This is a genomic window from Clostridium sp. ZS2-4 (assembly GCF_026719745.1).
Taxonomy (GTDB): domain Bacteria; phylum Bacillota; class Clostridia; order Clostridiales; family Clostridiaceae; genus Clostridium_H.
The window spans coordinates 57,672-115,342 of the sequence record NZ_JAPPRQ010000044.1; the positions used below are offsets into that span (position 1 = coordinate 57,672).

The window sequence follows — 57,671 nt, forward strand, 5'->3', positions numbered from 1 at the left end:
GCTTTAGTCTTTGTTACATTATCTTGAACCTCTAATTTCCACGGCATCATTCCTGTAAAAGAATCTTCCAAACGATAATTAAGTGAGTATCCTTCTCCATTTAATTTAGGCTCTGTTTGCTTAACTAGTTCATCATCTCTGAAGAATCCATCTCCATTTTTATCTAAATATAATTTTACAGTCATAAGATTTGGGTAATTATCTCTAGTATTTAGATTCTCTAAATTAAATCTAAAATTCATTACTTTTGTATCTTCATAGCCATTTGAAGTACCATTGTTTAAAGTACCAGTAAAATCTCTTGGACAATCTTCTACATCTAGAATAGGTCTTTTGCTGCAGCTATTATAAAGTTGTTTTATGTTTTCATTATTTATGTTTTCTGTAAGTCTAACATTTTCTTTTGAACTATATTGTTCAAATTCATTTAATTTTGATTTCTTTAAAGAATCATTAAATATATTTTTTCTAAATATAGTAAGCTGTCCAGAATTTATAAATTCTATTAAATCTTCTGCTTTTCTGTTTGTAATATCATTTTCGCTATAATATTCCAATGAATCTGAATTTGTACCATTATTATTATTTCCGCCTTGTGGAAGTATAGGTGGTTTTTGCCCTATATCAGTATAATGAACACCCGTATCATTTTTATTTCCCACATAAACTATATCGTACTTGCCATTTATTTTTTCTATATTACTTATCAATTCAGGCATTGACATTTGCACTAAATTGATATTTGCAGCCATTCCACTAAACATATTTGTAGTTAACTCAAACTCTCTGCCTGGTTGTACTTCTAAAATGTTTAAATTTTGTAACTTTGTAGTACTAATTTTAATTTGTTCAAATGTTTTTTGAGCATTTGAATCGTCTAAATCTTTATATGTTACAAAAGCTTTTCCTTCACTTCCTAACACCAAATCACTTAGATTTTCATCAGTTTTTAATCTTATAGTTATTTCAACTTTATCAGCTTCATAATTTTTACTTATACTATTTTTCTTATAGGTAATCTCTTTAGATGTTGATGTAAATGTTTGTCCACTTATTTGTCCATCTCCACTTACTATAGCTATGTTATCTGGAAAAGTCTCTTTAACCATAAGATCTTTAACTATTAATTTCTCTTTACTAGAACTACCACCTACATCAACTATGGGGATAGGTTGCGGCTGTATAGTATATTTAAACTCAAATTCTTGTCCTGGCACAATAAAGTTATTTCCATTTACTGCACCTCTTTGTAAATCAAGTATTGACTTAGGTGCTACGATAAACGGTCCATAAATCCCTTTATTTTCTCCACGTTTAACGCCAATATAGTATTGACCTGGTGCCTTTGGAAATTCTACTCCTTCTTCAATGGTGAAGGTACTGTCTGCATATTCTCCTGGAGTAGTTGTTTTTGATGGTCTGAACCACTCTTTATTAGCAGGCAACCAAGTTCTTGGCCAAGTATTATCATGTTTTTCTTGATAATATAACATGAATTTTCCATCTCCACCCCAGTTAAAGTACTCTAAATATATTGGATAATCTTTTCCTGCTTCTAGATTTGTTTCTGTGTATTCTTCTCCAGTCGTTACTTTTGCTGGTCTTGGATCAACCTTACTTGAAGCACTTCCATTAGTAAAATACTTTTCATGGTTTGCAAGCTCTTTCTTTACCCCATCAACAGTAATATATCCATAAAATCCATCATCAGCATCTAATCCAAAACGATATCTACCAGTTTTATCAACTCTTATATACCCCCAAAATTTTGATGCTTCTTTATAATCCTGATATGCATATAACTCTCGATCCATAAAGAGCTTTGAATATCCATAAAATACTGTTTTAGGAGTATATTTTTCTGCTCCTACATATATATCTTTATTCCAGTATTTACTTGGTATTTTAGATTTTACTTGAAATACTTCTCCATTTACTTTTATCTTACTATCTTTATCTACTTTCATATGCATTCTTTTGCTGTTTTCATTTATACTTTTCTTTATTATCACACATTCCTTATTATGATATTGTTTTTCTTCAACTAAGTTAGAATCAACTGCTGTTTCTTGTCCATTTTTAAACATTGTATATTTACTATTTCTATTGTTTACAGTTTTAATTATAAAAGTCAATCCTTCTAAATCCATATAATTTTCTACTAACTTATATTGTCCACCTAAATCAGCTGCATCTGCAGACTGATATTTTATTTCCTGATTAGGATTCATGTATACATGACTTCTATTGCTCCAACTATACCCACTACTATTACTACTTGCAGTATCCATATGACTTACATCATAACTTCTCCAAGTTAAGTATCCTGGCTTATCCACAACATCATTTAATTTTTTTATTTTATTTCCATCAGGGTCTAGTTTTTCCCAGCCTTGGGACTTAATAAAATCATCTTCATTTGGTTGAGACTCTTGTTTAAAGAATTTGTACTCTATATTCTTTAAATCTACTTCATTTCCTTCACCATTAAAATTTACCAAAGCACCACCATTTAACTTTTCATCACTTTCCCTTGTTAATATCTTATTACCTCCCGTATATTCTGGTTTTTCACCTTTCGTATCTATGACTTTCATTCTAATACCTGGAGTACCATTTATTGTACTTCCAGTGGCACCCATAGCAGTCACAGGGTATAGTCCAATTTGGCTTATCACCAAAATAAATATAATTCCTAAAGCAATCAACCTTTTCTTTTTCATATATATCCCCCATTTTTTTATTTCTAAATAGCCACTTGCAAAATTCCTAAACCCATTAGGGCTCAAAGATTTTCAAGCTTTATCCAAAAAATTTTCCTTACTTAATGTCGAATATAATAACCACAAAATATAACTTCTTTTAGTCATGAAAAATGTATATTGTATTTTTTTCCATATTTGTATTATAACTGTTTTAAGCGTAAAAAAAAAGCGTATAGATAAGTTATTTAAACTCTCTATACGCTTTAAAGCTGTTCTAAATGTGTTTTTTAATCTAACGACTTTAATTTTACACTGTTAATATTAAATATAGTACTTTCCTCATATGTTTTATTTTGATTATCCACAGTATCCTTTGCATTTATATGTGTTACCTTTATTGGATATACTTGATCTTCTTTTGAATCCCTAGTTAATTTCATAGTTAGCTTCACTGTATAAATACCTTTACTTAAAACTTTATTTGGAAAACGAATTATATTTCCTTCTACCACTGCTTGCCCTATATTATCTGTACCTTTAAGTACATCTCCTGCTTCTAAATTAGTTATTCCTATTATTATTTCATTTTCTATTTCTTTTTCTATTATACATTCTAATTCTAAACTTTCTACATCTCTGATTATCTCTACATTTAAATCAAGTTTTACTTTAGTTCCTTTTATAGCATTAATATCTGTTTTAGATTTATTCATAGGACTTTCAAAATATAAATTTTTAAATAATCTTTCATCTGTTAAATAAAAAGTTATATTTTTACCTTCTCCATCTTCAACAGTAGTTTTAGTAATTTTATATCCTTCTGGTGGTTTAATAAATGCTGCATAGTCACTAGGAACAACATCAGGAATAACATACTTTCCTTCTCCATCTGTTATAGCGTCTTGGCTACTTATTTTTTCATTGGTTACATGTTTAATAACCGATACAGGAATATTGGGAATTGGCTTTTCACTTGCTCCGCCACTTTTATTAACCTTTGCAAATCCACCTGAATTATTACTATCTAATAATAATACCTTTACACAAATACTATTATTATCAGTTCGACCTTTAAATATCTCCTCTGCATTTTCTGGTGTTGAATCTTTTGATGGATAGAACCAGTCAGAAGGAACTTCAGTCCATGCTCCATCATTTCTCTGATATTCCATTTTAAATGCTCCACCATTAGGCAAATTGTAAAGATATTCTAAGTGTATTGGATAATATTCATCACTATTCAAATCATATGCGTTACCTAAAGAAAAACTTTCAGTTTGATTATTTGAAGTAATATATCCACTGGCTTTATTATTGTTACTTCTAATCAAACGAGCATCTGCCCAGTCTGCCCAATCATAATAATTATTATCAACACAATTTACAACTAACTTCAATTCTTTTATTCCCGAAACATCAAGATCAATATCTTCTGCTTGTGTACCACATCTAAATACTCCACTTTTATAAATTTCGTTTCCATCTGCATATACACTAAAGATAATTGTTCCCTTTTCTCTTACTGTTCCATCATCTAGTCCTATTGTTGATTTAAATCTTTCGTATTCACCACCTAAATCATATATAATTGTTGAATTCGCATGTGTTCCTATTCCTTTTTCATAAGTTTTTTCGTTTAATGTAATTGGGTTTCCTACAATATTTTTATTTTTCTGTATAGTTCCCCATCCGCTACTACCAGACATCCAATTCATATCACTTAAATAGGTCACATTATTAGTAGTAGCAACTCTAAATTTATAGACAGCAGTTTCTGGAAGCTTCAAATATCCCCAAAATTTTGATGCTTCTTTATGTTCACTTCTGTTATACGGAAGATATAAACTATTATAAAAATCCCCTGTATCATAAAATACTGTTTTAGGAATAATTCTTCCTGCTGATGCAAATAATTTCTGGTTTTTTCTATATGTGTATATTCTCTCATGTGCTGATCCCCAAATAACTTCTCTATAACCATGTACCCCATTTTGATAATTATATAACCAACTAAACGTTGTTGGATTTTGAGTTGGAATATAATTATATAAATTTTCATTTATCATTACACCACTTGGTCGATAATTATTAGTGCTATAATAAGTGGTTCCATTATATACTGCTTCTGTTTGATCACCTATATTTGCAGTAGTGTGAATTGAAATCTTTGAAGCATTGTTTCTATCTATAAAAGAGCTTGTATAATCTGTGTTATTAGGAGTATTATTAGGAGTATAAAGATAGGCTTCCTTCCAAATAGAATTGCTTTCCCAAAAATTATCTGAAAACTCTATTGCAGTAGAATAATACCTGGTTCTCTTATTACGATCATAATAAAATAAATATTTTACATCTTCAAGATTTAAATGTTTATCAAAACTACTTGCTTTTTCAGTTGTTAAATAATCTTTATATAATATAGTTTTGAATACATCTTTTCTATCATCCCAATTGGTTATACTATTAGTATCATATCCTCTGTAATTCAGCATTCCTCTATTATTTAAGTCAATATCACTAGATTCAACTTTTGCTAATGTACTACCCCAAGTTTCTTTTGTCAAATAAATAATTATTTTTTTTGAATAATCACTATTAATACTGGTATAACTTCGTTTTAGTACATATCCCTGTGGAGCAGTAACTGAAATTGTATAATTATCTACATTAAGATTATTATATTTATACCCTCCATTTACATCTGTTTTTGCATCAATAGGTGTTATTACTGAATTTAGTGAATTTTTTATAGCTATTGGAACATTTTGTAGTGGAAGTTCTGAACCAGAATCTTCATCAACAATTTTTATATCTAAATCATTATTTTTTATAAATATCCCGTCAGCTTCCTCTGGGTTAGTAGCTTTAGATGGATAAAACCACTCAGCAGGTACTTGAGTCCATGCACCATTATCTTTTTGATATTCCATAGTAAAATTTCCACCCTGTAGATCATTATATATATATTCAAGATGTATTGGGTAATATTTATTGTTTGTTAATGAGTAAGAATTATTATTTGAAAATAGGTCTATTTTTCCATCTGCAGTTATATATCCAGCTGCGTTATCTTTTGTAACTAATCTAAATTTATAATTAGCATTATCTTGTACTTTTAAATATCCCCAGAATTTTGATGCTTCTTTATATTCAGTTCTATTGTATGGAATATATTGATTGTTATTAAAATCACCTGTATCATAAAATACCGTTTTGGGAATAATTTTTCCAGCCGATACGAATAATTTTGGATTTTCTCTAGAGTTGGTTATCCAGTTATGTTCTCCCAAATCAAAACCTTGATAAGTCTTTTTATAAGCTGTATAAGTATAAAACCAACTAAACGTTGTTGAATTTTCATCTGGAATATAATTATATGAATTTTCATTTATCATTACACTACCTGGTTTATAGTTAGTAACACTATAATAGGTGTTTCCATCATATACTGCTTTTATTTCACCTGATATACCTGTAGTGCTAGAAATTGAAATATTTGAAGCATGCGCCTTATCTAAAAATAAGCTAGAATAACCTGTATTATTAGCCATATCATATGGATAATACATATAGGCCTGATCATACTTATTATCACTTCTCCTGTCACATATCTCAAATGCAGTGGCAAAGTGTTCAATTACATCATGCTGAATATAATGATATAAGTATTTTACATCTTCCAGCTTTAAATGTTTATCAAAGCTGCTTACTTTTTCAGCACTTATATAATCTTTATATTTTACTTTTTTAAACACATCACTTCTGTCTGCCCAGTCTGTTATATTCTCAGTATCATATCCTCTATAAGTTAATTTGCCTTGATTTTGTACATCTACATCATCATTATCAAAACTAACGGATACGTTATAAGTATTATCGCTAGAAGTCACAGGTTGTCCATGAATTTGCATACTTGAAATACAAGACAAAATCATGGAAAATATTAAAGTTAAAGAAAGTAACCTTTTCATTTGTATTCCTCCACTCTTCATTTGTTTCTAAAACAAACCTCACTATTTACAACTGCACTTTCATTTCCTTTACTCAGATGAATTTCTACCTCAACTCCATCAGCATCTTTTAAGGTTTTATTGGCACTAGCACTTAGATTAATATGATTTATATCTTCTGCAGCAATTTCTCCTATAATTTCATCTGCAGATAAATTACCATCTTTATCTATTACTACTTCCCCTATAGTTTGATCAGTATTTTCTTCATTTGCAGGAACAGTTCCATGCCAAAGTCTATTGTCTGCCACTTCAAATATCTCATATATATCATTTCCATTAATATCTATTGTTTTGAATACTATTCTGTCTATGTTTTCAGCAATAGTATGTTCCTCTAAATTTAAATCTTGTCCTTCTATTCTTACTTCAATTATTCCTTTTGATTCTATAGCACTTCTTACAATTCTCTCTATTCCTTTTTCGCCCTCAGACTGCAAGTCAATTTGCTTATTGACTTTGTTAAGTGTATTATAATTAGTCAAAAAGAAATTTGATAATGCAGTCATTACTATTGCCACTATAGCTATTGCTATTAAAATTTCTATTAATGTAAATCCTTTCTTTTTCACTTTTATCTTAAATCACCTTCTCGTGAAATTATTTTATTATCTTCCATTTTGTTCTTGTGATGAGTTTATCTCTAATTATATCGCTCTTTACATTATTATCATCACTGCCAACAGATGTTTGGGTTTCAACTTCAAAGCTACTATTTAAATTATTTTGAAATATATTTTCAAAGTCTTCATAATTATATCCAATGAGTTTTTTCACATAATTTTCATTATAATTTATCTCTTTATGGTTACTATCTTTAAATATTAGATTTCCTCCACAAATTATAGTTCCTTTGAATTTTATATTTCCACAGAAATAAATATCTCCTGCAGTTATGATAATACCTCTGAATTCTGCTGTTCCCGTATCATCTTGTTTTTCTACCGATACATTATTTCCACTTATTGAACTAATGTATCCTTCTGGAGCAAATATATATGGTTCATTAGCATTACCATCTAATAGAATTACATCACTAGTATTGTCTATTTTTCCTTGAGCATTTTTACCTTCAAACTTATTTGTAATATTGCTAAAATTGACTTTATTTTTTACCATTTTTTGTACATAACTTCCCAGATCACCTTGTACACTCGCATCTCCCATATGATATATTTTTCTTTTCAGCTCATTTTCTTTATTTGTTCTCTCTGGAGTTACATCTAAAGTTATATTACTTAATACTATTTCATTTTGAGAAATTCCATCTTCACTGCACAGTACTGCACCAGTATTAAATAGAATTCTGTCTTTCTTTATTCTTATACCACTGCCACCTAAATTTAATTTATAATCTTCATCACTTTTGTATTCCTCATTATAAGCATTAAAATAATAACTTTTATCAGAAACATCTAAATCAGTATCATCGTTAGGATCATTAGCATCATTTAAAAACTTGGTTGCAAGTATAAGTGGGTTCTTATATTCAAATTTGATTTTATCTCCTATCAAGCTTTTTCCATGACCATTAACTCCACTTGTAAGAGGTATAGTATAAGCTTTGTAGTTTCCTTTAATAGACACAGACTCACCTGTTTGATATTTTTCATTAATAAGATTTATGTAAGAAACTCCTGCTATAAGCACTTTATCATCAGGTCCACTAGTTTCAATATTTATAAAAGAGCCACTTCCTATATCTTCAGTATTCACTATTATTGAACTTGAGTGGTCACTTTCTAACGTATCAGTACCACCAGCATCTTTACCATCACTTACACCATAAAATCCACCTTGTATATTTATATTAGAAGCTCTAGCATTCAATTCTAAATCATCCATTGTAAATAAACTTCCTGTTAAATTATTTGCTTTATTGATATTTAAATTTAAATTTGAATTTTGTGCATTAGTATCTATAATGGCATTTCTAACATAAGCATCTCCATTTACCACAAAATTACTGCTTGTTCCCTTCAAAAATATATTTTGTGCAGAAGATAATTCACCTGTAACAACTACCCTAGAATCCCTACCATCTAATATAATTCCACTTTTAAACTCATTTCTGTCTATAATATTACCATCATTTCCTACATTCTTCCCTTTTACAAAAACATCACCAGTTATATCAACATCACTATTTTCAACTGTCATATCCCCATCTACTGCTAACCCCTTAAGGAAAGCAAGATTTTCAGGAATTTTCATTATATTATTCTCAATATAATACACAGACTTATACTCTGGGACAGTTATTTCGTATACAGCTTGAAGTTGCTTTTCTATATCTTTATGTTTAAAAGTAGATACTAATCCTATTTCCATTTTATCATCTGAAAATTTCAAAGGAGTACTAGTGTTTGATGAAAACCTCATTTTCGGCTTTGTTCTATCACTATTAAACTCTTCACCAACACCATTTTCATCGAATTTATAATTGTCACTTTTACTTAATTCACGTTCTAAGTAAGTTTCTATATAATTTTTAAAAGCTATCTGAAATCTTTTATTTTGAACTTCTTTTATCATTTCTTCCTTTACAGAACCATCTAAATTTAAATAAGGACTAATATAACTGGAGTCAGCAAGTACTTTTAATTTTTCATTCTGAATTATACTTGCTAAACTTTCCTCTGAATTTTCCTTTGGATTCAATAAATTATCCACTGCCACATTACCCGAATTTATTGCCTGATCAACCACATTACCTATAATAGCATAAGCCTTGTCTATTCCCGCTTCAGATGCGTAAAAATTTGTTTTCATAATTCCATTCATATTACGAACCTTGTAGCTTGAAAGTGTAAGTGAAAGTATTGCTGTCCCCAAAATACTGAGTATACTTAGTATTATCAACGTCATTACAAGTGAAGATCCTTTTTTAACTTTAAAACTCTTTTTCATATTATCCTTCCTCATTTTAAAAAAGTCTTATATCCTTTATCCTCAATTAAAATCTCTCCTGTTTTTTTGTCAGTTACTTTTACAGTAACCTTATAAAGTCTATTTGGTTCATTTGAAACAGATGAATCATCTTCTATTTTCAAAATGTCATTGTACTGCCTTATTATTCCGCTATGTTTTATTAAGTTAATTTCTGGCTGGCTATTCAAAGTATCCACTTTAACAAAATACAATTCTAAAATTTCACTTGTTTCATTATCTGCATCTACCAAAAGTTCTTGTCCTAAATCTCTGAATATATCAAACCTTATTTTTACTTTTCCGTTTTTCACTTCGCAGATTCTGTCTATTTCTTTATCTCCAATTACTATTTCTTTATCTTTTAAAGTAAATTCTATCTTACTATCAGTAACTTTGATTATTATATGTGGCTTAATTATATCCTGTTGTATTATTGGTACAGTTTCACTACCATTATAGAACTTTACAACTCCACTACCCTTTGGAAATACAATTTTATAATCACAAGTTATGCTGTCACTTCCCTTTTCTCCACTTACCGAATTGTTCCCAAATTTATAACCTGTAACAGGTTGTATAGAATATTGAACATGTAAATTCCCTTCATCATGACTACCGCAGCTTGAAATCTCTCCTGATTTTATTTTTTCCATATCCTGCTGTACCAGATTAGTAGCTACCTGTTTATCATGTGAAGCTTTTGCAAATCTTACTGAGGTTAAAACCATATCGGAGAGAGGAATAAGTATTATTCCTAGTATAGCAATGGATATTATAAGTTCTAATAAAGTAAAACCTTTGCTCTTTCTCATTTTCCCCTCCAGATTCTAATTACGATTTACTGTAACCTTTCCACTTTCCTTAATTACATTTACTCTCGGCTTATTTTTGTCATCATATTTTATGTCAACTATAAGTTCTTTGTCAGTATTATTGTATATTTTCACATTGGCTCCTGCTAAATCTTGATTTGAGTTTCTTGAACAAGAAAATACTGAAATATTAATCGTATCCTCCATTGGTGTAAATTGAACTCCACTGCCGCTTAAGTCCTTAGGATACGCTTCCTTGCCATTTTTATATTTATAATAATATTTTCCATTTGATTCAGTAACATAAATCTCTACATTTTCAATACCTGGGTTGTCTGATATAACATAGGATTTTTTAGTACTGTCCTTGATTTTTCCAAGTATAACTGTTGGCAAATCTGAACTTATAGCCACTACATTCATTGAAAAATCGTAGCTTCTTTTTGTTTCAACAGTTACTTCTGACTTAGCTGTTGAATTAGCAACAGTTCCTTGCGACTTAACTGTTGAATTATCGAAAAATGGATTTATCTTTCCATATTGATTCTTGAAATCCCATTTTAAATACTCACTATCTCCCTGCAGTGAAAATTTAGGTACCCCAAAGAATTCAAGAGTTAAATTTCCTGCCAGATTACTTTCATCAGCAGTTACGCTTATATTTTTTATGATTATTCTCTTATCATAATTAGTGATTTCATCTATAAACTTCATCACATTATCAAAGGTTCCTTTAACATTAATGCCTATGGTCATATTTTCTGCTTCTATTTTATTTTTTTTATCATTGTCTTTATTGACATCCCCTTTGTTATCCTTCTCACTGCTAGTTTTATTCTCTTTATTGTCTTTATCAGCATTCGCTTTACTATTATTTTCTACTTTATTGTTGCTTTCTCCATCTATCTTCTTATATTCTTTAACAATACCCTCTAACATTGAAGGCTGCTTGCTTTCTGTTTTCTGTTCTTCATTTAATTTTTGAAATTCCGGCTTTGATATACTGAAAGAATCGCACTGCACACCAGACTTCTCTATCATATCATTTAAAATTACTATTATTTTTTCCTGTTTAATTGAAGGAAACAATTCTATTATATTTCCATATATTTGGCTATTAACAATTTTTATTTCTTTATTAAGCTGTTTTTCATAAATCACATTATTCTTTAACTTATCAATTTCTACACTGTATTTGTCTCTTTTATCTTTTAATTCTGTAATTTTGTCCATTCTTACACTAAATATAAATTTATAATATCCCGCAAGGAGCATAACAATTAAAAATATACTCAATAATATTTTCTCACGCTTACTTGTCTTCATTTGTGCTATCCTCCTTAAACGTACATATTATGTTGAAGGAATATTCTTTTCCTTCTTCATCTCCTGTAATACTTGGTACGTAAACATCATCAAATACTCCACATTTTTTCAAATTATATTCAAATTCTGCAATGGAAGTCCTGTTTGCCGCAGTTCCCTGCAGGGTTAAATTATCACTTATATTCATTACCTGAAAAGATACTTCCTTAGGGACTTGATTAGATATGTTTTTTATAAGAGCTGTCTTTATCATGTCACTATCTGAGGTTATTTTATTTACTTTTTCCACAGCATCATAATAACTGTTCAATAAATTTAGTTTTTTCTGTGCAATCTCCATTTTCTGTGAAGCCGTTTTAAGTTCTTTTGAATTTAATATTTTTTCTTTGCTGGCAATTTCATTCTCCAGAGAATTTATTGTAAACACAGTGTATAAATAACCAATCACCATTATGCCAACTATTATAGATGTAGCAACACCAACGTATACAAATCTTAAATTTGTACTTTTTTTGTCTTCAGAAAAGGCTTCAAAAAAATTATAATCTCTCATATCATCACCTATCTTAGTCTAATAATACCGCCAATGGCATTTAGATACCTTTCTAAATTAATATTGCAGGCAGCTTCACCAGTTACTGAAATATTGCCCATCTGCTGCAGTTTTTCAACAGGCATATCAAGTAATGCTTCCATGTATTCACAAATACCTTTAAGGTTACTTACTCCACCATGAAGATAAATTTTACTTATTTTTTTCAATCTATTTTTATTTATATAATAGTCAACCATTCTTTGAATATCACTAGACCATCTATCCACTACTCTCTTTACAGAAGCAGTAATAACCTCAACTTCTTTATTTTCCCCAATATCTTCACTCTTTAAATTACATAAAGTCATCTTTTTCTCATCAGCTTCCTCATCACTTATACCAAATTCACTGGCTATGTTGGCATCTAAATAACTTCCCCCACCCATAATAATTCTTGTAAACTGCAGTACACCTTCTGAAATTATATTCAGTTCCATCTGTTCATAACCTATATCTACAACTAACACTGTATTTTCTGATGTATATTGTTCAGAATTAATATCTAATTCATCATTATCAAATAGCTTGGCTATACAATTTGAACTTAAGTCTAAAGCCTCTGGGCTCAGCCTCAACTCATTTGCCAAATCCCAATACATCTTTGCCATGATTTTAGGATAAATCGCCACACGCAGCGCAGCCTTTTTTACATTATCTTCTTCATATTCATTTAACTTTTTATATTTTATTATGTACTCATCAAAATTTATAGGAAGATACTGCTTGATTTCAAATTCAATTAAAGAATCCATTTCTTTGGGCTTTACAAGAGGAACAGAAATCTCCCTTGTTATAACAGAGGTGCTTTTAGATACGCATATTAATTTCTTAGCCTTTGTATTCATCATATTTATAGCTTCTTCTACTGCTTCTTTCATTGTAATTAAATTAGTAATTTCTCCATCATTAAAACAATTCTTAGGAACTTGAAAGCTCAAAGCTTTTTCAACCACTATCTTCTTCCCCTGCATTCTTCCTTCCACCAGCTTGCCATTCTCACTTCCAAGCTCTAGTGATAGTACATTTTTTTGAAACAAGATGAACACCTCCTTTTATATAACAAAAACTTAATATAATATTACAAAATAAGATATTATGAAAATCATTCCACAATATCTTATTTCAGCTTTATTTTCTACTTGTGATAGTTACTTGTATTAGGATAAACTTCTAAATCTGGGGTTCCGGCTGTCCCACTTTTAGAAACAACCTCTACTTTTATATCTCCATTTGCATCAACAGTTACATAAAAATTTTTATCAGTAGCGTGTACTAAACTAGCTTTAGCTGTAGGAATAACATCAAATTCATTTGCTATTTTATTACCTATAGTTGTAGTTGTAGCTCCAGATGCCGCTTTTTCTACTTTAATATCAGCTACTCCTGCTGTCATGTTATCATTTGTATATATCATTGCAGCAGTATTAGCTATAGACTTAGCACTCGCTTTATCAGAAGCTATTTTAGCATTATCTTGTTGTCCACCAAATTTAGGTATAGCTATTGCCGCCAATATTCCTATAATAGCAATTACAACAATAAGTTCAATAAGTGTAAACCCTTTCTTCTTTTTCTTTAAATTTTTCTTTAAATCGGTATTCATAAAAATACCCTCCCCTTTTTATATTTTTTTATTTAAAGTTTAACTATAAACATAGTTAACATTAAACCTAGAGCCAGTAGCCAGTAGCCAGTAGCCAGTAGCCAGTAGCCAGTAGCGGCATTTTACTGTGTAATATACTTTTTGTAAATACCTTTAATGCCTTATTCTTTTTCTCTTTTCCTGGTTACTGGAATCCTGGTCACTGATTACTGTTTTATATGGAGTTGTACATATCAAACATAGGCATCATCATAGCTATAACTATAAATCCTATCAACACCCCTACTACTAAAATAAGTATAGGTTCTACCATGGCAGTTAATTTTGATAATGCTTCTTCAACCTCTTGTTCATAGAATCTTGCTGTTTTCTCTAAGATATCATCTAAAGAACCAGATTCTTCTCCTATCTTGATCATGGATATTACCATTGTTGGAAAAATATATGTATGTTCCATAGCTTGATTTAACGTAATTCCCTTAACTACCTTTTCTCTAATCTCCATAAGTGTATCTTCAACCATCTTGTTATCAATAACCCTTGATACAATTTCAAGAGCACTTACCATAGTAACTCCACTATATAAAATTGTTGATAATCCTCTGGTAAATCTTAAGGTAACTATTTTTCTGTTTATGCTTTTAATGAATGGAAAATTAAGCTTTAGCTTGTCTACATTTTTAGCTCCTAAAGAAGTTTTTGCATATATATTTATCCCTAATACAAATAATAAAATAACTAAAAGGATTATGTACCAGTAATTTGTAATTGCTGAACTAATAGCCATAACTGCTTTTGTAGGACCTGGAAGTTCCATGTTGCTGCCTTCAAACATAGTCATGAAAGTTGGCATTATAAATGTTAATAAAAAAGTAACTACTCCTGCAGATGCGATTAATAATATTATTGGATAAATAAGTGCACCTTTTATTTTACTGTTTATTTTATTGTCCTTTTCATACTGCTCTGCCATTCTTTCTAAAATTATTCCCAAAGTACCTGTTTCTTCTCCTGACTCTATCATGTTTATAAGCATTCTTGGATATACATTTTCAAACTTTTTCATGGCACTTGATAAAGTAGAACCTTTTTGAATATCTTCATATATATAATGAAGACTATCTCTAATTTTTTTATTTGATGATTGTTTTCTAAGCAAATTAACTGAATTCAGCATATCTGAACCAGCTTCATGTAGAGTTGCAAACTGTCTGCAGAAAACTGCCAAATCCTTTATCTTAACTTTTGAAAAAACATCTGCTAAATCAATTTCCTTGCTTTTAACCTTTTCTTCAACGTATAAGGGGTAATAGGTATTCTCCCTTATCATGGCAAGAACTTCATTTTTATTGTTAGCGCTAAACTCTCCTTGGATTTTTTTACCTTTTTCATCCATCGCCTTATATTTAAACAAGGGCATAACCTTCACCTCTTTTGTTATGCATATTTTTTACTAATCCTTCAAGAAGGCAACCTTTGTCAATTCTTCAATAGTTGTATCTCCTTTTAAGACTAATCTTTCACAAGCATTCTTTAATGTTTTCATTCCCATTTTTCTATTTAAATTTCTGATTTTATCTACACTTACCTCATCTTGTATTAACTCTCTATGCTCTCTTGAAATCTCCATTATTTCATATATGCCTTTTCTTCCATAATAACCAGTGTTATTGCAATAAGTACAACCTGTACCTTTATACAATTGGAGTTCCTGATTCTTATCAACACCAAGTATTTTCTTTTCATATAAACTTGCCTCATATTCCACCTTGCATTTAGGACAAATTTTTCTTACAAGTCTTTGAGATACAATTCCCGATATGGAAGATGCCAATAGATAGGACTCTATCCCCATATCTCTAAGTCTTGAAATTGTTGAAGCTGTATCATTAGTATGAATTGTGCTTAAAACCAAGTGACCTGTTATGGAAGCTCTTACTGCTATCTGGGCTGTTTCAGCATCTCTGATTTCTCCAATCATAATTATATCCGGGTCTTGTCTTAAAATAGATCTTAGTCCTGAAGCAAAAGTCATTCCTGCTTTAGTATTTACATTTACTTGGTTAACCCCATCCATAGTATATTCTACAGGATCTTCTACAGTAACAATATTTGTATCTTCACTATTCAGTTCACTAAGCAGAGTATATAAGGTTGTAGATTTACCACTTCCCGTAGGACCTGTAACCAAAATTATTCCATAAGGACTTTTTATAATTCCTTCAAGCTTGTCCATTTCCTCAGAAGTCATCCCCATGTCTTCCTTACTTATTACAAATTGACTTTTCTTTAGCAGTCTTATTACTATCTTTTCTCCAAAAACAGTAGGAAGTGAAGATACTCTTAAGTCTACCTGCTGTCCATCGATTTTCATAATAATTCTGCCATCCTGCGGAATTCTCTTTTCTGCTATATTAAGACTTGCTAATATTTTAATTCTAGTTACCAACGAACCCATTGTTTCCTTTGATGTTTTTAAGACCTCTTGAAGTGCTCCATCTACCCTATATCTTATTCTTATATAAGTTTCAAATGGCTCAATGTGTATATCACTAGCATTTGCCTTAACTGCATTTTTTATTACTGAATCGATAAGCTTTACTACTGGTGCATTTTTTACATCTTCAAGTTCTTCTATATTTTCCTTGACTTGAATTCTATCTTTAAATTCATTTGATTTTTCCGCAGCCAATTCTTCTGCAGCTTTTTCTATATATTCACTTGAATAATATCTGTCAATGGCATTTTCTATATTAGCTTTAGTATCAATTACTGTGATAACATGTCTTCCTGTTGCTATGTGAACATCATCAACAGCGTATAAATTCAGAGGATCTACCATAGCCACCTTTATTCTGTTTCTTTCAAAAGCATAGGCAATTAAACCATACTTTTTAGCCAAATTTTCTGGAATGGCTTTAACAGCCTCTCTATCAGGTTTCATCATATCTAAATGAACTCTATCTATGCCCAACTGAATCTGAAGCACTTCTATTATATCTTCTTCATTTAGTATCTTGTCCTGAATTAAAAGCTCACCTAACTTTGCCCCTGAAGACCCCTGCTTTGCAAGAACAGTTTTTAACTGTTCCTTAGTAATTTTACCTGCTTGAACAAGTAAATCTCCTAACCTTTTTTTATTTATAACATTCATATTACCATTCCTTTTACATTTTGGTATAGTTGGGCAAAAGATGATATTATTTCTTGCTTTTTCCTAATTATATATCATACTCTGCGCTTTTTCAATAAAACATTTTACTTTTTTTAATATTTATGATATAATTATTATCTTTTAACAAAATTAAATTGCATTTTTAATTTTATTAAAATTAATATGTGATATAATGTTTTATTTCCCTTAAAAAGTAAATATTTTTTCATTGTAAAATTAAATTATATTCATATTATCGTAGCAAGCTTTTTTCTCTATAGCTTTTACTACTAAAAAACGAGTCGAAAAACAGATTATTCTCTGTTTTTCGACTCGTTTTTTAACATTTATACATATTTAGTTTTCTTCTTTTTTCAAAAACTTTTTCCATTCTACATATATTTGAAAAAGACTGACTACATCTTGTTCATTATATAAAAGTATTCTCTGTTTTTTCTCCTCAGGCATTCTGTTCATGTAGTCAAAATCCTTCATAACCTTACAAAAGGTTTTAGATAAATTTGACCCACTTATAAGTTCTCCTTCTCTTTCTATACCAAATATTTTTTCCAAATTTTTCAGTCCAATATTCACTCCCATTAGCTTTTCATATTCTCTCTGAAGATCAATTTTTTCATAGCAGTCATCTATGTTAAAATCAGTTTTATTTTTATCAAACAAATAATCTATTACTGTAAAATCATTATTACCCGAAAAAGTAACTATATACTTTTTGCCATGTTTCTCATGCATTTCTATAAAATACTCTTTTGCCAATTCTAAAATAGGCACCGCATCCTTTTTACCTTCAATCATATACTGTGTTACTTTTATTTCATTATCAACGCTATCATAATAACAACATCCAAAAACCCCTATGCATATAGGCTTCTTATAAAGATAATGTTCCAAATCAAAGAATATCGCTTCCTTAAATAAATCCCTTCTACCATCAATGTCCATGATAAATTCTTCTGAAATTTTTTCTACTTTAATACTGTTTTCTCTTTTAATCACTTTATCACTCTTTTCTAGATAAATAACTGGTCAAATCAATATCTTCTTACAATTAGTGTCTTTATTATCTCATATTTTTATAAATTTGTGAACCATATTGACTCTTTTCCAAACCTCTAACCATTTTCTGCATTCTAAAATCAACTTAGTATAACATACCACAATGAAAAATAAAACATTTTAGCTTTCTCTGCAAAGTAATCTTAACTGTGACCTTCCATATATAACCATATAATGATGTTCTTTATTTATTATTGACAAAATCAATAAATGATGATAATATTTAATTGAGAATGATTTTCATAATTATGAAATCGCGGGGGGGACTTTATATGAGTATAGTTGATTTAAAACCAGGTCAATTTGGATATATAGAAGATATTTTTGGAGATGAAAAGCTTGCAAAACGTTTGTTGGCTTTAGGATGTATAGAAGGTACAAGAGTAACTTTAAAAACTTTAGCTCCTTTTGGAGATCCTCTTATCATTAATGTAAGAGGCTTTGATTTAGCAATTAGAAAGAAAGATGCCCAAAACATTAAAATTAAAACAAGCATTGAGATGAAAACAGCTTAATAAGGAGGCTTTATATGATTACAGCAGCATTAGTTGGAAATCCTAACGTAGGTAAAACCACTCTTTTCAACTCTTTAACAGGCTCGAATCAGCATGTTGGGAACTGGTCTGGAGTTACTGTAGATAAAAAAGAAGGTTACATAAAGGATTCTGCCAAAATAGTTGACCTTCCTGGAATTTACGCAATGGATACCTACTCAAATGAAGAAAAAGTAGCAAAGCAATTTTTGATGCAAGAAGAAGTTGATGTGATAATAAATATAGTAGATGCTTCTAATTTAGATAGAAATCTATATCTTACTACTCAACTTAAACAATTTAATAAACCTATACTCCTTGTTCTGAACATGATTGATGTGGCAGAATCAAAAGGAGTATCAATAGACTTTAACAAACTTTCTCAAAAGTTAGGTGTAACTATTCTTCCTATAATAGCATCTAAAAACAAAGGGATTCAATCTGTTAAGGAAAGCTTGTTAGAGAACAATTTTTCTGTTCCAAGCATAAATTATCACAGAGAACTAAATGAAAAAGAAACCTATAAATATATTGAAAGTATATTAAAAGATTGTGTAATTCGTCCATCGGAACATAAAGTAACCCATACAGAAAAAATAGACAAGGTAGTGTTGAATAAGTTTGCAGCTTACCCTCTTTTCTTTGGTATTCTGTGGTTTATATTCAAATTTACATTTACTTGGGTTGGACAACCATTGGCAAATCTTTTGGATATTGGTCTTAACAATGTTTTAGTTCCAATAGTAGAGAATTTATTATCCACTAGCAGCCCTTGGTTTAAATCTTTAATAATAGAAGGAATAATTGGTGGAGTTGGTTCTGTTGTTGTATTCCTGCCTGTTATCTTAGCTTTATTTTTAGGAATCTCTTTTCTTGAAGACAGTGGATATATGGCACGTGGAGCCTTTATCATGGATAAGGCTATGAGAAAAATGGGTCTTTCCGGCAAAGCTTTTATACCTTTAATGGTAAGCTTTGGCTGTTCTGTTCCTGGAATAATGTCAGCCAGAACTTTAGAAAGCGAAAAAGATAGAAAACTAACTGCATTACTTGTACCATTAATGTCTTGTAATGCCAGACTTCCTGTATATGCTCTTTTCGCATCAGTTTTCTTCAAAGGCAGGGAATCTACAATAGTATTTTCACTTTATTTATTAGGTATATTAATAGCTTTTGTTATAGGTTTATTATTTAAAAATACTATATTCAAGAAAGATGAAGAACCTTTTCTTATAGAATTGCCAGAATACAAGCTACCTGAAGCTAAAAGTCTATTCCTTCATACTTGGGAAAAAGGTAAAGGCTTCCTAAAAAAAGCTGGTACAGTTATATTTGCAGGTTCCGTTCTAGTATGGTTTTTATCTAACTTTAATACAAGCGGATTGACAGATATAAACCACAGCTTCCTTGCATCTATTGGGAATGTTATAAGCCCTGTTTTTAAACCTTTAGGATTTGGTTCATGGCAAACAGCTGTTGCATTACTTACAGGTTTATTAGCCAAAGAGGTAGTTGTAGGAACTATGGGAGTTATATACGGTGGAAATTTGGCTAATATTCTAGCTGTCCACTTTACAGCAATATCAGCTTACAGCTTCTTAGTTTTTGTTTTACTTTACACCCCTTGTGTTTCAGTAATTGGAGCCATGAAAAAAGAATACGGAACTAAAATGACCATATTCTCTGTATTATATCAATTAATTTTAGCATGGGTAATGGCTTTCTTGATATACAACATAGGTACTTTGATTTTTGCCTAATTGGTCATTATTCCTAGATGTTGAGGTGATTATGTATGTTTGAAATATTTATTACCATATTAATTGTTGCACTTTCAGCTTTTATATTAATTAGAAGTGCCAAGAAAAAAATTTCCGGTAAATGCGACTGTGGCAGCTGTTCATCACACTGCCCTATGTACAAAGAATCAAAAGAGGAAAATTCAGATAAAGAAATTTAATAAGAAAAGTGCGTCGCACTTTTCTTATTTTTCATTTTTATTAATAAAGTATTCAAGCATATTTTCCAGTGAAACAATTCCAATAACCTTATTTTCTTCAACAATTGGTATTGAAGCTATGTCATTATTTATAAGCTTATTTGCTACTTCTATTATGTCATCATCCTCTTCAGCAGTTACTACGTCTTTTGTCATAATACTGTTGATAGGATAAGTATCATAGTGACCTTCTTCAATTAAGAATCTGTAAATATCAGCTTTAACAACAACTCCTGCCAAATTACCATCTTTGTCCACAACTGGTGCTCCATTGATTTTGTTTTCATTCATTAAATCAAGAGCCTTTTTAATATTATCCTCTACTTCTATAGTTATTACTTCAGAGTGCATTATTTCTTTAATTTTCATATATACACCTCCTTGTAAAAATTGTACCGCTTTCTAGATAAATATTATCTGTCCTTTAATAACTATTGTTAATTATATTTTTAAATTCTTCTATATCTATATTTTCTTTCAATATACAGCTTATAATTTTTGAAGCTGCTTTTTTAGACATTCTTTCAATATCTTCATCTATGACAATTTTATTTTTTCTTAAAAGATACTTTAAATATTTAAGCTGATTTTCAGTTACACAATCTTCTCTTTTTAAATTACTGTTACATTCTATATCATCAATAATTTTAAATATTTTGGGCAAATTTAAAACGTCTTCAAAATTATGAAGCATAATTTTATCTCTAATCTCCAAATTCTTAGAACTTAAAAATTCAAAATAAAGCTCTACACTTTTCCCTCCATCTATAGTGTCATCTCTTTCAATTTCAAGAAATTTTTCTACACTTTTTAAACTGCAGCCTTCTATACCTAATTGTTTATGGTATGGTCTAATAATTCTATATAAATCTATATGCTTTTGGGGCAGATTAAATGCTATATTATTTATTTCCATTTTTCTCTTTATAAAAGGCTCATCAAAAGCTTTACCATTATAAGAACACCAAACTTTAAATTTTTTTAAATCTGCTTTAAATGCATAGAGTACCTCTTTCTCTTCTTCTATACTTTCAGCAAAGTACTGTTTTATAAAAAAAGTGTTTTTATGCATAAAAAAACCTACTGATATAAGAATTAGATTATTCTTAATCTTATCAAACCCAGTGGTTTCTATATCAAAGAATACTATTTTTTTCATATCATATTTATTGAATATTTTTTTAGAAATTACAACTTTTTCCCTATGTTCTTTTATAAACATATTTTTCCTCCAATATTAAGTGTTGATAAATATACTTATCTAATAATTATTTTAATACAAAAATTAGTATATAACAAATTTATCAATGAATTTCTAACTTCATTACCTTAAATAGGATAAAAAAGAAACTAAAAGAGGGTCGTGTTTTTGTTTTCTGCATTACCAATATTTACAGTAAATAAAAACACTTCAAAGATGTGGAAATCTTTGAAGTGTTTTTTATTTGAATTAATTGTATTCAATTGTTGTGTAAGCAGAACGAGTTCTGTCGCCTTACGGCTCCGCAAGGCGCGGCAGTTGGTCTGTGCATAACAAGTGCCGTCGCTTCGCTATTCTTAACTTCATGAATGGAAGTCGCCCTCCTTTATGGAGAGTGCCTTGTCTAAAAGAGTGATGACTTTAGGTTCATGATTGGAAGTCGTCGTCCCTTAATGGGACGACAGTAGGTCTAAGGTTTACATTTCTTCCACTACATCTAGTCCTATTAGAGATAGTCCGTTTTTGATAACTTGGCAAGTTGCTTCTACCATTTTTAGTCTTGCATTTTTAATTTCTTCTTCTTCTGTAGCCATTATGTTATGAGCATTGTAGAATTTATTGAAAGCTTTTGCTACTTCTATAACATATCTTGTAACTATTGATGGCTCAAGTTTGTCTATGGCGTCTAAAATTTCTTCATTAAAGCTTCCAAGAACTTTTATAAGTTCAAATTCTTCTTTAGAAGTCAACTTGCTGAAATCAGCTTTTCCTGACATTTCTCCAGCACGTCTCAATATGCTCTTTCCTCTAGCATAAGTATATTGAACATATGGACCTGTTTCACCATCAAAGTTCAGCATTTCATCCCACTTGAATACTATGTCTTTTTCTCTTCTATTCTTTAAGTAAGTAAATACTACCGCTCCAATACCTACTTTTTGAGCAACTTCTTCTTTGTTTTCAAGTCCTGGGTTCTTTTCTTCTATTGTTTCACGAGTTTTTGCTACAGCTTCGTTTAATAAATCTTCAAGGAATATAACTTGACCTTTTCTTGTTGAAAGCTTTCTATCTGCAAATCTTATAAGACCAAATCCTACATGTTTACAGTCCTCAGCCCAATCACAACCCATTTTTTCTATTACTTTAAATACTTGTTTAAAATGAAGTGATTGATCAGCTCCAACTACATATATACTCTTGTAAAAATCATATGTTTTTTTTCTATAGAACGCTGCTGCCAAATCACGAGTTGCATATATTGTTGCTCCATCAGCTTTTTTAATTATACATGGAGGCATATTCTCTTCTTCCATCATTACAACTTTAGCTCCATTACTTTCTACAAGTAAGTTTTTGCTTTCTATTTCTTCTATAACTGCATCCATTTTATCATTATAAAAGCTTTCTCCAGCATAAGAATCAAATTTAACTCCAAGAACATCATATACTTTGTCAAATTCCTTTAGACTTAAATTCTTGAATTTTTCCCAAAGCTCTACTTCTTCTTTACTTCCATCTTCAAGCTTTTTGAAATACATTCTTCCTTCATCTTCTAAAGAAGGATCTTTTTCTGCTTCATCATGAAATTTAACATATATTCTTAAAAGCTCTTTAATAGGTTCTTTTTCAAGAGCATCTTCATCTGCCCATCTCTTATATGCAGATATCAATTTACCAAATTGTGTTCCCCAATCTCCAAGGTGGTTTATACCTGTACAATTATATCCTTGTGAACTTAAAATTTTATATAATGAATTACCAATAGCTGTACTAAATAAATGTCCTACATGGAAAGGTTTAGCAATATTAGGTGATGAATAGTCTATACATACATTTTTACCCTTTCCTACTTCTGAAGCACCATAATTATCTTCTTCAGATAAAACCTTCTCTATTATTGATTTCACAAAAGTTCCTTTATCCATAAAGAAATTCACATAAGGTCCTAATGCCTCAACTTTTTCAAAACCTTCTTTATTAATTTTTTCACTTAGTTCTGCTGCAATCATATTTGGAGCTTTTCTGAAAGTTTTAGCAAGTTGAAAACACGGAAAAGCATAGTCACCCATTTCAGACTTTGGTGGAATTTCAATAAGTCTTTCTATTGTTTCTAATTCCATCTCAATGTGTTCTTTAAGTTTATCTGCAATATTTTTTTTATAATCCATATATAACGCCTCCTTATATCTATTCTTATACATTCCAGTATTGACTATTTTCTAAATAAAAAAACCGCCTCTGCAAAACAGAGACGGAAATATCCGCGGTACCACTCTAGTTGACTAAAATTTAGTCCTCTCAAAACTTTAACGCAGTTAACGGCTTACCTGATTATACGTAGATAGGAAAATTCCTATTACCTATAACTTTAGCAGCTTCTCCAAGGTTCTCTTCTCCTAATAAAATCTTACAGAGCTTCCACCACCCTCTGCTCGCTAAAAGTTTTTAAAAAGATACTCTCCTCTTCACTGAATACAATATATTAAATATTTACAACTAATTATATAGTTTGAATTTTAATTTTGTCAACAGTGAAAGGAAAATAATTAAAATATTCTTTTTCATTAATCTCTTTTAAGATGATTAAAATCTCCTCTTATAAATCTTAAGGCAGCCATTTCCTCATGAATTTCAGTAGGAGTTCTGTATCCCATTCTCCTTATCAATGGGAGAGAAGGACACCACCCTTGAACAGCATGTTGAAGTAAAAATCCTCCTACTACTCCAGATAAAGCATACCATTTTTTATTTACAGTAGATCCAAGTACAATTCCTGCCAATATTAAACTTGCAGCCTTAGTCTCTACAACTCTTTCTACATCCCACTCCTTCTCTAGTTCTTCTATTCTGGCGGAAATTTCTTCATTGCTTTTATCTAAATACCTACCTATTCCAAGTAAGGTTTCCTTATATATTCTTTTGTTTATTTCTGAATTTGTATGTTTTTCTACCCTTTCCATAGTCTTAGGCAAAATTTTTCTTATTTCTCTTTTCCTATATATGTTTTTCTTATTCTTAGTATTATTCTTATTTCCTAAATATTCATCCTCTAAGTACACATACATAATACCCATCTCCTTTATATGTTTATTTTTTATGTTGTTTATACTCTTTAGATTTATTTTTTACTAAAAACTCATTTACATACATGGGGTTTATACGGGGACGGTTCTATTATCTTTACTGTTTATACGGGGACGATTCTATTATTTATATTGATTTTGCCTAATAAATAATAGAACCGTCCCCTTGTTTTTCTTCTCTTTTTCCTATTAAAACAAGAGAACCGTCCCTGCATTTTTCCCTGCATTTTTTAACTTAAGTCAGAATAATATCCCATTATGTCTAATTCTTTTCCTTTAATAATATCTAAAGCTTTATCCATATCAGTTAATGGTTCTCTGCATGAAAAATTCTGGCAGATGTAAACCGTTGTTTTATTATCTACTTTTTTATTGTTTTCTAACTGTGGAATAACGTCCTTTAAAACTTCATCTTCATTATTAAGAACTATAATAGAGAATGGAAGAAATTCTTTATTTAACTCTCTTTGTATTTTCTTAACATCAGAATTACTTGCATCTCCAGCTATAATAATTTCCTTTCCTCCAGAACACCCATACATTACGGCTGTCATAAAATATGCATAGACACTTGGCATACTTTGAATTTTTCCACCTAAAGATGTAAACATTCTGCTTACCATCTTTTCCAAATCCATATTTTTAGTTATTCTAGCTAATCTGAGCATATTTAGTGCTGCTACTGAATTTCCTGAAGGAATTGCACCATCATATACTTCTTTAGGTCTCCATATCAGTTCCTCTCCATCACTTCCATATAAGAAGAATGCTCCATCCTCTTCATCCCAAAATTTTTTTTGCATATCTTTTGTAAGATCAACAGCTTTCTTCAAATATTCCCCTTTAAAGGTAGCTTCGTATAGCTCCACCAGCCCCCAAAGCAAGAAGGCATAATCATCTATATATCCAAGATGCATAGCTTCTCCTTTTCTATATCTTGCTAGCAGCCTTCCTTCATTATTAAACAGATATTTATATATAAATCTTACAGCCTTCTCAGCATTTTCTATATACATATCATTTTCCAGCACTCTTCCACAATAAGCAAAAGCGGCTATCATCAAGCCATTCCATGAAGTTAATACTTTATCATCCTTGTGAGGATGTATTCTTCTTTCTCTTATCTCAAAAAGTCTTTTATTCATGTCTTCTAATCTTTCTCTTATCTCATCATTTTCATATAATTCTTCTAAATTGCAGTAAATTAAATTTGGTATGTTCTTACCTTCAAAATTTCCTTGTTTACTTATTCCATAATATTTGCAGAATAATTCAGCGTCATCTTCTCCTAATACATTTCTTATCTCATCATATGACCATAAATAAAATTTTCCTTCTACCCCTTCTGAATCGGCATCTTCCGCACAATAAAAAGCTCCTTCCTCATGCTGCATATCTCTTAAAACATATGAGAATATCTTCTCTGTTACATCTTTATATAGCTTTTTACCCGTAACTAAATACGCTTCTGTATAAGCAATAGCTAAAAGTGCATTGTCATATAGCATTTTTTCAAAATGAGGTACAAGCCATCTTTCATCTGTAGAATATCTTGAAAACCCATAACCTATATGATCAAAAATTCCACCCTTGTACATTGAGTCCAATGTCTTAGTTGCCATGCTTAAGGCTTTCTTAGAACCAGTTTGCTTGTAATATCTCAATAAAAAATATATATTTTGTGGTGAAGGAAATTTAGGTCTTGTGCTAAATCCCCCATAATTTTCTTCATAGTTTTGGCTCAATTCTTCAAAAGCCTTTTCTATACTTTTAATCTCTATAGGCTCTGGACTAAATATATTATTCTCATTTATATAGTTCAATACCTCCTCACTATTTTTTAATATTTCATTCTTATCATCTCTCCAAACTCCTATTAAATAATTCAATATCTCAACAATCCCATGCATTCCATATTTGTTCTCTTTTGGAAAGTAAGTCCCTGCAAAAAATGGCTTTTTATCCGGAGTCATAATTATAGTTAATGGCCACCCTCCTCCACCAGTCATTATCTGGCATACATTCATATAAACACTGTCAACATCTGGTCTTTCTTCTCTATCTACCTTTACTGAAACAAAATTGTCATTAAGTATTTTTGCCACTTGTTCATCTTCAAAAGACTCCTTTTCCATTACATGACACCAATGACAAGTACTATAACCAATGCTTAAAAATACTGGTTTGTCTTCTTTTTTAGCCTTTTCAGAAGCTTCTTCTCCCCATGGATACCAATTTACTGGATTATGTGCATGCTGCAATAAATACGGTGATTTTTCATTTATTAATCTATTTGTTTTTTCCACAAAAACTTCTGGCATAATATCACATTCCTTCTTATTGTTTTCGCTCTAGTTTTCCACTGTATAAGTTGGACTATTCACTGAATTAAATAAGCTTTTGTATTGATATTACAGAAGAAATTCTTACATATATCCTTGTTAACCAAAGGGATACATTACTGAAGTAAATAAAGTATTAGCAATTCTTTAATAATAATTAAGAGCAAATCCATTTTCTTAGATTGGACTTACTCTTTTCCTATAGAAATAACAAAGCAGGTTTGCATTCTTTTTTTGCCTTATCAAATGCTTTCTCCCCCTGGAATATTATTCATTTAATTTTTCTATCTTTTTATCAATATCCACTGCAACCTTTTTTATAAAATCATGAATTACCTTTCTTTCCTCATCATTAAAAGAAGCAAAAATTTTCTTATCACGCTCTTCTGCATCCTTATGAATTTTTTCATGCTTTTCATATATGCTGAATCCAGCTTCTGTAAGCTTAAAATATACTTCTTTTTTATTATTGTTTTTTTTATACGTGGTTATTAGATTCTTATTCACAAGTTTTTTAGTTATCTTGCTTAACGCCCCTTTTGTCATATTCATTTCCTTAGAAAGTTTTGTTACATTGACATCTTTATTTTTTTCTATACAATCAAGAGTGTGAACTTCTGAATAATTAAGACCATCAAAATTTAAACTATTTTCACAAGACACTAGTATTTCGTATTTCTGAAAAAGATTTATCAACATTTGTAAAAGATATTCTTCATTAAGCATTGCAAATCACCTCTATAAGATTATACCATCAATCTTTAAAATAGATACTATATCTTTGCAACAATACGACACGGAAGCCCTGTATAATCTTCATAATCTATCCAAAGTGTATAAATTTTAAACTCTTCTTTAATATTTGCTTTTAAAGTGTTAAGATTGGTCATATTTTCGATGACAAATACGCCTTTTCTTTCACACATCTTATCCACTTCTATATGTTCTTTACCTCTTCTTATTCCTGCTGCGTCTATTCCTATAAAATGTATTTTTTTATTTATAAGTTCTTTTATTAAATCCCATGAAAGTTCTGGATGCTCTGTAACATACTTATTCTCTCCATAAGGAGACTCCTTCATAATTTCAGTCATGAAAATTACAAAATCACCAGGTTTTATCATGTTAATATCTATATCATCTTTTAATATTTTCCTGTCTTCAATGCCGCTTACATCAAATATAATCCCTCTTGATTCCATATATTCCAGAGGCACCTGAGTCTTTTCATATACATCTATATGAGTTGCCAAATGACCTCTTGCCATAAGATGATTCTTTTGAGTTGCCGCCCACTGAAAAGCAGGATGATCCTTGCTAAGTTTTAATGTTAAATCTATAAACATAAAAATCCCTCCTTGCAAAACAATTATATCATGTTTTTGTTTCCAAGGAAATCTTTTTATCAATTTCCTTCATATTATGATATAATTTATGTATAATAAAATTCATGCTTCAGTAAAATTTAAATAATATCTATATTTTCATCTTTTGTCATATTTATCATAATTTTAAAGTGAAATACCAAGTTTTTAATGTTGATGTTTTATATTTTAAATATTTTGTTTATTTAGTATAAATAACATCTTCTATATTTGTACAATTTGTCAATATATATGTCCAACCTGCTGGTGTATAATAATAACAAATAGTTTTAATGTTAGGAGTGATTTTTAATGGCAGGATTAAGTTTAAAAAATATAGAAAAAGTTTATTCAAACGGATTTCATGCAGTACATGATTTTAACTTAGACATTGAAGATAAAGAATTCATAGTTTTCGTAGGTCCATCTGGATGCGGAAAATCAACAACTCTTAGAATGATAGCAGGACTTGAAGATATATCCTCTGGAGAGTTGTACATAGGTGAAGGTCTTGTAAACGATGTAGCTCCAAAAGATAGAGATATAGCAATGGTATTCCAAAACTATGCATTGTATCCACATATGACTGTTTTTGATAATATGGCATTTGGATTAAAACTTAGAAAAATTCCTAAAGATGAAATTAAGCAAAAAGTTACTGATGCTGCTAAAATACTTGGAATTGAAAACTTATTAGATAGAAAGCCTAAACAACTTTCAGGTGGTCAAAGACAAAGAGTTGCTTTAGGACGTGCTATAGTAAGAAGTCCTAAAGTTTTCTTAATGGACGAGCCGCTTTCAAACTTGGATGCTAAATTAAGAGTTCAAATGAGAGCTGAAATTAGTAAGCTTCATCAAAGACTTCAAACTACATTTATTTATGTAACTCATGACCAAATAGAAGCTATGACTATGGGAACAAGGATTGTTGTAATGAAAGATGGTTTTGTTCAACAAGTAGCAGATCCACAAACTATATACAAACATCCCTCAAATATGTTTGTTGCCTCCTTTATAGGATCTCCTCAAATGAACTTTATTGAATGTATCCTAAAAGAAGAAAACAATAATGTCTGGGCTGAATTTAAAGGAAATAAAGTTATACTTTCAGCTGAAAATTCAAAACTTCTAAAAGATTCAGGTTACGTAAATAAAGAGGTTGTACTAGGTATAAGACCAGAAAATATGTATGTACATTCTGAAGTATCTGACAGTAAGAATAATGTAATTCAAACAACTGTACAAGTAACTGAAATGCTTGGTTCAGAAACATATTTACATTTAGATATGCAGAACCAAAATATAATTGCAAGAGTTGCCCCTAGTACTAAAGCTGAAATTGGTAAAGATATTAATATAGGCTTTGATACAAATAAAATACACATATTTGATAAAGAAACAGAAAAATCTGTTTTCTAAAATTAGTTTGTAAAAATCAGAAAAGTTAAATAACGCTTTTCTGATTTTTAATACATAAATGGCAGGTGAAATATTTCCAATGGATAGAACTAAATTAAAACAAATACTAAATAAAATTAAAGTTGTAATTGATACAGAAATAACTGTAATGGATGAAACCGGTTATATAATTGAAAGTACAAACAGTGAAAAAGTAGGAGATTATGACTTGAATTTTAGGAATATAAATTTTAAAAATAAACTCTGCCAAATTGGTGATTATATTTATTACTTTTTTACCTCTGCCGATGGTAAGAAAAATGTATTTTCACTAAAAGGATTAAGCAAAGAATCTAAGAAGTTTGCTGAGATCATAGGAATTTTTTTTAATCAAGATTTTTATGATATATCCCAGAGTGAACTCTTAAGAAATTTGTTGTTAAATGGATTAACTCAGATTGAAGAAAATAGTTTAGATACCTTTCAAGAGAAAAATTTCATATCACCCCAAACTAAAATGAGAGCTTTAGTAATTGATGTAGATAAAAATATGATGAAGGAACTTGAAAACCTCATTTCTCATATCTATCCTGACCACTTACATTGCAAAATAAACAATAATTCATTTTGTTTCATTGAAAAATGTTCCAAGGTTGATGATCAATATTATTTTCAAATATATGATGCCATATATTCAGAATTATACTACGAACCTAAAATTGGGGTTGGCACTACAGTAAGTACTTTAAAAGATTTATCTGTATCTTATAAAAAAGCTGTAGAATCCATTAAGTTGGGCAAATTATTTTTAAGTGATAAAAACATCTATTGCTTCAGGGATTTTGGACTTCCTAGATTAATAGATAATATGGATATTAACTCCTTGGAAGAACTATGTGAAGATATGAATTATAAGAATGTATATAAAGTATTATCCGATAGTGAATTGGTTCTGACTTCCGAAAAATTTTTCGAAAGCAATTTAAATATCAGCTTAACAGCTAAAAAGTTATTCATTCATAGAAATACGTTAATATATAGATTAACCAAAATTTTTAAAATATCAGGCTATGATTTAAGAGTTTTAGAAGACTCAATAAATTTTAAAGTAGCCATGTTCATTCATAATTATATGAAAAACAAGGGAAACAAGGGGAGAGAAAACAAGGGGACGGTTCTTTAGATTTAATTGATTTTGAGAAAGAATAAGGAAAAACAAAAACAAGAAAAAAACAAGTAAACAAGGGGATGGTTCTTCGAATTTACTTAACTTTATAAGAATAAAATTCAAGGACTGTCCCCTTGTTTTGCCAAACTTTTTTAATTAATTCTCAAGGACTGTCCCTTTAGTCTATCCCCTATTTTATATGCATTTCTGCTAAAATTGGAGTAAAACTGAAGAACCGTCCCTGTATTTTTCTTAATAAAAAAGTGTACATATACCATGTACACTTTTTTTATATTGCTTTATTAATTTATTATTTTGTCAGTCATTATTTCTTATTATTGTATTATTGTTGTGCAACCTTTGGCTCTGGTTTCTTACGGAAGTTAAGTATAGCCTTTGTTGGACATTTTTGAGCACATAATCCACAGTTTACACACTTATCATAATCAATTATAGATAAATTATTTTCCATTGTGATTGCATCTTTTGGACATGCTTTAGCACAAAGTCCACATCCAATACATCCTGCAGAACAAGCATTTTTAACATCTAGTCCTCTGTCTTTTGAGTTACATGCTACAAATACTAATTGTTTTTGTGGTACAAGTTCTACAACATTTTTTGGACATGCTTGAACACAAGCTCCACACCCAACACAATTCTCTTTTATAACTTTAGCTACACCGTCTTCTATTGTTAAAGCATTAAAGTTACAAGCTTTAACACAGCTTCCTAAGCCTAAACATCCAAAATCACATGCTTTAGCTCCAGCTCCTGGTACGTTCATAGCTTCTTGACAATCTTTTAAACCATAGTACTGATAGCTATCTTTAGCGTTGTTACAAGTACCTTGGCATTTTACATATGCTACCTTAGGCTCAGAAGCACCTACTTCTACACCCATTATTCCACCTATTTTTGTAGCACCTTCTGCTCCAGCAATAGGACAACAATTTGCAGCAGCTTCTCCATTTACAACTGCTTCTGCATAAGCATCACATCCAGCAAATCCACATCCACCGCAGTTTGCTCCTGGAAGAGCTTCTCTAACTAATGGTATTTTTGGATCAACTTCTACTGCAAATTTTTGAGATGAATATCCTAAAATTAATGCGAATAATAATCCTAACGCACCTAAGCCAAGCATAGGAAATAATAATTCATTCATTTAATTCTCCTCCTTACACTAGGCCTGAGAAACCAAGGAATGCTATAGCCATTAATCCTGCTGTAATTAATGTAGCTGGCAATCCTTTCATAGCTTCTGGCATATTATCGTTTGCTTCCATTCTTTCTCTTAAACCACCTAGTAACACTATACTAAGCATAAATGAAAGACCTGAAGCAATTGCAAATATTACTGCATAAAGCAAATTATAATTTTCATTCATTACTATTATAACAGCTCCAAGTATAGCACAGTTAGTTGTAATTAATGGTAAGTATATACCAAGTGCCTTATATAAATCAGGCATTGTCTTTTTTATAACCATTTCAACAAATTGAACTAATGATGCAATAACCAATATAAATGCTATTGTTTGCATGTATTCTATATTTAATGGTATAAGTATAAATTTATTAACTATATAACATATAACTACCGCTAGAGTCATAACAAAAGTAACTGCTGCACCCATTCCTTTTGCAGTTTCTACTTTTTTAGAAACTCCAAGGAAAGGACAGATACCTAAGAATCTAGATAATATCATGTTATTCACTAGCAGTGCAGAAACAACCAAAGTAAATATTTCCATTATCAGTTCACCCTTCTTTCTGGTTTAGATTATTTTATTTAGCGTTATTTAATTTTTTTTGATTCATAATAGCCATCATAATACCAAGAGTTATGAAAGCTCCAGGTGCAAGTATAAATACTAATGCTGGATCTACAGTTTTTGGCATTATTTGATAATCAAAAAGTTTACCTGCTCCTAATAATTCTCTAACCATACCTATAATTGTTAATGATAGTGTAAATCCAAGTCCTTGACCTATACCATCAAATATAGATGGCACTGGACCATTTTTTGAAGCATATGATTCCGCACGTCCAAGTATTATACAGTTAACAACTATAAGTGGTATGAACATACCTAATGACTTATTTAAATCTGGCAGATATGCTTGTAACATGAATTGAAGCAAAGTAACAAATGATGCAATAACAACTATAAATGCTGGTATACGCACCTTATCTGGTATAACTTTTCTTAGTAAAGATATAACAAGGTTAGCCCCTATAAGAACTACTGTAGTTGAAAGTCCCATACCCGCACCATTTATAGCACTTGAAGTTACTGCTAGAGTAGGACACATTCCTAACACTTGTACGAATGTTGCATTCTCTTTGAATATACCATTCTTTAATCTTTCTATAAGAACTCCCATTATTTTTGTCCTCCTTTCAATTCTTTTTTATAAAATTCTACTGCAGAATTAACTCCTGTAGTTACAGCCTTTGATGTTATAGTAGCTCCTGTTATTGCTTTTATTTCATTATCATTTGCTGGAACTGTTTTAACTACTGCAAGTTCTTTTTCAATTGGTTTTCCTTTATATTGTCCTGAAAATTCTGGTTCAGGTGCCTTAGCTCCAAGTCCTGGTGTTTCACTTTGATTTATGATTTTAATACCTTCAATTTTACCCTCTGTTGAAATACCAACCATCATTTCTACTGGTCCACCATAACCTTTTGGAGCAACCTTTATAGTATATCCTGCTACGTCGCTTCCTTTTTTACCTTCATTAACTTCCTTAATACCTTCTGCTTTTTTATCAAGTTTATCAAAGCTTTCAGCACTTGGTAAAACTTCCTTCATAGCTGCTTCATTTTCTTTCTTTTGCTGTTCAGCTATAGGAGCTGCTGTAATTTTATTAGCTCCTCCTAATATTAATCCGGATATCGCTGTAATTATTAATAATGTTATTCCTAACTTTATTATTTCATTTTTACCTTTATCCATGTTACTTCACCTCCCCAGTTCCAAATACTCTAGGTCTTACATATTTATCTATAAGAGGCACGAATAAGTTCATTATAAGAATTGAGTAAGAACATCCTTCTGGATATCCACCCCAGTTACGGATAATCATAGCTAATGCTCCACCAGCAATAGCAAATATAATTTGTCCTTTTTTAGTCATTGGAGATGTTGTGTAGTCAGTAGCCATGAAGATACCTCCAAGCATTACACCACCAACCATTATTTCATATATACCAGCTGTAGCACCTAAACCACCTCTTCCGAAGATAGTTCCTAATACTGCTATGGTTCCAAGATAGAATACTGGTATATGCCAAGTTATAACTCTTCTATATAAAAGATAAGCAAATCCTATTAATAATGCAATAGCAGAAGTTTCTCCTATACATCCACCTACTTGTCCCAAGAAAGCTTGAGTTAAGCTTGGTAATTGTGCTCCTGTTGCTTCTGCACCTTTTAATATTGCAAGCGGTGTTGCTCCTGTTGTTCCATCTATAGGGTTTGTCCATGTTGTCATAGCAACTGGATATGAAGCAAGTAAAAATGCTCTTCCTGCAAGAGCAGGGTTAACTATATTTTGTCCTATTCCACCAAATAAACATTTAACAACTATAATTGTAAATATTGATCCTACAACAACCATCCATAATGGTAGTGATGGTGGAACGTTGAATGCAAGTAACAATCCTGTTACAACTGCACTTAAATCTACTGCTGTGTTTTGTGATTTAGTTAGTTTGCACCATACCCATTCTGAAACAGCGCAAGATAAAACTGCTGTTAATATAACTAATGCTGCCTGTAGCCCAAAGTAATATATTCCTGCTAGTGTAGCTGGAATCAATGCAATAATAACATCTCTCATAATTGTTTGTACTGAGCTGTTGTCACGAATATGAGGAGATGAGGACACTGTATACATTTCAGCCATTAAAATTCACTCCTTATCTATTTTTTTCTCTTATTTGCTAAAACAGTTCTCTTTGAAGTACGGATTGATTGAATTAAGTGACGTTTTGCTGGACATACAAATGTACAAGATCCGCATTCTATACAATCTAATCCATGACATTCTTCGAATCCGTCAAAATCTTTTCTTCTTCCTAATGAATCAATATTTGATGGTATTAAGAACATTGGACATGCTTCAACACATTTTCCACATCTAATACAGCTTGATTCTTGAGGTAATACTGCTTGTTTTGCAGTTAAGCAAAGAATTCCTGATGCTGCTTTAACAACTGGTATATCTAAAGTAGATATAGCCATACCCATCATTGGACCACCTGAAATTATTTTTACTGGATCTTCATTAAATCCGCCACAAGCATCAACTAGCTCTCTGAAAGACATACCATTTCTTACTCTTAAGTTTTTTGGTTCCTTAACAGCTTCACCAGTTACAGTAACAATTCTTGTAGTTGAAGGTTTTCCAAGTACTACTGCTTGGTAGATTTCATGAAGAGTTGTAACGTTTTGCACTATACATCCTGCATCTGCTGGAAGCTTTCCTGATGGAACTTCTCTCTTAGTTATAGCATAAATTAATTGCTTTTCAGCACCTTGAGGATATTTAGTTTGAAGACTCTTAACTTCTATATTAGCAATATCTTTAACTGCCTTTTGCATTACTTCTATAGCATCTTTCTTATTATCCTCTATTCCTATATATCCTTTTGCATTTGGATACATATGAAGAACTATTTTAAGACCTTCAACGATCTTTTCAGTTTCTTCTAACATTATTCTGTGGTCACATGTTAAATAAGGTTCACACTCAGCTGCATTGATTACTATAGAATCAATTTTCTTATCTGGTGGTGGAAGAAGTTTTACATTAGTTGGGAAAGCTGCTCCCCCCATACCTACTACTCCAGCTTCTTTAACAAGCCCTGCAATTTCTTCCTTTGTCATTTCATGATAATCTTTAGGTTTTACAAATTCTACTTCTTCATACTGTCCATCATTTTCGACAATAACTGCAAGTGCTTTTGTTCCACTAGCTGTTAATACTGGTTTAACATCCTTAACAGTTCCTGAAACACTGCTGTGAATATTTGCAGAAATAAATCCACTAGCCTGACCTATCTTTTGTCCAACTAACACACTGTCACCTTTTTTTACTAGGCACTCAGCAGGTGCTCCTATATGTTGGGACATAGGAAATACTAAAAGATCTTTTGGCTGTAAATCCTCAATAGGCTTATTTTCTGTGAAATGTTTGCCATGAGGTGGATGTACGCCTTTTTTAAAAGTTAAAATTTCCATATAAATCCTCCTGTTCTTTAATGTTAAATATGCACGTTCACTTCATATCACGCACAAAAATATAATCTATAGGAAATTCACATTCACTATAAATTCTATATTATAAAAAATTATAATAATTATAATATACAAAATTAAGATATTGTAAAAATTATCAAAACAATTAATGTTTTGTATACAATTACATTGTAGAATACAAAAAATAGTTCTGATACAAATATATAATATCACAATATATTACATTTGTGTGTATCAAATTAATAATTACGTCGTAATTTTTAAAACCTTTTTTGTCAAAATTTATTCATACGCATAAGTTGTTGTTTGTTGTCAAAACTTGTTAGCATTTATATATTATATATTTAACCTTTGTATAATATATTTTAATATAACTTATATTATATTAAAATATCATGTTTTACTAGTGTGTAATTTTGTTGTTTTTGCCTATAAACATCTTTTATTAACTACTTAACCCATTTTATAATATCACATTATATCATATATTTGCGAATTTGCACAATATTAAAATTTGTCTGACATTTCAATAACAAGAAGAAAACAAGGGGACGGTTCTTGACTTTTAATTTCGTAAAAGTCAAGAACCGTCCCCTTGTTTTTATTCTTTAAGCCTACATTTTTCCTCTATTATCCAAATATTCATCATAAGTCATTCTCTTATCAATTAATCCCTCTGGTGTAATTTCTATAATTCTGTTGGCAACTGTTTGTACAAATTGATGGTCATGAGAAGTAAATAGAATTGTTCCTGGAAATTTTATAATTCCATTATTAACAGCTGTAATAGATTCTAAATCTAAGTGGTTAGTAGGTTCATCAAATATTAAAACATTTGCTCCGCTTAACATCATCTTAGAAAGCATGCATCTAACTCTTTCCCCTCCTGAAAGCACATTAACTTTTTTTAATGCTTCCTCACCACCAAAAAGCATTCTTCCAAGGAAACCTCTAATGAAGCTTTCTGATTTTTCTTCAGAAAATTGGCGAAGCCAATCAACTAAATTTAAATCTACATTATTAAAAAATTCCGAGTTATCTTTTGGGAAATATTCCTGTGATGTAGTAACACCCCATTTATACTCTCCACTGTCATGCTCCATTTCACCCATTAAAATCTTGAATAATGTTGTTTTAGCAATTTCATTTTCTCCTACAAAAGCTATCTTATCACCTTTGTCTACAATGAAATCTATATTATTAAGAACTGTTTCTCCATCAATTATTTTGGTTAATCCCTTAATGCTCAATAAATCCTTGCCCGCTTCTCTATCAGGACTAAATCCCACAAAAGGATATCTTCTTGATGATGGTCTTATATCATCTAAAGTTATTTTATCAAGCAATTTTTTACGTGAAGTTGCTTGTTTTGCTTTAGATGCATTCGAACTAAATCTAGCAATGAATGTTTGAAGTTCTTTAATTTTTTCTTCTTTCTTCTTATTTTGATTCTTAGCCATTTCTAAAGCTAATTGACTTGACTCATACCAGAAATCGTAGTTACCCACGTATAATTGTATTTTCCCAAAATCTAAGTCTGCAATATGTGTACATACCGTATTCAAGAAATGTCTATCATGTGAAATAACTATAACTGTCCCTTCAAAATTAAGAAGGAAATCTTCTAACCATTCTATAGACTTTAAATCTAAATGGTTCGTAGGCTCATCTAATAAAAGAACATCTGGCTGTCCAAATAATGCTTGAGCAAGAAGTACCCTTACTTTTTCCATCGCACTTATATCCTTCATTAGCTTTTCATGAAGTTCTTCTCCTATACCAAGTCCCATTAACAAAGATGCAGCTTCTGATTCAGCTTCCCATCCATTAAGTTCGGCAAATTCAGCTTCAAGCTCAGCAGCTTTCATTCCGTCTTCATCTGAAAAATCTTCTTTAGTGTATAAAGCATCTTTTTCTTTCATAATTTCATAAAGTCTAACATGTCCCATTATTACTGTATCCAATACTTTATGCTCATCAAATTGGAAATGATCTTGTTTTAAAACTGCCATTCTTTTTCCTGGACCAAGTATTACATCACCTGTATTAGGTTCAATTTCTCCAGAAAGTATTTTTAAAAACGTTGATTTACCTGCACCATTAGCGCCTATTAGACCATAGCAATTTCCTGGAGTAAACTTTATGTTAACATCCTCAAATAACTTACGTCCCCCATACCTCAAACTTACTCTACTTGTACTTATCATATATTACTCTTTCCTCCACACTCAATTTTTTTCTTCCGTGAAACCTCTCAAACATTATAATATATAAGGGGACGGTTCTCAACTTTTTTAATATAAAAAAGTTGAGAACCGTCCCCTTATTTTTTTGAAAGTTTAACTATTGATAAATTTAATATTCAATAATTTTTCTATTATTTTCACTGAATTTACTGAAATTAATTCAGAGCTCTTTACAGTTTTGAATTAATTCCGCCAAAATATTTCATCATTGCAGGATTCGTGAGCATTTCAAATTAATCTGTTCCAAAATTACACTAAATCTACCAATTCACTACTACAGCCTTAAAACATCTATAAACGTAAAAAAATACACTTTGAGTAATACTTTTATTTATGCTACTATTAAACCGAATTCAAACAAGTTACAAAATTTAGCTATTAAGCTTGGCTCTAAAAGATAATGGCTAGTGTATTATAAATATTATATTATAAAAGGAGAAGTATCATGAAAACTTTATGTAAGGAAATAGGTCTATTAATTATTGGTTGTTTGTTTTTTTCACTTTACGTTTGTATATTTTTAGTACCAAATAAGATTGGTACTGGTGGTTTGACTGGAGTTTCTTTAGGATTAAATCAACTATTTAATCTTCCTATTGGATTTACAACTCTGATTATGAATATTCCGCTTTTTATTTTTGGTTATAATATTTTAGGTAAACATTTTGCAATTAAAAGTGGATTTATTGTAGTTAGTTCTTCTTTTTTAATAGATTTTCTTAACGCACATTTCTCCTTTGAACCCTTAGGTGATGTGCTTACAGCAACTATATTTTGTGGAGTTATTTCAGGAATAGCAATGGCAATACTTTTTATGGCTGGTGCATCAACAGGGGGATTCGATATATCCGGTAAAATTATTAGAAATAAATTTCCAAACTTGCAACTTCCTAAAATTTTACTTGTCCAAGATATAATAATATATGCTTTTTTAGCATTTACACTAGGACCTCACTCAGTAATGTACGCAATTATAATGAGCTTTATTAGATCTAAAACCATAGATACTATCCAAGAAGGTATAGCCTCTTCACGTCAGTGCATCATTATATGCAAAGAACCTGCTTTGATTATAGAAGCTATAAAAAGTGAGCTTGAAAGAGGAGTAACTTTACTTAATGCAGAAGGTTGTTACTCTCATACAGATAGGAAATTTATATATGTAGTTATTCAAAAATTTCAATTGAACACTTTTAAAACTCTAGTTAATAGAATAGATCCAACTGCATTTGTTACGGTATCATCAGTAAATGATATTCAAGGTAACTTTAAACAGAAATCTCTTTCAATATAAAAACAAGGGGACGGTTCTTGACTTTTTAGCACTTAAAAGTCAAGAACCGTCCCCTTGTTTCCTTGTTTTAATTTAAAAAATACGAATTAATAACAGCAAAATATTCTCTCACATAAAAATTAGGTATTAATAAGAAATGTAACTTAGCAGGCACTGCATAGGTGTCAAATCCTACTCGTTTTGCAAGAAATTGAGCTCTAAACATATGAAAATCACTAGTAACAATAGAAATTGTCATATCATTTCTTCCATCAATTTGCTCTAATTTATTTTTAGTATATTTTAGATTTTCTGATGTACTTGTTGATTTGTCTTCTTTTATAATATTTTTTTCACTAACTCCATGGTTAATTAAAAATCTTTTCATAGCTTCTGCTTCAGTTATGTCTTCCCCAGGTCCTTGTCCACCTGAAACTACAATTTTAACATCTGGATACTTGTTTATATATTCTAAACTTTTATGCATTCTTTTGCTTAAAGCTAACGACATTTTTTCTCCTCTTAATCCAGCTCCTAAAATCACTAAGTAGTCACTTTTCTTTATTTCACCACAAATTCCAGAAGTAATTATAAATCCTTCTATAATAATAAAAGAAGCTACTCCAATAGAAACTAAAGTAATAAATACCAATTTTATTTTTTTATTAATTCTTATTTTTTTATTTTTATCTAATTTTTTAATTATACCTATTAAAAGCATAAAAACCCCAAACATTACCCAGAATTCAGAAAAACTTATTTTCCCCCCAAATGTAACTAATAAAAAATAATATATAATACTTATTAATCCTAATATAATCATACTTACGCCTTTTATTTTCTCCATAACTGCATCCTCCTTTACCAGTGCTTATTAAATCTAAATCTTAATTTAATAACTAGTCATAATATAAATCATCTTAACATTTTATTTTATTTAACAGTTATCAAATTGGTAACAAATGAACTGATACTATTTTATTTATATACCCATATGCTGAACATATGTTAAAAACTGTGGGACGGTTCTTCTCTTTTGGTTTCCCTCATGAAACAAATTTAATGTTGAATAAACACTAATTAATTTGTCAATAATTAGATATATTTATATTTAAGGAGTGATTATAATGCCAAGGACAGCTAGAATAAAGTCTAATACAGCAATATACCATATTATGATGAGAAGTATAAGTGATTTTAATCTTTTCAGAGATAGTGAAGATAAAGATAAATATTTGAAGTTACTAAAAAAATATAAAGAAGTTCATACTTTCAAGTTGTATGCCTTTTGTCTTATGGATACTCACGCACATTTACTAATTGATTCTAATGGAGCTGATATTAGCAACTTCATGCATAAAATTAATCAATGTTATGCTCAATATTATAATAAAAGATATCACAGAACAGGTCATGTATTTGGAGATAGATTTAAAAGTAAAATAGCTTGTACTGATATTTCTATTATGTGTATGTCAGCATATATACATAACAATCCAAAAGATATAAAAGGTTACAGAAATTGTGTTGAAAATTATTCCTATTCAAGCCTCGGAATTTATTTAGGGAAGCAGAAAGATATTTATAATATTATAGATTCATACTTTGTATTAAATTATTTTAATCCTGATCCAATTTTAGCAACAACTCGTTATTTTTCATTTGTTAAATCAAGAACCAACGAAAGTATTGATAACATATTAATTGATGAATTAGCTTTAAAAAATATCTCCATAAATAATAAAAGTTATACAAAACCTGTAATAAGAAATTTCAAACCAGAAGAAATTATTAAGTATATTGCAGATTTATATGACTTTAAGGAAACAGATATTCATATAAAGTTTTCTCATAAATCATCAATTTTTAGATCATTATGCGTATTATTAATGCATAATTTATGTGACTTGAAGTCACATGAAATGTGTGCTATATTAGGTAATATCAGCCCTTCATCTATATCGCGTCTTTGCAATAATGGTTACAAACTGCTTCTTAACGATGGTAAATATAAAAACTTACTTATAAATTTCTTTAATCATAAACTGGCTTAATTTTTTATATAATTCTTACCCTAATTATTTTTTTAAGACATGTACTACATTATTTAACATATAGTTTTTATAATTATTGAAAAATTTCACTCTGCATTTACAATATTAAATGAATAGTTGAGAACCGTCCCCTTGTTTTTCCTTTCGTTTTTCCTTTCGTTTTTCCTTTCGTTTTTCCTTTCGTTTGTCCTATATTTTGTGTTGCTTTTCTTGTTGTAAGCACATACTATTTATGATATATTATATACGTTTTAGAGCAAACCACAATCTGCTAAGGAGGTACTCAAATATGAACCAAACCACTAAAGAATATGTTTTGTTAATTCTTGGATGCATATTATATTCACTAGGTACATCTGTATTTTTAATACCTGCAAATATAGGATCTGGGGGAGCAACAGGTATCGCACTTTGTTTTAACAGCTTACTTAAAGTTCCAGTTGGATTAACAATTATACTTGTAAATTTACCCCTTTTCATATTCGGTTATAAATTTTTAGGTAGAAAATTTGCTTTTAGAAGTGCAATTATTGTTTTTTTTACATCTATATTTATAGATTATCTTACTTTGGTACTTACGCCTTTTAATTTAAAAGCAATCATGTCACAGGATATTATGCTTTCTGCAATTTTTTGCGGAATTACTCTTGGAATTGGTATATCTTTAATTTTCATGGGGGGCGGATCTACTGGTGGTTTTGATATATCTGCTAAAATTATAAACAACAAATTCCCTTCATTATCAATATCAAATATTCTTTTAATTCAAGATATATTAATTTATCTATTTGTAGCAGCAGTATTAGGTCCTCGTTCAGTTATGTACGCACTTATAATGAGTTTTGTACGCACTAAATCATTAGATACTATTCAGGAAGGAATTTCATCTTCAAAACAATGTATGATAATTTGTGAGTCTCCTAAAGAAATTATTTCAGAAATCCAAAATAAATTATTACGAGGAATTACTATAATTGATGCTATAGGAGCTTATTCAAATGGACATAAAAAAATTATTTATGTTGTTATACAAAATAATCAATTAAACACTCTAAAAAAAATTGTAAAGTATATTGATCCTCATGCTTTTGTAACTGTATCTTCCGTAAGTGATATATTGGGAAATTATAGACAATCCTCTATGAGTATATAAAATCATATATTATTTAATACAAAAACACACACTATTTTAAAATTCAGTGTGTGTTTTTGTATTTTTATAAAAAACCTAATTAAATCTTAAGAACCGTCCCCTAATATACCCTAATATAAAAGCCTGAAGTCTGGGACTTTTATAGATTCATTACCTTTTCCTTTTTCGATTTTTTCAATTATAGCTTTAATATTTTCAAAGTTATCATTAATTACTTTTTTTGTATATTCATCTGTGGTTTCAATAATTCCAGTACTAGCTTGTTTTAAATTATAATATCCTCTTTGAAAATCATTTGTATACATAATATAGTAGCATGCCGCATTATTTAAGGTTAATATGTCATTTTTATCAAGCTTATATGCTTTTCTTATTTCTTTTATTCCATCTTCCGATTTTCCCATAGTAAGATAAACTGTCCCCAGGGTTCTATGATATTTAATTGAATTATCTTTTAATTTTGTACACTCCACTAAAATTTCAGCCGCTTCTTTATTTTTTTCAGCATTAAAATAAATTAAAGCTATATTATATTTGATTTCTGACTCAGTTGGTTTGATACTGCTGGCAAGTTTGAAATACTCTAATGCTTTTTCCGGTTTTTGAGCTTGATACCAGTAGTAATTTGCAGTATTACATATGATATTATAATTATATGGTTCTTTTGATATTGCTGTTCTAAAATACGCTGCTGATGCTGTATTACTTTCTTTTTTTCTTAAAATTTCCGGCATTAAAAATGCATAGTTATCTGGATAATCCTTATTTTTTTCTATGGATTTATTACAATATTCTGCTGCTTTGTCTAAATCGTTCTTTTTTAAATAATGCCATGCTGCAGTATGAAATACTCTATAATCATCCTTATTATTTTTTATAACTTCCTCAATTAATTTATCAGCATCTTCGTCCTTCTTTAAATTCTGCAGTACAGAAGCCTCTATTAATTTTATTTCTATTTTTCCTGTATCCTTGTCCTTAAGTTCACCTATTAATTGTTCTGCTTCAATTGAATTTACAGGCTTTAAAGAATATACTTTTGCAAGCCACATCTTATATGCCGCATCTTGTGGATTTCTTTCCTGCAATTTTTTTATACTGTTTATTATTAATTCTCTGTTATATACAGAAGCCTGGGCTAAAACATCATAAATTTTGTATTCATCTTTATCAATATTCCATGCTGTCCTAAGCTCAGTAAATCCGCCATCCATATCACCTATAAGCATAAGCAATCTTGAATATTCCGCCATATCATATGCAGAATTTTTATCTACAGCATATGATTTTACTAATTTTTTAGCCTCTCCATTTTTACCAGCATTCATATAAATTGCAATCATAGTTTTTTTTAGTTCTTTATTTTGAGGATTAGCTTTTAAAGCTTCTTCCCCATATTTTAAAGCTTCTTCCATTTTTCCATTCATAAATTGAGTGAATACTATATTATTTATAACTTTATTATCTTTATTCTTAGATACTTGTGCTAGTTTCACATAATTTTCTGAACTTTCATTATCTCCTTTTACCGAATATGCTTCTGCAATATTTATATTCTTCCAAGCTAATGTTTTATTATCATCTTCTAAATTGTCTGTCTTTATTTTATTATATTCCTCTATAGCCTTGTCATATTGACCTAAATAAAAATACTCTTCTCCTTTTTTTTCAAATTGGGCATTTTTATTTACAATATTACTTTTACGTGTTGCAAAAAGTGTAATAATTATTACTAAACATACAACCGCTCCAACTGCACCTATTATAGTTTTTTTGTTTAAGTTTTCTTTATTAAAATTAATATCAAATTTCATATTACTCACCTCTTATCAACACTTTACGTATTATTTTAACAAATTTCTTTTAAAAAAGCTACAAAACTTCTCTAATTGAATAAAAAAGAAATTTTCCATTTTATTGTTAACATTTTGCATTTAAGTTATACTATAATTTAGTTGATATTCAAAATTAATGTTATTGCTTAAATAAAAGCTTTATCTTAAATAATTTATAAGATACTACTCAATTAATATATAGGTTTCAATAATGATTCTACTCATTAGAACTTAATATACAAGGCACTAATATTGTTTTTGTAATAAATTTATAAATGCATTTTATTAATTGGAACTTATATACTTTAATATTTATATTCGCACTAAAAGTATTAGTCCACATATAACATATTTTATTCTATAGCTTGGTACCTCTATTCTCCCTAGCATTCAAACAGAGTCCAAACTCTACCTGAAGTAATTTAAAATTAATTTAACGATAGGAGCGATAATTTTGAGAAAAAGAAAGAAAAGAAGGATAAAAGTTAAAAATAAGCTTCGTTTCACCTTAATGTCTACAATTGTTGTAATAATGTTATTCTCAATAGGGTTTTGGAGCTACTCTTCAAAATCCCCCAAAAATAATAACACCGTCTCTAATCAAAATATTGTACAATCCAAGAAAATAGAAACACCTGAACCAAAAGAGAAAGTAAAAAAAGACCTTCCTAAAGAAATTCATTCTGAAATTTTATTGACTTCTATTGGTGACTGTACTTTAGGGCGTGATGATAAATTTTCTTATGAAAATTCACTACCATACATATTTAAAAAGAATAATAGTGATTACTCATATTTCTTTAAAAACGTATATGAAATATTTAAAAATGATGATATAACTACAGCAAATCTGGAAGGAACCTTCACAAACTCTACTGAAAAAGCAAACAAGCAGTTCACTTTTAAAGCTCCTGCTGATTACGCCAAAATACTAACCAGCGGAAATATTGAAGGTGTTAACTTATCCAATAACCATATATATGACTATTTAGACAAAGGTTTCAAAGATACTAAAAAAGCTCTTGAAGCTGTAAATATTCCTTATTTTGGTGAAGGTTATGTTTGGAAAAAAGAAATCAAAGGAATTAAATTTGCTTTTTTAGGATATAAAGGCTTTTATAATAATGAAAATTTGCGTAAAAAACTTGAAGATAATATAAAAGCTTTAAAATCTGAAAATTATATTGTAGTAATAAACTTTCATTGGGGAAAAGAAGGCAGCTATTATCCTACTGATTCACAAAAAACAATTGCTCATAATGCAATTGATAGTGGAGCGGATTTAATTATTGGACATCATCCTCACGTAATTGAAGGAATAGAAAAATATAAAGATAGAATTATATGCTATAGTCTTGGTAACTTCTGTTTTGGTGGCAATAAAAATCCTAGTGATAAAAATACAATGATCATACAAACTAAATTTAATTTTACTAATAACAAGTTTACTTCTTATGATTTTAAGATAATACCTTGCAGTATTTCATCAGTCAATTACATGAACGATTATTGTCCAACACCATTAAAGGGTGATAAAAAAACATCACTACTTGAAAAAATTAATAAAATATCTCCTAATCTAGACTTTAAAATTGACGGTGAATTCCACAATATAAAAGTAGAACACTAATCTGTATTGTATTCTCTATTTTATAATTAAATGTATGAAAGTAAAGACATATTTATTAATATATATTGCAATTATCAATGATCATAGTTCAATGCTCCATTCATGAAAAAACTTCACTGAAGTTTTAATTCAATAACTATTATTTATTGCAACTTATATATTAAAAATGAACTTTACATTACTGATATTTACTTCGCTATTTCAGATCAATTAAGAAATAATTGAGAAATTACACATACATAAAATTAACATTTAACTTAGATTATATGTTTAACACATAAATTTTATTCAGAAAATTAACGTCATATGAATAGTAAAAAAGCCAAAATTCTTATTTTTTCATTTAAGAGTTTATGGCTTTTTTGTTTTTTAATACTTAATAATGAGGAAATATAAGATTTTGTGCATAATAACGACTACCAGTAAAATATTTCCATTTATTTGAATACGTGATAAAATCTTATTAGTAGTATATTTTTCATAAAATAGTACATAATTTCTTAATAGGATGGAGGTGTTAGATATTAATATCAAATCTGTTTTAGCAATATTTGCTTCAAAATTTATTATGCATTTATCTAAAAGATTATATAAAGGTGGAACAAATTTTCCTGGAAAAGTTGCACTTAAATTCGATAAAAATATATTAATTAAAATTGCCAAAGACTATAATGTAATGTTGGTAACAGGAACAAATGGAAAAACTACAACTACAAATATGATCTATACCATCTTAAAAAATAATGGTGAAAATGTTATAACCAATGATACTGGCGCTAATATGTATACAGGAATAATATCTTGTTTTATAAAAAATTATAGATTCGGTAACAAACCCAAAAACAACTATGCAGTAATCGAAGTTGATGAAGCTAATGTAAAATATGTAACAGAATATATAAAACCTGAAATAATCACTATAACAAATCTTTTTAGAGACCAGTTAGATAGATATGGTGAAGTATATACAACCTTAGAAAAGATTCTAGATGGGGTGAAAAAATCCCCTGATTCTACCTTAATATTAAATGGTGATGAATCCCTTTTAGGAAATTTAGATTTAAAAAATAAAATATTATATTACGGATTTAAAACTACAATTAATGCACAAAATAAACTTTCATTAAATGCTGATGCAAAATTTTGTAAACATTGTAAACGTCCATACAGCTATAATTTTATAACTTATAATCATTTAGGCGACTTTCATTGTGACAATTGCGGATATAAACGTCCTGAATTAGATTTTTATGTTAATAAAGTAATCTCTTTAACCTCAACTGGCTCTATAGTAGAAATTAATGATACAGAATATATAATAAATCAATCTGGTACATATAACATTTATAATGCTTTATGTGCCTTTAGCATTGCAAAAACCTTAAAAGTAGCGGATTACATTATTTATGATTCACTGAAAACTCTCAATTGCAGTTTCGGACGTCAAGAACTTATAAAGATAAATAATAAAAACTTAAAGATAATCTTAGTGAAAAACCCCGCTGGGTTTGATGAAGCTTTAAGTTCCATCAATTTAGATGATAGAAATAAAAGTCTAGCCTTGCTTTTAAATGATAATTCAGCTGATGGCAGAGACGTTTCTTGGATTTGGGATGTAAACTTTGAAAATCTTAATTCTTTGAAAATAGACAATATAATGGTTTCAGGAATACGTCTTTATGATATGGGCATACGTCTCAAGGTTGCAGGCTTTAACGAAAAGCTATTTTCTATATGTGATAATTATGAATGTCTTTTGAATAACATTGAAAATACTAATGGCTCTATGGTATATATGCTGGCTACTTATACAGCAATGACCAGTTTTAGAAAATTTCTAAACAATAAAGGCTACATAAAAAAATTATGGTAATAACCTTTTTATGGTAGTAAAAGTCCACTTAAAAATAAATTTTTACAGTAAAATCCCTAGTCTGGAGGTGATATTTTGGAACTTAATATTTGTCATATGTATCCTGATTTACTAAATGTTTATGGAGATGTTGGAAACTTATTGATATTAAAATACAGATCCGAAAATCGTGGAATTAAAACTAATATATTCAACGTTTCTATAAATGATGATTTTGACTCTTCCAAGTATGATATTGTGTTTTTTGGTGGTGGCCAAGATTATGAGCAATCAATTGTTTCAAAGGATTTAATGAAAAATAAAAAAGTTGAAATAAAAAAATACATTGAAAGCAATAAAGTATTTTTATCAATCTGCGGTGGTTATCAACTGCTTGGTAAATATTACGTAACTCCTAGTGGTGAAGAACTGGAAGGGCTTAGCGCTTTGGATATATATACAAAATCAGGTAACAAAAGGCTTATTGGTAATACTATAATCTATAATAAAGAATTTAATGAAACCTATGTTGGTTTTGAAAATCATTCTGGGAAAACCTATATAGGAAATTTAAAACCTCTTGGTAAAGTTTTAGCTGGATATGGAAATAACGGTGAAGATGGCTATGAAGGCTGCATATATAAAAATACCTATTGTACCTATTTTCATGGTTCTTTATTATCGAAAAATCCTGAACTAGCAGATAGGTTATTATTATCAGCTCTTAAAAATAAATATGGTAAATTCATATTACCTCCTTTAGATGACACCTATGAACTAAAAGCAAAAGAATTTATTATAAAAAGAGAAATGGTACAATAGCTAAAAATCAAACCGCTACTTTATTTAAGTGAATAATAAAATTAGCGGTTTAATTCATCATTTATTTAAAATTTTATGTTTTTCTAGTTCTTTATATTCTCTTGGTGTAATTTCTTCAAAAGTTTTAAATATATATCCTTCATCCTTAAAATATTTAATTATATCCGGCAAAGCTTCTACTGTAGTTTTTTTATAGTAGGAATCATGCATAAGAACAACTACTATTCCACTATTTTCACTTATTTTCTTGCTCTGTTTTATAACATTATCCTTAATTTTATAAGCTGGTATATTTCTCCCTAATGCATCATTAGAGCAAACATTCCATCCAACATAATTTATTTGTTGTTCTTTTAACATTTCCCTGATTCTATTCATAGTATACTGGTTTGAAACCTTATTATATGCTCCTCCTGGAATCCTTATATAGGAAACGGGATTTTTTTTTGTTATATTTCTAATTATATCATTACATTTTTGTAAATCTTCCATATAAGCTTCTGCACTTTTATATATTTTGTTATAGTCATGGGAATAAGTATGAACAGCAATACACATATTATTTTTATATAATTCCTGAAAAACTTCTGGATTTTCATCAACTAGAGCTCCTATAATAAAAAAAGTAGCTTTTACATCATTTTCTTTTAAAATTTTGATTATTTTCCCAGTATTGTTTATTGAAGGACCATCGTCAAAAGTTAAATACACTACCTTTTGTATACTCTCTTTACTTTCATCCTTACTTATATACATAGGTACTGCAAAAGCAAAATTACAATAAGAAAATAAAATATTAAATATACATACAAATATTAACATCGTCATATTTCTCCATAATTTATTCATGAGTAGCACCTCTCTATTTGTTCCTATATAACTATATTGTACTTTTTATATTAAAATAACTCTATGTAATTTAATGAATCTAATCAAGATAAGGGGACGGTTCTCAATTTTTGCTAAAATCAAAAATTGAGAACCGTCCCCTCATTTTATTTAACTTCTAACTTTAATTGATCATTATCCCTTAAAATCTTAATTAATGAACCATCATAAACTTCACCTTTAATTATCAATTTTGCTATTGCAGTTTCTAAAGTTTTAGCTATATACCTTTTTAAAGGTCTAGCTCCATAAACAGGATCATATCCTTCTTCAGCCATAAGCTGTTTTGCTTCCTTTGAAATTTCTAACTGAATGTTCTTTTCCCTCAATCTTTCTTTTATTTCTTCAACAAAAATATCAATTATTTTTTCTATTTCCCCTTCTGTTAATGACTTAAACATTATTATATCATCTAATCTATTTAAAAATTCAGGCTTAAATCTCCTTTTCATTGCATCCATTACTTTTTCTTTTATTTCTTCATCAATATAATTTGAACCCTTATTCTCTAAAAGATAGCTGCTTCCTATATTGGAAGTCATAATAATTATACAATTTTTAAAATCTATGGTTTTTCCCTTATTATCAGTAAGCCTACCATCATCTAAAATTTGAAGAAAGATATTAAACACATCATCATGTGCCTTTTCAATTTCATCAAATAAAATAACGCTATACGGGTTTCTTCTTACCGCTTCAGTTAGCTGTCCTCCTTCTTCATATCCAACATATCCCGGAGGAGCTCCAATAAGTCTAGATACAGAATACTTTTCCATGTATTCTGACATGTCAATTCTAATTATATTATTCTCACTATCAAATAAAGTTCTTGCCAAAGTTTTTGCAAGTTCTGTCTTTCCCACTCCTGTAGGACCTAAGAAAATAAATGAACCTATCGGTCTATTAATATCCTTAAGTCCTGCTCTTGCCCTTAAAACAGCATTTGCTGTGGAAGTAACTGCTTCATCCTGTCCAATTACTCTTTTGTGAAGTTCATCTTCTAATCTTAGCAACTTCTCTTTTTCTTTTTCCTGAAGTCTTGTTACAGGTATACCAGTCCATTTTGAAACTATTTCAGATATCTCTATTTCCGTAACTTCTTCTTTCAATAGTGCTCTTTCACTATTATCTTTTAGATTATTTTCATTCTCTTTAATCTGCTCCTCAAGGTTAGGAATAATTCCATATTTTAATTCTGCAACCTTATTTAGCTCATAGTCTCTTTCAGCTTTTTCAAGATCCCCTCTTGCTTTATCCAATTTTTCCTTCAAATTTCTAACCACAGTAATATCCGCTTTTTCTTTTTCATATTTTGCAGTCATTTCTTTATCTTTTTCTTTTAATTCACTTAAGTCTTTTTCTAAAAATGATAACCTTTCTTGAGATGCTTTATCTTTTTCTTTTGATAGAGCCTCTTTTTCAATCTCCAATTGAAAAACTCTACGCCTTACCTCATCTAATTCAGTAGGAAGACTATCTATTTCTGTTCTAATCATGGAACCTGCTTCATCAATCAAGTCAATAGCTTTATCAGGTAAAAACCTGTCCGTTATATATCTATCTGATAATTTAGCTGCTGCCACTATAGCAGAGTCATGTATTCTAATTCCATGATGTATCTCAAATCTTTCTTTAAGTCCTCTTAGTATAGAAATAGTATCAGCAACTGTTGGTTCATTAACTATAACTGGCTGAAATCTCCTCTCAAGAGCTTTATCCTTTTCAATATATTTTCTATATTCATCGAAGGTTGTTGCACCAACACAGTGGAGCTCCCCTCTTGCCAACATTGGCTTTATAAGATTACCAGCATCCATAGCTCCTTCTGTTTTTCCTGCTCCCACAATAGTATGTATCTCATCAATAAATAAAATTATTCTACCTTCACTACTTTTAACTTCCCTTAATACCGCTTTTAATCTTTCTTCAAATTCTCCTCTAAATTTAGCACCAGCAATTAAAGCGCCCATATCTAAAGAAAAAATTATCTTATTCTTAAGTCCTTCAGGTACATCTCCTCTAACTATTCTTTCAGCAAGTCCTTCAACTATAGCTGTTTTACCAACCCCAGGTTCACCTATTAAAACAGGATTGTTTTTTGTTCTTCTTGATAAAATTCTTACAACTCGTCTTATTTCTTCATCTCGCCCTATAACTGGGTCTAGCTTATGTTTTTGCGCCTCTTCAACTAAATTTCTTCCATATTTTTTTAAAGCATCATATGTTCCTTCTGGATCTTGAGTTTCAACTCTTTGATTTCCTCTGACTGTAGAAAGAATATTTAAAAATCCATCTTTAGTTATATTAAATGTTTTTAATATTTTACCAACAATCCCCTTTGAATCAATGTCCATAATTGCAAGCATTACATGTTCCACACTTATGTATGAATCCTCAAACCTCTTTGCATACTTTTCTGCTTCAATAAATACTTCTTCTATCCTTCTTACAGCATATACTCCTGAACTTTTTGCTCCTTCACCTAAAACCTTAGGCATTTTATCCAGTTCACTATGTATAGACTGTTTAATATTATTTACATTAGCCCCCATCCCACTAAAAATATTAGGAATAAGTCCATCTTCTTGAGATATTAACGCCATAAATAAATGTATAACCTCTATTTGTTGATGGTTATATTTCACAGCTATTAGCTGTGCCTCATTTAATGCTTGTTGGACCTTTATGGTCATTTTTTCTATATCCACAGCTATCATCCTTTCATATTTATTATAATTATTATTACCTTATTATAACTCTTTAATAATCACTAATAAATACTTATATCTTTCATTCAATAACAAATTTAAAACTTGTTTATTTGATTTAAATAAAACTAAAGAACCGTCCCCAAAAACAAAAATAAAAAAGCCAAAAGGCTTTTTTATTTTGTTTTATAATTTTGTTTTATAATTTTTTCTGTAAACCCATAGCTAAAGAAAAGTATTTGATAGATTCACTTATTGAATTCATATCATGGTACATTTTGCCCATTTCCATATATCTATCATAAATTTCTCTTTTAGTTCCAACCTTAGCAAGAAAATCAAGTGATAAATTCATATACATTTCCGCTGATACTAAATTATTTTGATCCAGTAGCAACTTTGATTTTAAGTAATAAGCTTTTTCGATAAACCTAGTATTATCTAAATGTATAGCTCTATTTAGAACATCATCGCTTAATTCTTTCGCAAATTCAATAGTTTTATTATCAACAAGCTCAGAAGTACATACAAGCATAAAATTAACCAATTTCTCTTCATTATCTTCTGGATACAATTGTACAGCTTTTTGTATGTATTCAAGAGCCTTATTCTTTAAATCTGACTTAAACATAGTAGACGCAAAATTATATATGGCTACTGCTTTATGTTCCATGTCATTTTCATACATTTCATAAGCATTTGACTCATATTCTTCAAAATTGCCTTTATTTAATTTAAGGGAAAGAATGGCCATCATATGATACATCTTAGCTTTTTGCAATTTATCCTCTAAATTTTCAAATAAATTTTTTAATCCTTCAGCAATTTCATAAGCCTTTTCATATCTCTGCAGTTTAATATGGCATGATGCTTCATAATATATAGAATCAGCAACCATATTAGTATCTTTATATTTACTGTCACTTAAAGTTTTTCTCACATTTTTAAAATAGTTAACGGCTTGATAATACTCTCCATTTTTATAAAAATATTTTGCAACATCCATATAATACATAGTCTTTCTCAGTCTTGCAGTAGCATTATTACTTATGTCATAGTATCGTCCAATATTTTTTTGTATTTCTCTTATGTCACCATTTTCCAGTATATGCTGAAATATTAAATGCATGATATCCAAAGCAATATTGTAATATCCGAATTTCTCAGCAAATTCTAAATTATACTTCAGTTCTTCAACATAATCTTCAGCTTTATTATTTTTAAGCATATTTTTTATATTCGTATTTATCTGCTCATCAACATTTTTCTTTAAATATTCCATATCTAAATCTAATTTAGATGATATTAATTCTAATATCCAATCTTCTGGGTAAATTTTTCCATTTTCTATGCAGCTTAGCTTTGAAACTGAAATTTCACTTCCACATACATCTCTTAATGTATATCCCTTATAAATCCTTGCTCTCTTTATCTTTTCTCCAACAGCTAAAACTTCCATGTAATCACCTATCCAATACTACACTATTTCAAAACCCCTAATCTTTTAAATGCCTCAACACCTTCATTTAAATACTTTGCAGCTTCTTTATCCTTGCCATTGTCCACATAAAATTTACCAATCAATACAGCAGTTTCTGCATATTCATCAATAAGCTCCATATTCTTTGCATAGTTCAAAGCCATAATCAAATTGTTCTCTGCCTCTCCCAAATTTCCCTCAATTAAATCAACTCTATGTTTTAGTAGATAATAATTGAATAACGCCAACTTTCCACCATTTTCCACGTTGTCCATTATTTCCTTTAAAACTTTTTTAGCTTTTTCCATATCCTTAAGTTTAATATGATTCTCACATATGTTAATAAGGGTTTCTATATATCTTGAATCCTTATGCTGCTTTCTTAACTTTATTGCCTTATTATAATGTTCAAAAGATTCTTCCAAATTGTCAAATTCATAAAACAATCTTCCCAAATTATTTTCAATATGAGATATATAGTTAGAATCATTAACTTCCTTAAATAATTTTAAAGTTTTGTTAGAATATTTTATTGCTTTATCTATGTCACCTTTTTTACTATACTCTTCTGACAATAATAAAAGCGATTTAGCATATTCCTTTTTATTATCAATTTTTTTGAATTTTACATTGGCTAAATATGAATAATTTATAGCTTTTTCAATGTCATCCAATTTAAAATATGTACTAGCAATATAATAGTAAATTTGTCCAATCATAAAATCATTTTCCAAATTATTGTCACTATATACCTTTTCTGCCTGTTGAAAATAACTACAAGCTGCATGATATGCCTGCGTATCTAATGTAATCATTCCAAGCTTTAAAAAAGTGCTTATAATATCTTCAAATCTATTTTCTTTTATAAATATTACGTTAGCAGATAAAAAATGCTGCTGAGCTACTCCATACTCACCTTTATATATATATATTTCTCCTCTTAAATATAAATTTTTTGCTTTTCTATATTCTAATTTATATTTTTCTGCATAGTATAGTGCATTATCTGTATATTGTTCTCCTAAAATCAACTCATTATTTAATATGTGAGACTCTGCAATATTTTCAAAGTACATAGATATTTTTTCAGCTTGAGTCTCTTCTGATTCCATAAGATATTCTACGGAAATGTTAAGTGCACCTGCTAAATACTCTAACAAATCCATACTAGGATTCGACTTGCTTGATTCAACTAAACTTATTTGTCCCGGAGTTATTCTGTCCCCTGCTAAATCTTTCAATGTCATATTCAATTCTTTTCTTCTTCTCTTAATTTTTTCTCCTAAAGACAAGATTTCCATAAATACCTCTTCCTTTGCCTTAATATAATTAATAGATTTAGTATCATTTAATAAATTAGTAAATACTACTTATATTATAGCATATTTCTTTTATATTCTGCAAAAAAAATAGTGTATATTTCCAAAATAATATAAAAAAAAGAAAGAAATTCAAGATAATATATTATCTTGAATTTCTTTCTTTGCTTTATCTCATCCAATCCATGAAAGTGTCATATACTTCTTCTGCTGTATTCAACATATTTCTTCCGTTTTTTTTCATTCTTTTTCTAGTACTTCTGCTTACCTGTGGTGCCATCATCATACCTGCCGTTACTCCTATAATAGCACCCGTAGTTATACCTCTTACAAATTTTCCATTCATATCATTTGCACCCCTTTATTATAGTTTACAGTAGACAGTTTATAGTTAATCACTCTTTATCTGCTGACTAACAAATTCAATACTGTTATTAACTATAGGTTATGCAATTTTGAAAATATTAAACATTATTTCTTTCTTCCAAAACAATAATATTTTCTGCAGACACCGCTCCTACAATTTCCATCATTTTATCTTTTATAATTCTGTTCTTAACCTTTATTTTTTGACTCTTTAAAAGCTTTGCTGTTTCTCCCTTAAGAGGTACATTTATTGCTTTTTTAGCAAACTCATCTACTACCTCATTAAACAAATCTCCAGTATGACTGTCCACTTTAACAAAGGTTACCTTTATACCATTGTTCTCAGTTAAAGAATTAAAATCATCATAATACTTTTTCGATGATTCTTCCTTTCTTTCCCAAAATCCTGTAGCATGATAGCATACCCCTACATAATCATGTATTAAAATCAACTCTTTTATCCCATTATTCCTTGCATACTCCAAAGCCTTAATAGCACCTTCAAGCTCTCCTGCTATCTGTCTTATAGCCTTACTTGAATTATCCGCTGAAGCACCATTTTCAATATGAAGAACAACATCTTCTTTTACAACAACCAATCCGTAAGAGTATTTTTCCGAAGCAGAATTATAACTGCCGTCAATATAAGCCTGTACTTTGTCACTCGGATACTCATCTACTCCTTTTTTCAGAAATCCACTTCCCATATTCAGATATTCCTCCACCTCATCCATAGAGGTAAAGCTCTTATATTTAGCTCCCTTGACTCCCTTTACGTATTTCAAACATTCATCCCAGGAATAAACTATTTTATCTACAACCTTAGTACTATTTTTAGAATCAAAGCCTTCTTTAATAGCATAAATCTTTTTTGCCATCTCTACCTACTCCTAAATTTCTTTTTTCTATGTATCATTTTTCTTGATAATACAAATATTCCACTTAATACGCTAATAGTATTTTTTCTTCCTATAACACTAAAGGAAAGTTCTCTTATTTCGCTAGACCTTGTTATAATATCTTCTTTTCCCTGCCAGTGCTCTACAATAATATGTTCAGGTATATCATCTATAATTTTATCTAAAACTAAAAGAACTATTCCAACATCATCAATTTTACCTACAACTGGAATAGAATCAGGTAAAATATCTAAAGGCAGTGCCAAATATCCAATTGCTGCACCAATAAATACCTTAGTTTTACTCTTAACTCTTTTATCTCTCATAATTCTATATAATAGAGCTATTATATCTGGAATAAGCATAGCATATTCAGCAAAATCTTTATATTTTGCCGAAACCCTGTTCTCCACTCCTTCTCTTATCTTTGAATATTCATCTTTTGTTTTATTCACAATGATTATTTCATCCTGCATTAAAATATCTTCACTATTAGTATTCTTTTTTTCACTTTCCATATTTCCTTCACAACATTCTTCATTACCTTCATTTAACTTACTTTTAAGCTCATC

46 protein-coding genes and 1 other annotated feature (2 of these 47 cut by a window edge) are annotated in these 57,671 nt (G+C 29.7%); of the genes, 11 read left to right on the top strand and 35 right to left on the bottom strand.

The window, feature by feature from the left end; translation table 11 throughout:
* The 12 genes from OIO11_RS07435 to OIO11_RS07490 all read right to left on the bottom strand — a co-directional run.
* Window positions 1-2,723, bottom strand: the 5' end (the start) of a protein-coding gene (locus OIO11_RS07435; RefSeq protein WP_268070810.1) for a DUF5057 domain-containing protein. The gene continues 3,040 nt to the left of window position 1, outside the view; the window shows 2,723 of its 5,763 coding nt (coding positions 1-2,723); its start codon is at window positions 2,721-2,723; its stop codon lies beyond the left edge, outside the window.
* A 269-nt stretch (window positions 2,724-2,992) separates the two neighbouring features.
* The gene (locus tag OIO11_RS07440) at window positions 2,993-6,676 is read right to left on the bottom strand and encodes an NPCBM/NEW2 domain-containing protein (protein ID WP_268070811.1); all 3,684 of its coding nucleotides are present in this window, start codon (window positions 6,674-6,676) and stop codon (window positions 2,993-2,995) included.
* A gap of 17 nt (window positions 6,677-6,693) precedes the next feature.
* Window positions 6,694-7,287: a prepilin-type N-terminal cleavage/methylation domain-containing protein gene (locus OIO11_RS07445; RefSeq protein ID WP_268070812.1), complete on the bottom strand. Its 594-nt coding sequence runs from the start codon at window positions 7,285-7,287 to the stop codon at window positions 6,694-6,696.
* 28 nt (window positions 7,288-7,315) lie between these two features.
* Window positions 7,316-9,625: a hypothetical protein gene (locus tag OIO11_RS07450; RefSeq protein ID WP_268070813.1), complete on the bottom strand. Its 2,310-nt coding sequence runs from the start codon at window positions 9,623-9,625 to the stop codon at window positions 7,316-7,318.
* Between the two features lie 11 nt (window positions 9,626-9,636).
* On the bottom strand, window positions 9,637-10,458 hold the full coding sequence (locus tag OIO11_RS07455) for a prepilin-type N-terminal cleavage/methylation domain-containing protein (protein ID WP_268070814.1): 822 nt from the start codon (window positions 10,456-10,458) through the stop codon (window positions 9,637-9,639).
* Window positions 10,459-10,473: 15 nt separating this feature from the next.
* Window positions 10,474-11,784, bottom strand: coding sequence for a hypothetical protein (locus OIO11_RS07460; protein WP_268070815.1), 1,311 nt, complete (start codon window positions 11,782-11,784; stop codon window positions 10,474-10,476).
* Entirely contained in the window at window positions 11,771-12,337 is a 567-nt protein-coding gene (locus tag OIO11_RS07465) for a PilN domain-containing protein (RefSeq protein ID WP_268070816.1), read from the bottom strand. The genes OIO11_RS07460 and OIO11_RS07465 overlap by 14 nt, the downstream gene beginning before the upstream one ends.
* Window positions 12,338-12,345: 8 nt before the next feature.
* Window positions 12,346-13,416: a pilus assembly protein PilM gene (gene pilM, locus OIO11_RS07470; protein ID WP_268070817.1), complete on the bottom strand. Its 1,071-nt coding sequence runs from the start codon at window positions 13,414-13,416 to the stop codon at window positions 12,346-12,348.
* A 98-nt stretch (window positions 13,417-13,514) separates the two neighbouring features.
* Entirely contained in the window at window positions 13,515-13,982 is a 468-nt protein-coding gene (locus OIO11_RS17165) for a prepilin-type N-terminal cleavage/methylation domain-containing protein (RefSeq protein ID WP_326497929.1), read from the bottom strand.
* A 214-nt stretch (window positions 13,983-14,196) separates the two neighbouring features.
* Window positions 14,197-15,402, bottom strand: a complete 1,206-nt coding sequence (locus tag OIO11_RS07480) for a type II secretion system F family protein (protein ID WP_268070818.1) — start codon at window positions 15,400-15,402, stop codon at window positions 14,197-14,199.
* Between the two features lie 33 nt (window positions 15,403-15,435).
* The gene (locus OIO11_RS07485) at window positions 15,436-17,136 is read right to left on the bottom strand and encodes a GspE/PulE family protein (RefSeq protein WP_268070819.1); all 1,701 of its coding nucleotides are present in this window, start codon (window positions 17,134-17,136) and stop codon (window positions 15,436-15,438) included.
* 357 nt (window positions 17,137-17,493) lie between these two features.
* Window positions 17,494-18,153, bottom strand: coding sequence for a ribonuclease H-like domain-containing protein (locus tag OIO11_RS07490; RefSeq protein WP_268070820.1), 660 nt, complete (start codon window positions 18,151-18,153; stop codon window positions 17,494-17,496).
* Between the two features lie 332 nt (window positions 18,154-18,485).
* Between OIO11_RS07490 and OIO11_RS07495 the strand changes: the two genes are divergently transcribed.
* The 3 genes from OIO11_RS07495 to OIO11_RS07505 are packed head-to-tail and all read left to right on the top strand — an operon-like array spanning window position 18,486 to window position 20,706.
* On the top strand, window positions 18,486-18,728 hold the full coding sequence (locus OIO11_RS07495; protein ID WP_268070821.1) for a FeoA family protein: 243 nt from the start codon (window positions 18,486-18,488) through the stop codon (window positions 18,726-18,728).
* A 14-nt stretch (window positions 18,729-18,742) separates the two neighbouring features.
* The gene (gene feoB, locus OIO11_RS07500) at window positions 18,743-20,506 is read left to right on the top strand and encodes a ferrous iron transport protein B (protein ID WP_268070822.1); all 1,764 of its coding nucleotides are present in this window, start codon (window positions 18,743-18,745) and stop codon (window positions 20,504-20,506) included.
* A gap of 35 nt (window positions 20,507-20,541) precedes the next feature.
* Entirely contained in the window at window positions 20,542-20,706 is a 165-nt protein-coding gene (locus tag OIO11_RS07505) for a FeoB-associated Cys-rich membrane protein (RefSeq protein WP_268070823.1), read from the top strand.
* A 24-nt stretch (window positions 20,707-20,730) separates the two neighbouring features.
* On the opposite strand, the gene OIO11_RS07510 is transcribed toward OIO11_RS07505, so the two are convergent.
* The 7 genes from OIO11_RS07510 to OIO11_RS07540 all read right to left on the bottom strand — a co-directional run bounded on the left by OIO11_RS07510 (window position 20,731) and on the right by OIO11_RS07540 (window position 28,717).
* Window positions 20,731-21,114, bottom strand: coding sequence for a CBS domain-containing protein (locus tag OIO11_RS07510; RefSeq protein ID WP_268070824.1), 384 nt, complete (start codon window positions 21,112-21,114; stop codon window positions 20,731-20,733).
* Between the two features lie 55 nt (window positions 21,115-21,169).
* Window positions 21,170-21,967 carry a ribonuclease H-like domain-containing protein gene (locus tag OIO11_RS07515; protein WP_268070825.1) on the bottom strand — a complete coding sequence of 266 codons (798 nt, stop codon included), beginning with the start codon at window positions 21,965-21,967 and terminating at the stop codon, window positions 21,170-21,172.
* A 455-nt stretch (window positions 21,968-22,422) separates the two neighbouring features.
* A complete protein-coding gene (gene argS, locus OIO11_RS07520) occupies window positions 22,423-24,114 on the bottom strand; it encodes an arginine--tRNA ligase (RefSeq protein WP_268070826.1) in 1,692 nt (563 codons plus the stop codon).
* A gap of 76 nt (window positions 24,115-24,190) precedes the next feature.
* Window positions 24,191-24,424, bottom strand: a binding site (T-box leader).
* An 86-nt stretch (window positions 24,425-24,510) separates the two neighbouring features.
* Entirely contained in the window at window positions 24,511-25,011 is a 501-nt protein-coding gene (locus OIO11_RS07525) for a YgaP family membrane protein (protein ID WP_268070827.1), read from the bottom strand.
* A gap of 248 nt (window positions 25,012-25,259) precedes the next feature.
* Window positions 25,260-27,350 (bottom strand): thioredoxin domain-containing protein, encoded by a 2,091-nt coding sequence (locus OIO11_RS07530; RefSeq protein WP_268070828.1) that lies wholly within the window; start codon window positions 27,348-27,350, stop codon window positions 25,260-25,262.
* A 288-nt stretch (window positions 27,351-27,638) separates the two neighbouring features.
* Window positions 27,639-28,097, bottom strand: a complete 459-nt coding sequence (locus OIO11_RS07535) for a MarR family transcriptional regulator (protein ID WP_268070829.1) — start codon at window positions 28,095-28,097, stop codon at window positions 27,639-27,641.
* Window positions 28,098-28,144: 47 nt separating this feature from the next.
* Window positions 28,145-28,717 carry a cyclase family protein gene (locus tag OIO11_RS07540; RefSeq protein ID WP_268070830.1) on the bottom strand — a complete coding sequence of 191 codons (573 nt, stop codon included), beginning with the start codon at window positions 28,715-28,717 and terminating at the stop codon, window positions 28,145-28,147.
* Between the two features lie 330 nt (window positions 28,718-29,047).
* Between OIO11_RS07540 and OIO11_RS07545 the strand changes: the two genes are divergently transcribed.
* Complete coding sequence (locus OIO11_RS07545) at window positions 29,048-30,154, top strand: ABC transporter ATP-binding protein (protein WP_268070831.1); 1,107 nt, start codon at window positions 29,048-29,050, stop codon at window positions 30,152-30,154.
* A gap of 79 nt (window positions 30,155-30,233) precedes the next feature.
* A complete protein-coding gene (locus OIO11_RS07550) occupies window positions 30,234-31,316 on the top strand; it encodes a helix-turn-helix domain-containing protein (RefSeq protein WP_268070832.1) in 1,083 nt (360 codons plus the stop codon).
* Window positions 31,317-31,644: 328 nt separating this feature from the next.
* Here OIO11_RS07550 and OIO11_RS07555 read toward each other — a convergent pair whose 3' ends face one another.
* From OIO11_RS07555 to OIO11_RS07585, 7 genes are all read right to left on the bottom strand, one after another.
* Window positions 31,645-32,469 carry an RnfABCDGE type electron transport complex subunit B gene (locus OIO11_RS07555; RefSeq protein ID WP_268070833.1) on the bottom strand — a complete coding sequence of 275 codons (825 nt, stop codon included), beginning with the start codon at window positions 32,467-32,469 and terminating at the stop codon, window positions 31,645-31,647.
* Window positions 32,470-32,482: 13 nt separating this feature from the next.
* Window positions 32,483-33,058: an electron transport complex protein RnfA gene (locus OIO11_RS07560; RefSeq protein ID WP_268070834.1), complete on the bottom strand. Its 576-nt coding sequence runs from the start codon at window positions 33,056-33,058 to the stop codon at window positions 32,483-32,485.
* 34 nt (window positions 33,059-33,092) lie between these two features.
* On the bottom strand, window positions 33,093-33,692 hold the full coding sequence (locus OIO11_RS07565) for an RnfABCDGE type electron transport complex subunit E (protein WP_268070835.1): 600 nt from the start codon (window positions 33,690-33,692) through the stop codon (window positions 33,093-33,095).
* The gene (locus OIO11_RS07570; protein WP_268070836.1) at window positions 33,692-34,267 is read right to left on the bottom strand and encodes an RnfABCDGE type electron transport complex subunit G; all 576 of its coding nucleotides are present in this window, start codon (window positions 34,265-34,267) and stop codon (window positions 33,692-33,694) included. Before OIO11_RS07570 ends, OIO11_RS07565 begins: the two co-directional genes overlap by 1 nt.
* A 1-nt stretch (window position 34,268) precedes the next feature.
* Window positions 34,269-35,219 (bottom strand): RnfABCDGE type electron transport complex subunit D, encoded by a 951-nt coding sequence (locus OIO11_RS07575; RefSeq protein WP_268070837.1) that lies wholly within the window; start codon window positions 35,217-35,219, stop codon window positions 34,269-34,271.
* Between the two features lie 17 nt (window positions 35,220-35,236).
* Complete coding sequence (gene rsxC / locus OIO11_RS07580) at window positions 35,237-36,556, bottom strand: electron transport complex subunit RsxC (RefSeq protein WP_268070838.1); 1,320 nt, start codon at window positions 36,554-36,556, stop codon at window positions 35,237-35,239.
* Window positions 36,557-37,188: 632 nt separating this feature from the next.
* Complete coding sequence (locus tag OIO11_RS07585; RefSeq protein ID WP_268070839.1) at window positions 37,189-38,781, bottom strand: ABC-F family ATP-binding cassette domain-containing protein; 1,593 nt, start codon at window positions 38,779-38,781, stop codon at window positions 37,189-37,191.
* A gap of 484 nt (window positions 38,782-39,265) precedes the next feature.
* Between OIO11_RS07585 and OIO11_RS07590 the strand changes: the two genes are divergently transcribed.
* A complete protein-coding gene (locus OIO11_RS07590) occupies window positions 39,266-40,114 on the top strand; it encodes a YitT family protein (RefSeq protein WP_268070840.1) in 849 nt (282 codons plus the stop codon).
* Window positions 40,115-40,181: 67 nt separating this feature from the next.
* On the opposite strand, the gene OIO11_RS07595 is transcribed toward OIO11_RS07590, so the two are convergent.
* Window positions 40,182-40,940: a YdcF family protein gene (locus OIO11_RS07595; RefSeq protein ID WP_268070841.1), complete on the bottom strand. Its 759-nt coding sequence runs from the start codon at window positions 40,938-40,940 to the stop codon at window positions 40,182-40,184.
* 280 nt (window positions 40,941-41,220) lie between these two features.
* On the opposite strand from OIO11_RS07595, the gene OIO11_RS07600 reads away from it, so the two are divergent.
* Entirely contained in the window at window positions 41,221-42,147 is a 927-nt protein-coding gene (locus tag OIO11_RS07600; RefSeq protein ID WP_268070842.1) for a transposase, read from the top strand.
* A 289-nt stretch (window positions 42,148-42,436) separates the two neighbouring features.
* Window positions 42,437-43,300 (top strand): YitT family protein, encoded by an 864-nt coding sequence (locus tag OIO11_RS07605; RefSeq protein ID WP_268070843.1) that lies wholly within the window; start codon window positions 42,437-42,439, stop codon window positions 43,298-43,300.
* 110 nt (window positions 43,301-43,410) lie between these two features.
* Here OIO11_RS07605 and OIO11_RS07610 read toward each other — a convergent pair whose 3' ends face one another.
* Window positions 43,411-45,114 carry a tetratricopeptide repeat protein gene (locus tag OIO11_RS07610; RefSeq protein ID WP_268070844.1) on the bottom strand — a complete coding sequence of 568 codons (1,704 nt, stop codon included), beginning with the start codon at window positions 45,112-45,114 and terminating at the stop codon, window positions 43,411-43,413.
* 475 nt (window positions 45,115-45,589) lie between these two features.
* On the opposite strand from OIO11_RS07610, the gene OIO11_RS07615 reads away from it, so the two are divergent.
* The 3 genes from OIO11_RS07615 to OIO11_RS07625 all read left to right on the top strand — a co-directional run bounded on the left by OIO11_RS07615 (window position 45,590) and on the right by OIO11_RS07625 (window position 49,439).
* A complete protein-coding gene (locus OIO11_RS07615) occupies window positions 45,590-46,765 on the top strand; it encodes a CapA family protein (protein ID WP_268070845.1) in 1,176 nt (391 codons plus the stop codon).
* Window positions 46,766-47,279: 514 nt separating this feature from the next.
* Window positions 47,280-48,638, top strand: a complete 1,359-nt coding sequence (locus OIO11_RS07620) for a Mur ligase family protein (RefSeq protein WP_268070846.1) — start codon at window positions 47,280-47,282, stop codon at window positions 48,636-48,638.
* A gap of 75 nt (window positions 48,639-48,713) precedes the next feature.
* Window positions 48,714-49,439 (top strand): type 1 glutamine amidotransferase, encoded by a 726-nt coding sequence (locus OIO11_RS07625; protein WP_268070847.1) that lies wholly within the window; start codon window positions 48,714-48,716, stop codon window positions 49,437-49,439.
* Window positions 49,440-49,496: 57 nt separating this feature from the next.
* On the opposite strand, the gene OIO11_RS07630 is transcribed toward OIO11_RS07625, so the two are convergent.
* The 7 genes from OIO11_RS07630 to OIO11_RS07660 all read right to left on the bottom strand — a co-directional run.
* Window positions 49,497-50,288 (bottom strand): polysaccharide deacetylase family protein, encoded by a 792-nt coding sequence (locus OIO11_RS07630; RefSeq protein WP_268070848.1) that lies wholly within the window; start codon window positions 50,286-50,288, stop codon window positions 49,497-49,499.
* A gap of 146 nt (window positions 50,289-50,434) precedes the next feature.
* Entirely contained in the window at window positions 50,435-53,035 is a 2,601-nt protein-coding gene (gene clpB / locus OIO11_RS07635) for an ATP-dependent chaperone ClpB (protein ID WP_268070849.1), read from the bottom strand.
* Window positions 53,036-53,234: 199 nt separating this feature from the next.
* Window positions 53,235-54,494, bottom strand: a complete 1,260-nt coding sequence (locus OIO11_RS07640) for a transcriptional regulator (RefSeq protein ID WP_268070850.1) — start codon at window positions 54,492-54,494, stop codon at window positions 53,235-53,237.
* Window positions 54,495-54,517: 23 nt separating this feature from the next.
* Window positions 54,518-55,816 carry a helix-turn-helix domain-containing protein gene (locus OIO11_RS07645; RefSeq protein WP_268070851.1) on the bottom strand — a complete coding sequence of 433 codons (1,299 nt, stop codon included), beginning with the start codon at window positions 55,814-55,816 and terminating at the stop codon, window positions 54,518-54,520.
* Between the two features lie 187 nt (window positions 55,817-56,003).
* Window positions 56,004-56,180, bottom strand: a complete 177-nt coding sequence (locus OIO11_RS07650) for a YtxH domain-containing protein (protein WP_268070852.1) — start codon at window positions 56,178-56,180, stop codon at window positions 56,004-56,006.
* A 118-nt stretch (window positions 56,181-56,298) separates the two neighbouring features.
* The gene (locus OIO11_RS07655) at window positions 56,299-57,078 is read right to left on the bottom strand and encodes a ribonuclease H family protein (RefSeq protein WP_268070853.1); all 780 of its coding nucleotides are present in this window, start codon (window positions 57,076-57,078) and stop codon (window positions 56,299-56,301) included.
* 2 nt (window positions 57,079-57,080) lie between these two features.
* Window positions 57,081-57,671: the 3' portion of a YkvA family protein gene (locus OIO11_RS07660; RefSeq protein ID WP_268070854.1), read on the bottom strand. The gene runs 465 nt beyond the window's last position; only the last 591 of its 1,056 coding nucleotides appear in the window; its start codon lies beyond the right edge, outside the window; it ends in the stop codon at window positions 57,081-57,083.

Coding starts and splice junctions, on each gene's coding strand:
- OIO11_RS07525 (WP_268070827.1), bottom strand. CDS start 25,011: ATGTATGTGTACTTAGAGGATGAATATTTAGGAAATAAGAATAATACT.
- OIO11_RS07555 (WP_268070833.1), bottom strand. CDS start 32,469: ATGAATGAATTATTATTTCCTATGCTTGGCTTAGGTGCGTTAGGATTA.
- OIO11_RS07460 (WP_268070815.1), bottom strand. CDS start 11,784: ATGAAGACAAGTAAGCGTGAGAAAATATTATTGAGTATATTTTTAATT.
- OIO11_RS07650 (WP_268070852.1), bottom strand. CDS start 56,180: ATGAATGGAAAATTTGTAAGAGGTATAACTACGGGTGCTATTATAGGA.
- OIO11_RS07510 (WP_268070824.1), bottom strand. CDS start 21,114: ATGAAAATTAAAGAAATAATGCACTCTGAAGTAATAACTATAGAAGTA.
- OIO11_RS07600 (WP_268070842.1), top strand. CDS start 41,221: ATGCCAAGGACAGCTAGAATAAAGTCTAATACAGCAATATACCATATT.
- OIO11_RS07480 (WP_268070818.1), bottom strand. CDS start 15,402: ATGCCCTTGTTTAAATATAAGGCGATGGATGAAAAAGGTAAAAAAATC.
- OIO11_RS07440 (WP_268070811.1), bottom strand. CDS start 6,676: ATGAAAAGGTTACTTTCTTTAACTTTAATATTTTCCATGATTTTGTCT.
- OIO11_RS07630 (WP_268070848.1), bottom strand. CDS start 50,288: ATGAATAAATTATGGAGAAATATGACGATGTTAATATTTGTATGTATA.
- OIO11_RS07550 (WP_268070832.1), top strand. CDS start 30,234: ATGGATAGAACTAAATTAAAACAAATACTAAATAAAATTAAAGTTGTA.
- OIO11_RS07655 (WP_268070853.1), bottom strand. CDS start 57,078: ATGGCAAAAAAGATTTATGCTATTAAAGAAGGCTTTGATTCTAAAAAT.
- OIO11_RS07540 (WP_268070830.1), bottom strand. CDS start 28,717: ATGTTTATAGATTTAACATTAAAACTTAGCAAGGATCATCCTGCTTTT.
- OIO11_RS07595 (WP_268070841.1), bottom strand. CDS start 40,940: ATGGAGAAAATAAAAGGCGTAAGTATGATTATATTAGGATTAATAAGT.
- OIO11_RS07465 (WP_268070816.1), bottom strand. CDS start 12,337: ATGAGAGATTATAATTTTTTTGAAGCCTTTTCTGAAGACAAAAAAAGT.
- OIO11_RS17165 (WP_326497929.1), bottom strand. CDS start 13,982: ATGAATACCGATTTAAAGAAAAATTTAAAGAAAAAGAAGAAAGGGTTT.
- rsxC (WP_268070838.1), bottom strand. CDS start 36,556: ATGGAAATTTTAACTTTTAAAAAAGGCGTACATCCACCTCATGGCAAA.
- OIO11_RS07570 (WP_268070836.1), bottom strand. CDS start 34,267: ATGGATAAAGGTAAAAATGAAATAATAAAGTTAGGAATAACATTATTA.
- argS (WP_268070826.1), bottom strand. CDS start 24,114: ATGGATTATAAAAAAAATATTGCAGATAAACTTAAAGAACACATTGAG.
- OIO11_RS07590 (WP_268070840.1), top strand. CDS start 39,266: ATGAAAACTTTATGTAAGGAAATAGGTCTATTAATTATTGGTTGTTTG.
- OIO11_RS07530 (WP_268070828.1), bottom strand. CDS start 27,350: ATGCCAGAAGTTTTTGTGGAAAAAACAAATAGATTAATAAATGAAAAA.
- OIO11_RS07485 (WP_268070819.1), bottom strand. CDS start 17,136: ATGAATGTTATAAATAAAAAAAGGTTAGGAGATTTACTTGTTCAAGCA.
- OIO11_RS07515 (WP_268070825.1), bottom strand. CDS start 21,967: ATGTTTATAAAAGAACATAGGGAAAAAGTTGTAATTTCTAAAAAAATA.
- OIO11_RS07560 (WP_268070834.1), bottom strand. CDS start 33,058: ATGGAAATATTTACTTTGGTTGTTTCTGCACTGCTAGTGAATAACATG.
- OIO11_RS07505 (WP_268070823.1), top strand. CDS start 20,542: ATGTTTGAAATATTTATTACCATATTAATTGTTGCACTTTCAGCTTTT.
- OIO11_RS07545 (WP_268070831.1), top strand. CDS start 29,048: ATGGCAGGATTAAGTTTAAAAAATATAGAAAAAGTTTATTCAAACGGA.
- OIO11_RS07640 (WP_268070850.1), bottom strand. CDS start 54,494: ATGGAAGTTTTAGCTGTTGGAGAAAAGATAAAGAGAGCAAGGATTTAT.
- OIO11_RS07535 (WP_268070829.1), bottom strand. CDS start 28,097: ATGCTTAATGAAGAATATCTTTTACAAATGTTGATAAATCTTTTTCAG.
- OIO11_RS07565 (WP_268070835.1), bottom strand. CDS start 33,692: ATGGGAGTTCTTATAGAAAGATTAAAGAATGGTATATTCAAAGAGAAT.
- OIO11_RS07645 (WP_268070851.1), bottom strand. CDS start 55,816: ATGGAAATCTTGTCTTTAGGAGAAAAAATTAAGAGAAGAAGAAAAGAA.
- OIO11_RS07455 (WP_268070814.1), bottom strand. CDS start 10,458: ATGAGAAAGAGCAAAGGTTTTACTTTATTAGAACTTATAATATCCATT.
- OIO11_RS07495 (WP_268070821.1), top strand. CDS start 18,486: ATGAGTATAGTTGATTTAAAACCAGGTCAATTTGGATATATAGAAGAT.
- OIO11_RS07585 (WP_268070839.1), bottom strand. CDS start 38,781: ATGATAAGTACAAGTAGAGTAAGTTTGAGGTATGGGGGACGTAAGTTA.
- feoB (WP_268070822.1), top strand. CDS start 18,743: ATGATTACAGCAGCATTAGTTGGAAATCCTAACGTAGGTAAAACCACT.
- OIO11_RS07610 (WP_268070844.1), bottom strand. CDS start 45,114: ATGAAATTTGATATTAATTTTAATAAAGAAAACTTAAACAAAAAAACT.
- OIO11_RS07605 (WP_268070843.1), top strand. CDS start 42,437: ATGAACCAAACCACTAAAGAATATGTTTTGTTAATTCTTGGATGCATA.
- OIO11_RS07575 (WP_268070837.1), bottom strand. CDS start 35,219: ATGGCTGAAATGTATACAGTGTCCTCATCTCCTCATATTCGTGACAAC.
- OIO11_RS07450 (WP_268070813.1), bottom strand. CDS start 9,625: ATGAAAAAGAGTTTTAAAGTTAAAAAAGGATCTTCACTTGTAATGACG.